At 64.9% G+C, this 57,671-nt stretch carries 53 protein-coding genes (2 of these 53 only partly in view); 29 read left to right on the plus strand and 24 right to left on the minus strand.

The features are described from left to right. On the plus strand, positions 1-141 hold the 3' end of the coding sequence (locus M2390_RS02050) for an SDR family NAD(P)-dependent oxidoreductase (RefSeq protein WP_259176663.1). The gene continues 699 nt to the left of window position 1, outside the view; only the last 141 of its 840 coding nucleotides appear in the window; its start codon lies beyond the left edge, outside the window; the stop codon is at positions 139-141. Positions 142-143: 2 nt separating this feature from the next. Next, positions 144-917 (plus strand): SDR family NAD(P)-dependent oxidoreductase, encoded by a 774-nt coding sequence (locus M2390_RS02055; protein WP_259176665.1) that lies wholly within the window; start codon positions 144-146, stop codon positions 915-917. A 108-nt stretch (positions 918-1,025) separates the two neighbouring features. On the opposite strand, the gene M2390_RS02060 is transcribed toward M2390_RS02055, so the two are convergent. Next, positions 1,026-1,613 carry a TetR/AcrR family transcriptional regulator C-terminal domain-containing protein gene (locus M2390_RS02060; RefSeq protein ID WP_259176666.1) on the minus strand — a complete coding sequence of 196 codons (588 nt, stop codon included), beginning with the start codon at positions 1,611-1,613 and terminating at the stop codon, positions 1,026-1,028. A 69-nt stretch (positions 1,614-1,682) separates the two neighbouring features. Here M2390_RS02060 and M2390_RS02065 point away from each other — a divergent pair, with 69 nt between their 5' ends. The 5 genes from M2390_RS02065 (at position 1,683) to M2390_RS02085 (ending at position 7,472) form a co-directional block, all read left to right on the plus strand. Further along, on the plus strand, positions 1,683-2,897 hold the full coding sequence (locus M2390_RS02065) for a beta-ketoacyl synthase (RefSeq protein ID WP_259176668.1): 1,215 nt from the start codon (positions 1,683-1,685) through the stop codon (positions 2,895-2,897). 83 nt (positions 2,898-2,980) lie between these two features. Continuing rightward, positions 2,981-3,952 (plus strand): hypothetical protein, encoded by a 972-nt coding sequence (locus M2390_RS02070; RefSeq protein WP_259176669.1) that lies wholly within the window; start codon positions 2,981-2,983, stop codon positions 3,950-3,952. Beyond that, a complete protein-coding gene (locus M2390_RS02075) occupies positions 3,952-4,749 on the plus strand; it encodes a hypothetical protein (protein WP_259176670.1) in 798 nt (265 codons plus the stop codon). Before M2390_RS02070 ends, M2390_RS02075 begins: the two co-directional genes overlap by 1 nt. A 48-nt stretch (positions 4,750-4,797) precedes the next feature. Next, a complete protein-coding gene (locus M2390_RS02080) occupies positions 4,798-6,147 on the plus strand; it encodes a hypothetical protein (RefSeq protein WP_259176671.1) in 1,350 nt (449 codons plus the stop codon). Further along, positions 6,147-7,472, plus strand: a complete 1,326-nt coding sequence (locus tag M2390_RS02085) for a DUF4041 domain-containing protein (RefSeq protein ID WP_396822382.1) — start codon at positions 6,147-6,149, stop codon at positions 7,470-7,472. The genes M2390_RS02080 and M2390_RS02085 overlap by 1 nt, the downstream gene beginning before the upstream one ends. Positions 7,473-7,532: 60 nt before the next feature. On the opposite strand, the gene M2390_RS02090 is transcribed toward M2390_RS02085, so the two are convergent. From M2390_RS02090 to M2390_RS02105, 4 genes are all read right to left on the minus strand, one after another. After that, positions 7,533-8,504 carry an ABC transporter substrate-binding protein gene (locus M2390_RS02090; protein ID WP_259176673.1) on the minus strand — a complete coding sequence of 324 codons (972 nt, stop codon included), beginning with the start codon at positions 8,502-8,504 and terminating at the stop codon, positions 7,533-7,535. A 40-nt stretch (positions 8,505-8,544) separates the two neighbouring features. Next, entirely contained in the window at positions 8,545-9,534 is a 990-nt protein-coding gene (locus M2390_RS02095) for an iron chelate uptake ABC transporter family permease subunit (RefSeq protein WP_259176676.1), read from the minus strand. A 59-nt stretch (positions 9,535-9,593) separates the two neighbouring features. After that, positions 9,594-10,655, minus strand: coding sequence for an iron chelate uptake ABC transporter family permease subunit (locus tag M2390_RS02100; RefSeq protein ID WP_259176679.1), 1,062 nt, complete (start codon positions 10,653-10,655; stop codon positions 9,594-9,596). A 250-nt stretch (positions 10,656-10,905) separates the two neighbouring features. Then, a complete protein-coding gene (locus M2390_RS02105; protein ID WP_259176682.1) occupies positions 10,906-11,943 on the minus strand; it encodes a zinc-dependent alcohol dehydrogenase family protein in 1,038 nt (345 codons plus the stop codon). Between the two features lie 271 nt (positions 11,944-12,214). Here M2390_RS02105 and M2390_RS02110 point away from each other — a divergent pair, with 271 nt between their 5' ends. From M2390_RS02110 to M2390_RS02155, 10 genes are all read left to right on the plus strand, one after another. After that, positions 12,215-13,876: an ABC transporter substrate-binding protein gene (locus tag M2390_RS02110; RefSeq protein WP_259176683.1), complete on the plus strand. Its 1,662-nt coding sequence runs from the start codon at positions 12,215-12,217 to the stop codon at positions 13,874-13,876. 211 nt (positions 13,877-14,087) lie between these two features. Next, on the plus strand, positions 14,088-15,758 hold the full coding sequence (locus M2390_RS02115; protein ID WP_259176684.1) for an ABC transporter substrate-binding protein: 1,671 nt from the start codon (positions 14,088-14,090) through the stop codon (positions 15,756-15,758). A 46-nt stretch (positions 15,759-15,804) separates the two neighbouring features. Next, positions 15,805-16,809 (plus strand): ABC transporter permease, encoded by a 1,005-nt coding sequence (locus tag M2390_RS02120; RefSeq protein WP_121688480.1) that lies wholly within the window; start codon positions 15,805-15,807, stop codon positions 16,807-16,809. Beyond that, positions 16,802-17,821 (plus strand): ABC transporter permease, encoded by a 1,020-nt coding sequence (locus M2390_RS02125; RefSeq protein WP_030143192.1) that lies wholly within the window; start codon positions 16,802-16,804, stop codon positions 17,819-17,821. Before M2390_RS02120 ends, M2390_RS02125 begins: the two co-directional genes overlap by 8 nt. Further along, positions 17,818-18,699, plus strand: a complete 882-nt coding sequence (locus M2390_RS02130; RefSeq protein WP_121688090.1) for an ABC transporter ATP-binding protein — start codon at positions 17,818-17,820, stop codon at positions 18,697-18,699. The genes M2390_RS02125 and M2390_RS02130 overlap by 4 nt, the downstream gene beginning before the upstream one ends. Next, the gene (locus M2390_RS02135) at positions 18,696-19,550 is read left to right on the plus strand and encodes an ABC transporter ATP-binding protein (protein ID WP_259176690.1); all 855 of its coding nucleotides are present in this window, start codon (positions 18,696-18,698) and stop codon (positions 19,548-19,550) included. The genes M2390_RS02130 and M2390_RS02135 overlap by 4 nt, the downstream gene beginning before the upstream one ends. Beyond that, positions 19,547-20,698: an ROK family protein gene (locus M2390_RS02140; RefSeq protein ID WP_259176691.1), complete on the plus strand. Its 1,152-nt coding sequence runs from the start codon at positions 19,547-19,549 to the stop codon at positions 20,696-20,698. The genes M2390_RS02135 and M2390_RS02140 overlap by 4 nt, the downstream gene beginning before the upstream one ends. A gap of 36 nt (positions 20,699-20,734) precedes the next feature. Beyond that, entirely contained in the window at positions 20,735-21,991 is a 1,257-nt protein-coding gene (locus tag M2390_RS02145; protein WP_030143196.1) for a 6-phospho-beta-glucosidase, read from the plus strand. Beyond that, positions 21,988-22,989, plus strand: coding sequence for an N-acetylglucosamine kinase (locus M2390_RS02150; RefSeq protein ID WP_259176692.1), 1,002 nt, complete (start codon positions 21,988-21,990; stop codon positions 22,987-22,989). Before M2390_RS02145 ends, M2390_RS02150 begins: the two co-directional genes overlap by 4 nt. Before the next feature lie 62 nt (positions 22,990-23,051). Continuing rightward, positions 23,052-24,641: an ABC-F family ATP-binding cassette domain-containing protein gene (locus M2390_RS02155; RefSeq protein ID WP_259176694.1), complete on the plus strand. Its 1,590-nt coding sequence runs from the start codon at positions 23,052-23,054 to the stop codon at positions 24,639-24,641. A 17-nt stretch (positions 24,642-24,658) separates the two neighbouring features. Here the strand turns inward: M2390_RS02155 and M2390_RS02160 are convergent, their stop codons facing one another. Continuing rightward, a complete protein-coding gene (locus M2390_RS02160) occupies positions 24,659-24,895 on the minus strand; it encodes a hypothetical protein (protein ID WP_259176696.1) in 237 nt (78 codons plus the stop codon). A gap of 363 nt (positions 24,896-25,258) precedes the next feature. Further along, positions 25,259-25,876 carry a hypothetical protein gene (locus M2390_RS02165; RefSeq protein ID WP_259176698.1) on the minus strand — a complete coding sequence of 206 codons (618 nt, stop codon included), beginning with the start codon at positions 25,874-25,876 and terminating at the stop codon, positions 25,259-25,261. A gap of 314 nt (positions 25,877-26,190) precedes the next feature. Between M2390_RS02165 and M2390_RS02170 the strand changes: the two genes are divergently transcribed. Together M2390_RS02170 and M2390_RS02175 are read left to right on the plus strand one after the other, a co-directional pair. Next, positions 26,191-26,424, plus strand: coding sequence for a hypothetical protein (locus M2390_RS02170; protein WP_030143204.1), 234 nt, complete (start codon positions 26,191-26,193; stop codon positions 26,422-26,424). 123 nt (positions 26,425-26,547) lie between these two features. Continuing rightward, complete coding sequence (locus tag M2390_RS02175) at positions 26,548-27,423, plus strand: SDR family oxidoreductase (RefSeq protein ID WP_259176700.1); 876 nt, start codon at positions 26,548-26,550, stop codon at positions 27,421-27,423. A gap of 105 nt (positions 27,424-27,528) precedes the next feature. On the opposite strand, the gene M2390_RS02180 is transcribed toward M2390_RS02175, so the two are convergent. Then, the gene (locus M2390_RS02180) at positions 27,529-29,817 is read right to left on the minus strand and encodes an AAA family ATPase (protein WP_259176702.1); all 2,289 of its coding nucleotides are present in this window, start codon (positions 29,815-29,817) and stop codon (positions 27,529-27,531) included. 363 nt (positions 29,818-30,180) lie between these two features. On the opposite strand from M2390_RS02180, the gene M2390_RS02185 reads away from it, so the two are divergent. After that, a complete protein-coding gene (locus tag M2390_RS02185; RefSeq protein WP_259176704.1) occupies positions 30,181-31,647 on the plus strand; it encodes a sodium:alanine symporter family protein in 1,467 nt (488 codons plus the stop codon). 56 nt (positions 31,648-31,703) lie between these two features. On the opposite strand, the gene M2390_RS02190 is transcribed toward M2390_RS02185, so the two are convergent. The 11 genes from M2390_RS02190 to M2390_RS02240 form a co-directional block, all read right to left on the minus strand. Continuing rightward, positions 31,704-33,032, minus strand: coding sequence for a carboxylesterase family protein (locus tag M2390_RS02190; RefSeq protein ID WP_310503957.1), 1,329 nt, complete (start codon positions 33,030-33,032; stop codon positions 31,704-31,706). A gap of 113 nt (positions 33,033-33,145) precedes the next feature. Further along, positions 33,146-36,136: a helix-turn-helix transcriptional regulator gene (locus M2390_RS02195; RefSeq protein WP_259176706.1), complete on the minus strand. Its 2,991-nt coding sequence runs from the start codon at positions 36,134-36,136 to the stop codon at positions 33,146-33,148. Between the two features lie 58 nt (positions 36,137-36,194). Next, positions 36,195-36,359, minus strand: a complete 165-nt coding sequence (locus M2390_RS02200; RefSeq protein ID WP_259176708.1) for a hypothetical protein — start codon at positions 36,357-36,359, stop codon at positions 36,195-36,197. Between the two features lie 290 nt (positions 36,360-36,649). Beyond that, entirely contained in the window at positions 36,650-37,204 is a 555-nt protein-coding gene (locus tag M2390_RS02205; protein WP_259176709.1) for an NUDIX hydrolase, read from the minus strand. Positions 37,205-37,313: 109 nt separating this feature from the next. Continuing rightward, the gene (locus tag M2390_RS02210) at positions 37,314-38,150 is read right to left on the minus strand and encodes a metallophosphoesterase (RefSeq protein ID WP_259176710.1); all 837 of its coding nucleotides are present in this window, start codon (positions 38,148-38,150) and stop codon (positions 37,314-37,316) included. Further along, the gene (locus tag M2390_RS02215) at positions 38,147-39,004 is read right to left on the minus strand and encodes a Cof-type HAD-IIB family hydrolase (RefSeq protein ID WP_259176711.1); all 858 of its coding nucleotides are present in this window, start codon (positions 39,002-39,004) and stop codon (positions 38,147-38,149) included. Before M2390_RS02215 ends, M2390_RS02210 begins: the two co-directional genes overlap by 4 nt. Next, positions 38,994-40,028 (minus strand): ABC transporter ATP-binding protein, encoded by a 1,035-nt coding sequence (locus M2390_RS02220; RefSeq protein ID WP_259176712.1) that lies wholly within the window; start codon positions 40,026-40,028, stop codon positions 38,994-38,996. The genes M2390_RS02215 and M2390_RS02220 overlap by 11 nt, the downstream gene beginning before the upstream one ends. Continuing rightward, complete coding sequence (locus M2390_RS02225) at positions 40,028-41,311, minus strand: extracellular solute-binding protein (protein ID WP_259176713.1); 1,284 nt, start codon at positions 41,309-41,311, stop codon at positions 40,028-40,030. Before M2390_RS02225 ends, M2390_RS02220 begins: the two co-directional genes overlap by 1 nt. 47 nt (positions 41,312-41,358) lie before the next feature. Continuing rightward, the gene (locus M2390_RS02230) at positions 41,359-42,171 is read right to left on the minus strand and encodes a carbohydrate ABC transporter permease (RefSeq protein WP_259176715.1); all 813 of its coding nucleotides are present in this window, start codon (positions 42,169-42,171) and stop codon (positions 41,359-41,361) included. Continuing rightward, positions 42,168-43,049: a carbohydrate ABC transporter permease gene (locus M2390_RS02235; RefSeq protein ID WP_259176717.1), complete on the minus strand. Its 882-nt coding sequence runs from the start codon at positions 43,047-43,049 to the stop codon at positions 42,168-42,170. The genes M2390_RS02230 and M2390_RS02235 overlap by 4 nt, the downstream gene beginning before the upstream one ends. Then, on the minus strand, positions 43,046-43,930 hold the full coding sequence (locus M2390_RS02240; protein WP_051701491.1) for a MurR/RpiR family transcriptional regulator: 885 nt from the start codon (positions 43,928-43,930) through the stop codon (positions 43,046-43,048). The genes M2390_RS02235 and M2390_RS02240 overlap by 4 nt, the downstream gene beginning before the upstream one ends. 156 nt (positions 43,931-44,086) lie before the next feature. Here M2390_RS02240 and M2390_RS02245 point away from each other — a divergent pair, with 156 nt between their 5' ends. After that, positions 44,087-44,827: an MBL fold metallo-hydrolase gene (locus M2390_RS02245; protein ID WP_259176720.1), complete on the plus strand. Its 741-nt coding sequence runs from the start codon at positions 44,087-44,089 to the stop codon at positions 44,825-44,827. Positions 44,828-44,831: 4 nt separating this feature from the next. On the opposite strand, the gene M2390_RS02250 is transcribed toward M2390_RS02245, so the two are convergent. Together M2390_RS02250 and M2390_RS02255 are read right to left on the minus strand one after the other, a co-directional pair. Next, positions 44,832-46,202, minus strand: coding sequence for a cell wall metabolism sensor histidine kinase WalK (locus M2390_RS02250; RefSeq protein WP_259176722.1), 1,371 nt, complete (start codon positions 46,200-46,202; stop codon positions 44,832-44,834). Then, on the minus strand, positions 46,186-46,872 hold the full coding sequence (locus M2390_RS02255) for a response regulator transcription factor (protein WP_259176723.1): 687 nt from the start codon (positions 46,870-46,872) through the stop codon (positions 46,186-46,188). The genes M2390_RS02250 and M2390_RS02255 overlap by 17 nt, the downstream gene beginning before the upstream one ends. Positions 46,873-47,015: 143 nt before the next feature. Between M2390_RS02255 and M2390_RS02260 the strand changes: the two genes are divergently transcribed. Genes M2390_RS02260 through M2390_RS02275 form a run of 4 tightly spaced genes read left to right on the plus strand, consistent with a single transcriptional unit; the run spans position 47,016 to position 50,546 of the window. Next, a complete protein-coding gene (locus M2390_RS02260; RefSeq protein ID WP_259176724.1) occupies positions 47,016-47,600 on the plus strand; it encodes a hypothetical protein in 585 nt (194 codons plus the stop codon). Then, positions 47,600-48,664, plus strand: a complete 1,065-nt coding sequence (locus M2390_RS02265) for a peptidoglycan-binding protein (protein ID WP_259176725.1) — start codon at positions 47,600-47,602, stop codon at positions 48,662-48,664. Before M2390_RS02260 ends, M2390_RS02265 begins: the two co-directional genes overlap by 1 nt. Before the next feature lie 8 nt (positions 48,665-48,672). Next, positions 48,673-49,362: an ABC transporter ATP-binding protein gene (locus M2390_RS02270; RefSeq protein WP_259176809.1), complete on the plus strand. Its 690-nt coding sequence runs from the start codon at positions 48,673-48,675 to the stop codon at positions 49,360-49,362. Then, positions 49,359-50,546 (plus strand): ABC transporter permease, encoded by a 1,188-nt coding sequence (locus M2390_RS02275; protein ID WP_259176726.1) that lies wholly within the window; start codon positions 49,359-49,361, stop codon positions 50,544-50,546. Before M2390_RS02270 ends, M2390_RS02275 begins: the two co-directional genes overlap by 4 nt. A 78-nt stretch (positions 50,547-50,624) precedes the next feature. On the opposite strand, the gene M2390_RS02280 is transcribed toward M2390_RS02275, so the two are convergent. Further along, positions 50,625-52,988, minus strand: a complete 2,364-nt coding sequence (locus M2390_RS02280) for an excinuclease ABC subunit UvrA (protein WP_259176727.1) — start codon at positions 52,986-52,988, stop codon at positions 50,625-50,627. A gap of 627 nt (positions 52,989-53,615) precedes the next feature. Between M2390_RS02280 and M2390_RS02285 the strand changes: the two genes are divergently transcribed. After that, positions 53,616-53,960, plus strand: coding sequence for a hypothetical protein (locus M2390_RS02285; RefSeq protein ID WP_259176728.1), 345 nt, complete (start codon positions 53,616-53,618; stop codon positions 53,958-53,960). 86 nt (positions 53,961-54,046) lie between these two features. Continuing rightward, on the plus strand, positions 54,047-54,628 hold the full coding sequence (locus tag M2390_RS02290; RefSeq protein ID WP_259176729.1) for a YdeI family protein: 582 nt from the start codon (positions 54,047-54,049) through the stop codon (positions 54,626-54,628). 116 nt (positions 54,629-54,744) lie between these two features. On the opposite strand, the gene M2390_RS02295 is transcribed toward M2390_RS02290, so the two are convergent. Both M2390_RS02295 and M2390_RS02300 read right to left on the minus strand, forming a co-directional pair. Continuing rightward, the gene (locus M2390_RS02295; protein ID WP_259176730.1) at positions 54,745-55,704 is read right to left on the minus strand and encodes an alpha/beta hydrolase; all 960 of its coding nucleotides are present in this window, start codon (positions 55,702-55,704) and stop codon (positions 54,745-54,747) included. Between the two features lie 201 nt (positions 55,705-55,905). Next, entirely contained in the window at positions 55,906-56,469 is a 564-nt protein-coding gene (locus M2390_RS02300) for an ABATE domain-containing protein (protein WP_259176733.1), read from the minus strand. Between the two features lie 136 nt (positions 56,470-56,605). Here M2390_RS02300 and M2390_RS02305 point away from each other — a divergent pair, with 136 nt between their 5' ends. Continuing rightward, positions 56,606-57,049, plus strand: a complete 444-nt coding sequence (locus M2390_RS02305; RefSeq protein WP_030143227.1) for a VOC family protein — start codon at positions 56,606-56,608, stop codon at positions 57,047-57,049. A gap of 102 nt (positions 57,050-57,151) precedes the next feature. After that, a protein-coding gene (locus tag M2390_RS02310; RefSeq protein WP_259176736.1) for an NAD(P)/FAD-dependent oxidoreductase crosses the window boundary here: on the plus strand, positions 57,152-57,671 show its 5' end (the start). Its footprint extends 938 nt past the window's final position; only the first 520 of its 1,458 coding nucleotides appear in the window; the start codon lies at positions 57,152-57,154; its stop codon lies off the right edge, out of view.

A 57,671-nucleotide genomic window follows, 5' to 3' on the forward strand; every position in this document is an offset into this window, starting at 1 on the left:
GCCGAGGAACCGCCGCTGCGCCTCATGCTGGGCAACCTGCTGCCGTTTGTGAAGGACGTGTATGCCCAGCGCATTGCCACCTGGGAGGCGTGGGACCACGTGGCCCTCGCCGCTCACAGAAACACCGGATCGGGGGAGTAGCCATGCGCCTTCAGGGCTCAACGGTTTTTGTTGCCGGTGCCACCTCGGGTCTCGGCCTGGCCACCGCTCGGTATTTTGCCGAGCGCGGAGCGAATGTCGTGGTGGGTGGGCGTCGCGGGGATACCGCCCGCGAGATCGCCGCCGGGCTGCCCAGTGCCATCGGAGTCGAGCTGGACATTGCCGACCTGGCCTCGGTAGAGGCCGCGGTGGCGCTGACCCTGGAAACCTATGGGTCGATCGACGCCAACGTCAACACCGCCGGAGTAAACAACACCGTGCCGCTGGTGGATGCCGACGGTCGGGCCACCATCCGCCAGGACAACTATCGTTCGCTGCTGACCCAGATGATCGATACCAACCTGCTGGGTACCTTTACCGTGATGTCCGTGGTGGCCGAGGCGATGCTGGCAAACACCCCGAACGCCGAGGGTGAGCGTGGTGTGATCGTGAACACCTCCTCCGCCGCGGGTGTGGAGGGATCGGCCACGATGACCGGCTATGCGGGAACCAAGGCCGGCATCATCGGTCTGACCCTGCCCGCCGCGCGCGATCTCGCCGGTCGGGGAATCCGCGTCAACACGGTCATCGCCGGCGGGTTTGATACCCCGATGCTCGGCGTGAGTGGGGAGGTGCTGGCCGCGATTTCCCAGGGCATCCCCAATCCGCAGCGTGTGGGTCGTCCGGATGAGTTTGCCGCGCTGGCCGCTCACATCGTGGAGAACACCTACCTCAACGGTGAGTCCATTCGCCTCGACGGTGGCCTGCGACTGAGCTAGGTCCCACCGCCTACGCACCCCGTTTCCGCCGCGCGGAGGCGGGGTGCGTGTGTTCCGGGCTGCCGCTACTCGCGGCCGAATCGGGGTGTGTGCGTACCGGGGTTGTCGCTACTCGTGGAAGGTGAGCACACCGGCCAGATCGAGGTCGGATCCCGACCCGCTCACACCCGCCTGGGCGAGGAGGACCGCGCCGAGTGCCGTGCTCCAAAACGTGCGCACCTCGATACCAACCGGGCGCTCGATGCTCCAGCCGTTACGGCGAAGGAGGCGTTCCAGGTAGCGCTCGGAGCGGCGAAACAGCAGGTCGAGGTGGGTGTCCACGGTGGGTGCCAGCTCGGGTTTGGCGATGCCGGCGGCCAGGGCGCGGGAGACCGCGGGGAGCGCGGGGAGTGCCAGGGTGGTGCGGGCGATTTTGCGACGGATTGCCGCCGCGTCTCCGGCCGAGTCGCCAACCCGCGAGAGCCGTTCGGAGTCGTGCAGCAGGGCGTAAAACGCCGCGTGGACAAGCAGTGAATCCTTGGATCCGAAGTGGTACGTGACCTGGTTGGGGAAGACGCCCGCACCGGCGGCGATCTCGGCCACGCTGATATCCCCGCCGCCGCGTTCGAGGCAGAGCACGGCGGTCGCCTCGATCAATCGGTGCCGGGTCGAGACTGCACGGGTGCCGGCCTGGGAGTTCTTCTGCTGTGTACTCACGACTCAATTGTATGTGATACAAATTAACACTGAATTGTATGACGTACAAAAGTTGAGAGAGGTGCCCTCATGCGCGAATTAGATGTTGTGGTTGTGACCGGTCTGGGAGCGATCACCCCGCTGGGTACCGGCGTGGCCGAAACCTGGGAGGCGCTGCTGGCCGGGAAGTCCGGTATTCGTGCGGCCGATCACATCGTGGAGGGGCTTGTGGCGGGTACCCTGGCGACCGATCCGGCCGCGCGTCTGACACCGGTGCAGGCGAAGCGTCTGGATCGTTCTCAGCAGTCGGCCGCGGTGGCCGCCGCCGAGGCCTGGGCGGATGCGGGACTGGTGGACCCGGACCCCGAACGGTTGGCCGTGGCGATCGGGACCGGAATCGGCGGGGTCGAGTCCCTGCTGCACGAACACGACGTGCTGGCCGCGTCGGGGGTGCGCCGGGTATCTCCGCGCACGGTCCCGATGCTGATGCCCAATGCGGCGGCCGCCGTGGTGAGTATCGAATACGGGGCGCAGGCGGGTGTCTACACCCCGGTGTCCGCATGTTCCTCGGGTGCGGAGGCGATCGCGCTGGGTGCCCGACTGATCCGTGCGGGGGAGGCTGATGTGGTGATCGTGGGTGGAACCGAGGCCGCGATCACCCCGATCACCGTTGCCGGGTTCACCCAGGCGCGCGCCCTGGCGAAGCCCACCGGAGACGCTGCGGATGCCTCGCGTCCGTTTGCTACCGACCGCAACGGGTTTGTGATTGGCGAGGGCGCGGCGGTCCTGATCCTGGAGAGCGCGGCGCACGCTGCGGCACGTGGTGCGCGGGTGTACGCGGTTCTTGCGGGGGCGGGGATCGCCTCGGATGCTCACCATATGACCGCCCCGGCCCCGGATGGTCGCGGTCAGATCCAGGCGATGCGCCGAGCCCTCGGACAGGCAGACCTGGATCCGGCGGCCATCACCCACGTCAACGCCCACGCCACGGGCACCCCGGTGGGCGATGTCGCCGAGGCGCGTGCGATCGCCTCGGTGTTCGGCTCGGACATGGCGGTGACCGCCCCGAAGGGCGCAATCGGGCACCTGTTTGGTGGTGCCGGGGCGATCGAAGCCCTGCTGAGTGTTCTCGCGATCCGCGACGGAGTGATCCCGCCCACCCGTAACCTCACCCCCGAAACCGTGGACCCGGACATCGGCCTCGACGTTGTCACCACACGCCGCGACCTGCCCCAGCCCGCCGTCCTCAGCAACTCCTTCGGCTTCGGCGGCCAAAACGTCTCACTGATATTCACGCGGCCCTAGAGGTCGAGTATTTTCCCCTTCAGGAACTCCGGAATATTAGCTAATCTGGAATTGATCGTTTTATCTAATATTGGGGATGCGTGATGGAGAAACTGACTGCTCGAGCGCTGACCGCGCTGTATGCGGCCGGCTACACCACGCATGCAATCTCTCCGGTGACTGTCGCGCTGGTGTATGACAATCGGGTTCACGCAGCGCGAGTCCATCGAGTTGTCGGAACACCGTCTCCCGCCCGGATTGAGCGTGATCGAGCCGGGGCAGAAGATGCCGTGTTGCTCTATGTGGTGCCGAGGATCACCCCGAATGCGCGCGTCCTTGCGGCCCGTGAACCTCGAGTCATTCTGGTGGGTGAGCGAGACGGTGTGGTCCTGAGTCCCGATCTTGAAGTCGTGTCAAGTATCGGCCCCGATGCCGTTCGGGGGCGCGGTCGACCACCGTGGGGCAGGTGGGCCGTGATGCGGGTACTCCTGATGACCCGGGTTCCTCAGAGCCAGCGTGAGATTGCCCGCCACACGGGGATTTCTCAGGGGGCCGTGTCGAATGCGTTGCGTGCGCTGGGTGATGACGTGGTGCGCGGTGGTGGCGGATGGCAGGCCACGCATCCGCCGTCCCTGTGGGATCGTTTCGTTACGGAGTACCCGGGTCCGGGTGGGACGCGCACCTCCTGGTTTTCGCTTGACCCGGTGGGTGAGCAAGCGCGTCGACTTCTCGATGCCACCACGGGCGGCTCCCGGGCTGCACTGGTTTCCGGGGATGTGGGTGCGGACGCCGTGGCACCGTGGCACATTCCCACGCACGGCGTCGTTTATGGGCGGTCTGCCGTGAACCTGATTGACCTCGGGTTTTCCCCGGCATCCCCGGAAGAGGCATCGCTGACATTTGTTTTGCCCGAGGATCCGACCATCTGGCTGACCGCGGCGCTGTTCGATCATGGGCCGGTGGCAGACCCGATGGTTTTGGCCGCCGAGCTTCGGCGAGGACGGGGATCGGACCTGGCCGAAGCGCTGGGTCACCTGCGATCGGTTACTCTGAACAACACTGACGTGGGGCGCTGATGCTCTCCGCCGCCGTGCAGGATGTGTGCACGTCTGCGGCGGATGATGCATCGTATCGTGCCCTCCATGACGCGGCGCTCGCGTTAGACGGCCTCTCTGCGTCCCGTGTGATCGGCGGGCATATGGTGCGTCTGTTGCATTTGGCGTTCCCCACCGACAGCGGAATTGCCCGCCGTACCGTTGACGCCGATGTGGCAGTGAGTACCGAGATCGCTGCCGGTAACGAGGTGCATCGGCGGCTCTTAACCTTGGGCTACCAGGCTGTGGCGGGAAATCGTTACGTTTGCGGTGACCGTGTCATCGACCTGCTTGTGCCCTCACAGCGCGGCCACTTTGCCACCGAATTCCTAGGAGAAAGAGCCTTTGACGCGGTGCCTGGATTGCTACTTGATCCCGCAGTTGTGCACGTCATGCTGACCGTCCGCGTCCTCATGCGTGACGGAACCACCGAGACTACCGTGGTGAGGGTGCCCACGGTGGAGCAAGCCGTTTTCCTCAAAGCGAATGCCCTGGTTTTGCGAAGCGAGCTCAAAGATATCCAGGACCTGTTCACGCTGCTGAACATTGCAAACGTATACGCCGATGATGAAATCGGTGGGTGGAGGCTCAGTATCCCCGGTGTCCTCGGTCGTCGCGGAGACGTGCAGCAAATCCTCTACGGCCTGGTCGGATCCGCTGGATGGCGCAGACGTCTTGAGGGGGCTGGCATCCCCGGCGCACTGTTCGAAGCGCTCATCAGGTCTCGAGTCGCTGCACCCTCACCGTCGAGCGCCGCAACGATACCCGAAGAAGACTAGCCCAGCCGAGCATCTAATTGCGTAGACCCGAACTGGGGGTGCGCCGTCATGGCTGAACCAGTCGCGTCTCATGAGGCGGCCACATTCATTCGTATAGGCTCGGGGAAATTCAACAAATTGGGAGTAATTGTGGCGCGACGGCGCGGATTTTTCGCGGAAATTCAGCATCAAAACAAACTGGCAGAGCAGCGGCAGCGAGCCGCTCAGCGCGAGCGAGACGCTCGCGCGCGGCGGGCCGAACAAGCTCAGAAAGCCATCGTGCGAGAGGCCGAGCGTGCTGAAAAGGCCGCCGCGGCCGCCGTGCGGGCCACCGAGGCCGAACGTAAGCGCCTTCAGCGGGAGGCCGTGGCTGCACGCACGGCTGCGATGAACGGCGAAGCGGAGTCGCGCAACGCCACGCTGGTCGAGTACTACCAAGAGTTGGATGGGTTGCTGCAGGCAACGCTGGACATTGACGATTATGTCGATTTGGAACGTTTCAGAGTGCGTGCTGAACATCCTCCATTTGCGTATCCGCAGCTCAAACTCCCAATCCTGCGGCCCGAGCCCATCGAAGAGCCCCCTGCGCCAGTGCGGGCTGAGGCAGAGAAACCGACGGGGCTGTTTGGGCGGAAAAAGAAGTGGGAGGAGGCAAACGCGGCTGCCGACTCACGGTTTGAGGAAGAACTGTCAGCCTGGAAACGAAGTATTGCTCAGATTCCAGATCGTCAAAAAGAGCGCGATGCTGAGCACTCGAAGCTTGAACGCGAGCGGCTCCTAGCGCTGGGGAAAGAGACCGCGCGCTACGAACAGGAGTGTCGAGCGCGCGATGAAGCCGTAGCCTCAAAAAATGCTGCACTTGACGAGTTGATTACGGGGCTGAGCTACGGGACGGTAGATGCCGTTCAGGAGTATGTCGGGATTGTTCTTGCAAGCTCCGTGTATCCGGAATCATTTCCGGTGTCTCACGAAGCCGAATTTGTTCCCGAAACGGCCGAGCTGAAGCTGACCGTGCTCATTCCGGCCCCAACCGAGGTGCTGTCGGTCAAGCACTACCGATACGTGAAAGCTAACGATGAGATCACCGCAACGGCGCTCTCCCAGAAAGACACGAAGGAGCGCTACCTCTCCCTCGTTCAGTCTGTAACGCTGCGGACACTTCACGAGGTATTTGAAGCGGACCGTCGAGGTCTCATTCGGAGCATTTCGCTGGAGCTAGGTGCCAATGCAGTCAACCCCGCTACGGGGCGACCTCAGACAGTGTTATTTGCCGCAGTAGCGGCAGAGCGAGCAGTCTTTGAAGAAATCGATCTCAGCGAGATCGTGCCCGCGGCGACGCTGGATCACCTCGGTGCCGTCGTATCAAAGAATCCCAATGGACTGGTGGAAATTAGTTCCGGAGGGGTGAGGCGAGGCTAATGGGGTCCACCCCGGTTTTTAATCCTCCGCCCGGGTGGCCCGCACCTCCGGCCGGTTGGACTCCGCCCGCCGGATGGACGCCGGAACCCCACTGGCCCGCACCTCCCGCAGGATGGCAGCTCTGGATTTCTCGCTCGGAAGAGCAGCAGGACACCAGCCCGGAACTTGAAATGGATGCTCCGGCCGAAGCCAGCCGTCAAGATCCGACTAAGAGCGATGCCTATGTGTCTCGCCTGGAAGCCGAGATTGCGATGCTGCGCTCACAGCTTGTGCCCGGTCTGGGGGGTGAAGCCATGGTTGAACTTGATGATGCGCGAGTGCTTCAAGATGCCGGAATCTACCGGTACCACCATCCCCTAGAGTCTGCGGCCGCCTACCAGGAGCGACTGCGAGATATCGAGACCCGGATTGCCGAACTTGTGCGCGGGGGAGCCGCGATTGAGCGCTCGGAGCTCTTCACGTTTAACAACTCGCTAGTACAGGGGAAGAAGCTTTCGAATGACCTGGCGAAGCTGATGCTCCGTGCATACAACGCCGAGGCGGACAACGCGATTCGATCGCTGAAAGCGGGCAATGCGCATACGGCGAAGCGGCGGCTGGAAAGCTCCAGAACTGCAATCGCACGTCTCGGTTCGCTGATGGAGATGAAAATCAGTGAGCCCTTCCACGAGTTGCGGCTAGAGGAAATCGAGTTGACCTCAGACTGGCTTATTAAAAAGCAGGTCGAACGTGAAGAGGCGCGCGAAGAGCGTGCGCGTCTTCGCGAGGAACGTCGAGTCCAGAAGGAACTGGAAGACGAGCGAGCGCGGCTCGATAAGGAGCGCTCACACCTCGTTAATGCGCTTAGCGTCCTGCGTGCTCAGGGAGAAGACGACCCCGAACTCGAAGCCCGTCTTGCCACGGTGGATCAGGCAATCGAGCAAAACGACTTCCGGGCGGCAAATATTCGCGCGGGATATATCTATGTGATTTCCAATGTCGGTGCGTTTGGTGAGGGCGTTGTAAAGATTGGTTTGACTCGTCGTCTTGACCCGTTGGACCGTATTGCCGAGCTGAGCGGAGCATCGGTACCATTCCGTTTTGACGTGCATGCTCTTTTCTTCTCCGAGAACGCTGTGACTCTAGAAAATGATCTGCATAAGCACTTCGCTCATCGTGCACTCAACCAGGCCAATAGCCGCAAGGAGTTTTTTTTCGCGCGACCGGCTGAAGTTCGAGAGGTTCTGTTGGGAAAGGTGGGTAACATTCTTGAATTCGTCGAGGATGTGGACGCCACCGAATACCAGCAATCCGTGAAAGCATGGCCGGAACCCAGACGCCACTGATCGTAGAATTGCCCCGGTTCCGCAGCGGCGGAATCGGGGCAATTCGCTTGGCAACCCGTGCTACTTGATCTTCTTCAGCGCTGCCTCGATCGAGTCGATGATGCCCAGCGAGTCGGAGTAGGAACCCGAGAGGAAGTCCGGGGTGCCGATGCTCAGTCCCGCCTTGACTGCCGGCAGCTCCTGGTAGCCCGGGAGGGCAAACAGCTTGGCGATGTTATTGGCCGGGGTGCCGTCGTTGTTTTCGTAGTACACGATCGCATCGGCGTCACTCAGTAGGTCGGTGCGCTCATACGACACCGACTGATTCTGGCCGGCCGGGGTCCCCGCGGTGGCCGAGGCGAATTTTGCGCCGAGGGCGCTCAGCACGGTGCCCACCTGGGTTTTGTCCGAGTAGATCCAGTAGTTGCCGTCGTCAAAGCCACCCTGGATGATGTCCCACGTGGTTTTTGCCAGCTGGTCCGCATACTTCTTGGCGACCTCGGCAATGCGGTCGTCGTAGCGCTTTTTGAGCTCGGTCAGCTTGGGCTCGGCGTTGATGTAGTCGGCGGTGTAGGCGGGATAGGTGGCCCAGGTGCTTTTCTCGTCAAAGGGCGCAAACACGGTCGGGGCGATCGCCTCAAGCTTGGGATACACATCGCGCAGGTAGGGCACGTCCACGCCAATAATCAGGTCGGGCTTGAGCGCGGCGATCTTTTCCAGGTTGACCTTGCCGCCCTGAACCACCTTCTCGATCGGCTCCCAGCGCTTGAGGTAGCGCTGGGGAACATACTCGGCGCCGGTGTCTTCCACGCCCACCGGGGTCACGCCAAAGTCCAGCAGCGATTCGGTGCTGAACGAGTGGATCGAGACGATCCGTTTCGGATGTGCGGGAATCTTCACCGAGCCATTGGCGGTACTCACCGTGCGGGTGGCGGCGGATGCCGAGGCGTCCTCGCCGCCGGGGGCGCTGGTGCTGCAGGCGGCGAGAGCGAGGGCGAGAGCCGCAGCGCCGAGCGCGAGCAGCGTTTTTTGGAATCGGAACTGTGTGTTCATGGGTCCTTCGATCAGGGGTAGGGGGATAAAAATCTTGGGATCAGCGGCGACGGCCCTCGGTCACCAGCAGCCACAGGAAGTAGCCGCCGCCGAGAATCACGGTCACCAGTCCGACCGGGACCGGGTCGGGGAGGGCGTGCTGGGCGATCGCATCGGCGCTGAGGAGGAGAACCGCGCCGGTCAGGGCGGAGGGTAGAAACGCGATGCCGGCGGCACCGGCGAGGCGACGGGCAATCTGCGGGGCCGCCAGGGCCACAAACGCGATCGGACCGGAAAAGGAGGTCACCAGGGCGCTCAACCCGACACCAATGATGATCGCCAGCAGCCGCGTGCGTTCCACCGCGACACCGAGCTGAGCACCCGCATCATCGCCGAGTTCCAGTAGGCCGAGTGCCGGAGTGATTAGGACTGCCGCGAGAAACAGCACCAGCAGCGGGATGATCGCGATGCTCAGCTGATCCATCCCGGATTTATCCAGCGATCCCGCGCCCCAGAAGCCGGCGTTCACTGCCTGCTGGGTATCGGCGTGCAGGATCAGCCAGGTATTCACCGAGGTCAGCATCGCGGTGACGCCGATGCCCACCACGATCAGCCGAAATCCCACCATCCCGTTGCGATACGCCAGTACGTACACGGCGGCGGCGGTTAGCAGCCCGCCGATGACCGCGCCCGCGGCGGTGGTGACCCCACCGGGGAGATTCAGGACCAGCATCACGATCAGCGCGCCGGTATAGGCACCGGTATCGAACCCGATGATGTCCGGGCTGCCCAGCGGATTGCGGGTGAGGGATTGGAAGATCGCGCCGGCAAGTCCCAGCGCCGTCCCGAAGAGCAGTGCGGTGAGAACGCGGGGGAGGCGCCACTCCAGCACGATCGTGGATTCGATCCCGTGTACGTGCCCAAACAGTGCGCCGGCGACCTGTCCGATGCTCAGGACGTAGTCTCCGGTGGCCAGCGAATAAACGCCCACCGCGATGGCGGCCAGCAGGAGCCCGGCGATCGCGATCAGCGTGCGTCGCGGGACCCGCATCGAGAGTCCTCGGGTGCGCCAGACCACGTGCACGGGTGGGCGCGGTGCCCCGATCCGGCTCACAGTGCGGCCATTCGGGCGCGCCGTGCCAGCAGAATGAGGGCGGGCGCCCCCACAAACGCGGTCACCAGGCCGACCGGCAGCTCGGCCGGCTGCATGAGAACGCGTCCGGCGACATCTGCGGTGAGGAGGAGGCAGGGGCCGAGCACCACCGAGTACGCGAGAATCCAGCCCTGGGCGGGCCCCACGATGGCCCGGGCGACGTGCGGAATCATGAGCCCCACAAAGGCGATGGGTCCCACCAGTGCGGTTGCGGAGCCCGCCAGCAGGGTGACAGCGAGGATGGCCAGGGTACGGGTCAGGGTTGCCCGTGTGCCGAGCGCGGTGGCCACATCGTCTCCGAGGGCGAGGGCGTTGAGCCCACGGGATGCGATGATCGCCAGCACGATACCCACCAGGATGACCGGTCCCACGACCGCCGCCGCCGAGAGCGGCTGGGCGAGCAGACTGCCCGAACCCCAGCCGGCCATCTTCTGGAATGTGGAGGGATGGTTCAGCTGGATTGACGAGGAGATGCCGCCGAGGACCGCGGCCACGCCCACCCCCGCGAGGGTCATCCGCAGCGCGGTGGCACCCTCGCGGGTGCTGGCGCCGATCATCCACACCACCACGGTCGCGATTATCGCGCCGATTAGGGCGAGCCAGAGGTACTCTCCGATCGCGCTCATTCCGAAATAGGCGACACCGACCGTCACGGCCAGCGCGGCCCCGGCATTCACCCCGAGAATGCCCGGGTCCGCCAGAGGGTTGCGGGTGAAGGCCTGGATCACGCCGCCGGCGACTCCGAGGGCAGCCCCGGCCAGCAGACCGAGCACGGTGCGCGGAACACGCAGCCCGGTGATGATCGCGCCGTCATCGAAACGGTCCGGATCGATCAGCGCCGGCACAATATGGGAGAGGGGGACCGGTTTGGCGCCCACCGCGATACTCGCCGCGCACAGCAGCACCAGCACGCAGGCGATCAGGATCAGCCAGCCGAGACGTCGGCCCAGGCGGCCGCGGGTACGCGCGGTCGGCGCGGATGCGGGGGTCGCCGAACGAGCGGGAGAGTCGAACAACACAAACAGCTTTCTGCGTGGTGAGGATGCCGAAGCACACGAAGTGGCTAAGGCTAGCCTTGCCTTGCTGATTCAACGATATTTCCCCGCTCTCACCGTGACAAGAGTGTCGAGAGCCAATGTGTGTTGTTGATCCGCCGCGAGCTGGCGGATCCGCGATATTCCACCGAGCGGATGCCGCGTCCGAGGGGCCCCGAGGGTGCAAAACGCCCCTGCCCGGTGCGGATAACCGACCGAGCAGGGGCGAAGTAATCTACGGCTTGACCAGGACCTTGAGCGCTCGGCGCTCGTCCATCGCCACGTAACCCGAAGGAACGTCCTCAATCGAGACGGTCATGTCAAAGACGCGACCCGGGTTGACGGTGCCATCCAACACCAGGGGCAGCAACGTATTGATGTACTTGCGGACCGGCGCGACACCACCGGTCAGCGTGACGTTGGGCCGGAACAGCACGCGGCCCGCGGGTGCCTCGACGTACTGGGGCACCCCCACGCGGCTGATCGCGCCGCCGGGACGGACCACCCCGAGCGCCTGCTCGTACGCGGGCAGGAATCCCACGGCCTCCAGCACGCGGTGCGCGCCGTGACCGCCGGAAAGCTCGCGCACCTGGGCGATGCCCTCCTCGCCGCGCGCGGACACCACGTCGGTGGCTCCGAACTCGCGGCCCAGGTTGGTGCGGGCCTCGTGGCGTCCCATCAGGATGATCTTCTCGGCGCCCAGCTGCTTGGCCGAGAGGACCGCGAGCAGTCCGACCGCGCCATCACCGATGACCACAACGGTCTCGCCCGGGCGCACGCCCGCGGTGATGGCCGCGTGGTAGCCGGTGCCGTACACATCGGACAGGGTGAGCAGCGAGGGCAGAAGTTCGGAGTCCTCGGTGATGCCGGGAACCGGGATCAGGGTGCCATCGGCCTGGGGGACCCGGGTGGCCTCGCCCTGGCCACCACCCACGTTCTCATCACCCCAGTCACCGCCGTGCAGGCACGAGGTGAACAGGCCCTCGCGGCAGAATTCGCAGGTGCCGTCCGACCAGACAAACGGGGCGATGACGAAGTCGCCGCGGGATACCGTGCGCACGGCCGAACCGGTGTCCTCAACCACGCCGATGAATTCGTGGCCGATCGCGCGCGGGTCACTCCCCGCGGGCTTGTTATGGAACGGGTGCAGGTCCGAACCGCAGATGCAGGCGCGGACGATACGGACAATCGCGTCGGTGGGTTCGAGGATGACGGGGTCGGGAACGGTTTCGATTCGGACATCGCCGGCTCCGTGAATAATCGTTGCGCGCAAGATTGCTCCTTTTTTATCGCGGTCTCCTCGCGGGAGGCACGTCTTCCATTAGACCGCGAACCCGAGCAAACACGAAGTTTGTCCTCAATGTCCGCAACCGGATGTGCCCCAATTTGGGCGAGATTTTCCCGGAACCCCGGGGGAGAACCGGGTCGGATAACACCGCCCAGCTATACCGCAAATCGGGATTTTTATAGTGTCGCCCGCAGGGTCGTGACGCGAAACTCGTCGCCCCATCCAGCAATGATGCTCGAGAGAAGAGGGATCGTCCATGTCGTTACGACGCAGAAGGAAGTTCGCAGCCCTGGTGGCCGGACTGGCCGCGGCCGCACTGATCATGACCGGGTGCGCCGACGGCGGCGGAAAGGAAGGGGCCGAACGCCCGCTTCGCGTGTGGTCGGGTGCGACCTCCCCGATTGCCAACAATTTCAACCCGTTTGCGCCGGGCACGGCCGCCCACTTTACCTACGGGGTGATCTACGAACCCCTGTTTTTCTTCAACCAGCTCGCCGATGAAAAACCCACCGGACTGATCGGGGACTCGTATGAGTTCAGCGCCGACGGGACCGTTCTCACGGTGGCCATCAAGCCCAATCAGAAGTGGTCCGACGGAACCCCGCTCACCGCGCAGGACGTTGCGTTCTCGTTTGGATATGGCTCGAATAAGGCGGACGATCTGGTGTCCGCGGTGGCCACCGATGACGTCACCGTGGCCCTCACCTATACGGTCCCGAAGTTCACCGCGGCGTCTCAGATTCTCGGGGCAACCTGGATCATCCCCGAGCGGATCTGGTCGAGCATCACCGACTTCGCCACCGAGACGAATCAGAAACCGATCGGGTCGGGACCCTATGTGCTGAAGAACGCGACCGATGCGTCGTATACCGTCGAGGCCAACCCGAACTTCCGTGACGGGGCACCCGCGGTCAAGACCGTGCAGAATATCGCGATCGATTCCAACCAGTCCTCCGAGGACCTGTTGAAGACGGGCAAGATCGACTGGGCCGGGCAGTTCATCGCTAACCCCGATTCGATCACCTCGGGCGGGACCATCTCCACCCTCAACCAGCAGCAGGATCCGACGGTCCTGCTGACCTGCTCCTCGACCGCGCTGGGATGTACCGGACCGCAAACCGATCCGGCCGTACGCCAGGCCATCAACGTAGCCATCGACCGCGGGGCCATCGGCTCCAAGGCATTTGCCGGTCAGTCGGGCGTGGTGTCGCCCTCGTTTGCCCTGCTGCCGCGAGACAAGAAGTGGGTGACGGACCCGAAGCTTGAAGCCAGCCCGCAGAAGGCCAACGCGGCCGAGGCCGGAACCATTCTGGAGGCCGCCGGCTATGTCCGGGGTGCCGATGGGTTGTTTGCCAAGGACGGGAAGACGATCGAGATCGAGCTGTTCTCCCCGGATGGCTGGACCGACTATAACGACGCGGCCAAGCTGATCAGTGAGCAGGCGGCCTCCGCGGGAATTCGGATCAAGAATCGCACGGTGTCCCTCGCCGAGTATTGGACCCCGACCACCAACGGAAACTTCCAGATGGCACTGTACGGTGCCCCGCAGTCGCTGGTTGCCGACCCGTATTCGAACTACGAGCGCTTCTTCGCCACCGCCTCCACGGCACCGGTCGGTCAGCCGCCGGCCACGGGCCTGAACCTCGCGCGTTACAGCAACCCCATCGTGGACGCCGCGGTGGCGGAGGCCGGGGCCACCGAGGATGAGGGGGTCAAGAAGGCCGCGTATGCCCGAATCCAGACCGAGATTGCGCGTGACCTGCCCTATATTCCGGTGGTTCTGAACGCGAGCATGTCTTTTTTCAACACCCGGGATTTCAGCGGCTGGCCCGGGGAATCCAACCTCTACGCGGCTCCGTTGCCCTATCTGGCCACGGCCTCGGGTGTGGTGCTCTCGCACCTGAGCCCGGCGAAGTAGCGGGTGGCCCCGCACCGCGTGTGCGGGGCCACCCTGTAACACGGTGAACACATGGGGACGGATTGGAAACATAATCGTGACCAGAAATAAACAAGAAAGTGCTTTACTAGAAACCTCTTTTCCTATAATCTCCTGAGAACAGACAGCAAGGATGCTGTCGAGCAACACCTTTCACCATCCAGCTCTAACGCTCATGAGAAGAGGTTTTACTATGGCCACGAGTCGACGCAAACGACTAGGCATGATGTTCGCCGCCGGTGCGGCAGCACTCGCACTCACCCTGACCGGGTGCGCCAGCAACGGAGAGGGCGGATCCGGCGGATCCGACCGACCACTGCGGGTCTGGTCGGGATCGATGACCCCCATCAACAACAACTTCAACCCGTTCTCCGTGGACACCGCCGCCCACTTCACGTTCGGCCCGATTTACGAGCCCCTGTTTTTCTTCAACCAGCTCTCCGCAGACCCGGCCACCGGCCTGATCGGCGACAAGTACGAGTACAGCGAAGATGGCACCGTCCTGACGATCAAGATCAAAGCCGATCAGAAGTGGTCCGATGGAACAGCCCTCACCGCCAAGGACGTCGCCTTCACCTTCGGCTACGGTCCCAACAAGGACCCCGAGATGGTTTCGGTAGAAGCCACCGATGACACCACCGTTGTCCTCACCTACTCGGTCCCCAAGTTCACCGCCGCCTCGCTGATCCTGGGTTCCACCTGGATCATTCCGGAGCACATTTGGAAGGACATCAAGGACTACACCACCGAGACCAACCCCAAGCCCGTGGGCTCGGGACCCTACGTGCTGAAGTCCTTCAGCGACGCGGCCTACACGGTCGAAGCAAACCCCGAGTACCGTGACGGTGCCCCGGCGGTCAAGACCGTGCAGGTTATCGGTATCGACTCCAACCAGTCCTCCGAGGACCTGCTGAAGACCGGCAAGATCGACTGGGTGGGTCAGTTCATCGCCAACCCCGACGCGATCACCAAGGACGGTCGCATCTCGACCCTCAACCAGCAGCAGGACCCCACCACGATGCTCACCTGCTCGTCGGTGGAGCTGGGCTGCACCGGTGCACAGACCGATCCGGCCGTGCGCCAGGCGATCAACCTGGCCATCGACCGCACCGCGATCGGTGACAAGGCGTTCGCCGGACTCTCCGGTATCGCCTCGCCCTCGTTCGCGCTGCTGCCGCGCGATGAGAAGTGGCTCTCCAACCCGGACCTCGCCAAGAGCCCGCAGGAGCCCAACATCGCCGAGGCCGACGGTATTCTCGAGGCCGCCGGTTACACCAAGGGATCCGACGGATTCTACGGGAAGGACGGCAAGGCCTTCGAGATCGACCTGTTCTCCCCGGATGGCTGGACCGACTACAACGACGCGGCCAAGCTGATCAGCGAGCAGGCAGCCAAGGCCGGCATCCGCATCAACAACCGCACCGTCTCCGAGGCCGAATACTGGACCCCGCTGGCCAACGGTAACTTCCAGATGGCACTCTACGGCGTGACCCAGTCGCTGGTGGCGGACCCGTACTCGACCTACGACCGTTACTTCTCGACCCCGGCCACCGCCAAGGTGGGGGAGCAGCCGGTTAAGGGTGTCAACTACGCCCGCTACAGCAACCCGATCGTGGATGCCGAGGTGAAGGTGGCCGCCGCCACCGAGGACGAGGCCATTAAGAAGGAGGCCTACGCCAAGATCCAGACCGAGATCGCCCGCGATCTGCCCTATATCCCCGTGGTGCTGAACGCCAGCCAGGCGTTCTTCAACACCAAGGACTACACCGGATGGCCGAGTGAGAAGGACCTGTACGCGGCACCGCTGCCCTACCTGTCCACCGCCTCGGCTATCGTTCTCACTCACCTGAAGCCCGCGAAGTAGGAATGGGTCCCATGGCCATCACCACACAAGTAAAGGGGGGTTGAACGTGGTTTTTTATGTTCGACGAATCCTGTTCTACGTCATCACGCTCTGGGCTGCGGTTTCGCTCAATTTCCTTCTGCCACGGTTGTTGCCGGGTGACCCGGCCGCGATCATGCTGGGGAAGCTCCGGCGTGCAAACGGAGGCAGGCCCCTCTCCGAGGAAACCATTCGAGGGATCACCTCGATGCTCGGTGCTGAAAAGGGGATGAGCTTCTGGGACCAGTACATCGCGTACTGGGGTCGGATTCTGCAGGGAGATTTGGGGATCTCCTCGACGCGGTATCCGGCCCCGGTAATCGAGCTGATCGGGGCGGCGCTGCCCTGGACCGTTATTCTGGTCGGCGTCGCCACCGTGCTCTCCTTTGTGCTCGGCATTGTGGCCGGTGCCTGGGTGGGCTGGAAGCGTGGAACCTGGGTGGACCACCTGGTTCCGGCCACCACCTTCCTGCAGTCCATCCCGTATTTCTGGCTGGCACTCGTGCTGGTCGCCGTCCTCTCCGTCCAGTTGGGTGTCTTGCCCATCATCGGCGGATATGACGTCTTTGACTTCCCCGGCGGGCCCGAATGGAGCTGGGCCTTCTTCGGCAGCACCGTGGTCCATGCGATCCTGCCCGCCATCACAATCGTGATTTCCTCGGTGGGTGGCTGGCTGCTGGGCATGCGCAACATGATGGTGCAGACCATGTCCGAGGACTATGTGGTCACCGCCGAGGCCAAGGGCCTTACCCCGAGCCGGATCCGCACCCGCTACGCCGCCCGTAACGCGGTGATCCCGAGCCTGGCCGGCTTCGGAATCGCCCTGGGCTTCGTGGTCGCCGGATCCATCGTGACCGAGCAGGTGTTCAGCTACCCGGGTATCGGCAAGCTGATGATCCAGTCGGTTCAGGGCCTGGACTATTCGCTGATGCAGGGCGTGTTCCTGGTGATCACCCTGGCGGTGCTCGCGGCGAACTTCCTGATGGAAATGATTTACGGATTTATTGACCCGAGAGTGAGACACCGTGGCTGACAACACGACGCCCGAGGTCCCGGTTCGTACCGGACCCACCCCCACCTCCACCCTCGCGACGATTCGGATCGCCAAGAACGACCGCAAGCGTCGGCCGCTGCCGCGGATCTCCGGCAAGCTGCTGACCGGCATCATCATCGTGGTGGTCATCGCACTGTTCGGAATCCTGGCACCGTTCTTTGTGCAGGACCCGCGCTTCTCCGGTAACGACGCGTTGCTGCCACCGGGGGATGGACACATCCTCGGTACCACCAAGCTCGGCTACGACGTCTTCGCCCAGCTCGCCTGGGGTACCCGCGGCTCGCTGTTTGTGGGTGTGGTTGCCGGGGCGCTGGCGCTGCTGCTGGCCATCCTGTTTGGTGTGCTGGCCGGATACTTCGGCGGGGTGGTGGATGAGATCCTGACCCTGCTCACCAACATCATGCTGGTGATCCCCGGTCTGCCGCTGGTCATGGTCATCGCCGCCTACGTGCAGAACACCGAGGGGCTGGGGCCGTTTGCCCGAAGCTCGTTCCTGGTGGCCATCGTGCTGGGCATCACCGGCTGGGCGGGATCCGCAGTGGTCCTGCGGGCGACCGCCAAGTCGCTGCGGATGCGTGACTATGTCGCCGCCTCCCGGGTGGCCGGCGAGCGTCCGCTGCGGGTCATCTTTGTGGAGATCCTGCCGAACCTGGTCCCGCTGCTGGCGGCCCAGCTGATCTTCGGTGTGATCTTCGCGATCCTCGGCGAGGCCGGCCTGTCCTACCTGGGACTGGGCCCGACCGGATCGATCACCCTGGGCACCATGCTCAACGACGCCCAGACCGGTCAGGCCGTGGGTAGCCAGGCCTGGTGGTGGTTCATTCCGCCGGGGGCGCTGATCGCCCTGCTGGGTACCGGACTGTCCCTGATTAACTTCGCGATCGATGAGATCGTCAACCCCAAGCTGCGCCTCGCACCGCAGGCCGCGCGCAACCAGCGCAAGGCCAACCGCGAGGGTCGTAGCGTCAGCGAAAACGGAGCGATCGCATGAGTGCCACCCCGGTCCTCACCGCCCACGGCGTGAGCATTACCTATGAGGTTGACCCGCCCGTGCAGGCCGTCAAGGATGTGTCCCTGACCCTGCACCGCGGGGAAATCCTTGGGCTTGCCGGAGAATCCGGCTGCGGAAAGACCACGTTCGCCTACGGGCTGAACCGCCTGCTCAAGGCACCCGCGGTCATGACCGGCGGTGACGTGGAATTCCACGACGTGGACGGCACCGACATCAACGTGGTGGGTCTCTCCGGTGAGGGGCTGCGCCGCTTCCGCTGGGACAAGGTCTCGATGGTGTTCCAGGGTTCGATGAACTCCCTGAACCCGGTGATGACCGTTCAGGCGCAGCTGGAGGATGTGTTCATCACCCACCGTCCGGGTATGCGCAAGGCTCAGCGTCGCGAGCGCTCGGCGGAACTGCTCGAGCTGGTCGGGGTGGACCCGAACCGCCTCGGGGCGTTCCCGCACGAGCTCTCCGGCGGTATGCGGCAGCGCATCATGATCGCCATGGCCCTGGCGCTCAACCCGCAGGTCATGATCATGGACGAGCCCACCACCGCACTGGATGTGGTGGTGCAGCGCGGAATCATCCGCGAGATCATGCGGCTGCGCGAGCGGCTGGGCTTCGCGGTGATCTTCATCACCCATGACCTGCCGCTGCTGATTGAGATCAGCGACCGGATCGCGATCATGCGGGACGGGGCGATCGTGGAACTCGACGACGCCGAGAAGATCTATCACGACCCGCAGCACGAGTACACCCAGAAGCTGCTGGCCAGCTTCCCCAGCCTGCGTGGCGAGCGGGGCGACTTTGTTCGCCTCGGCCACGGGGAAACACCCGTTTCAGCTCCCACCCCGTCCGGAGGTATCGCATGAGTCACGCCAAGCCCCACGGTCCCTCGACCCTGGAAGTCAGAAACCTTAAGCGCGACTACACGCTGCGCTCGGGCTTCAAGCGCAACGTGCTGCACGCGGTCTCGGACGTGTCCTTCACCCTCGAACCCGGACGTACCATTGCCCTGGTAGGGGAGAGCGGATCGGGCAAGTCCACGGTCGCGCGAATCATCTCGCGGTTGGAAAACGCCACCGGGGGACAGGTTCTGCTCGACGGAACTCCCGCCCCCACGCGGGGCCGCGCCCTGGAGCGCTACCGCTCGAAGGTGCAGATGGTCTTCCAAGACCCGTTTGCCTCGCTCAATCCGTTCCACACGATCCTGCATCATGTGGAGCGTCCGCTGCGCATTCATCACCCGCACCTCTCCTCCAAGCAGATCAAGGAGCGGGCGTATGAGCTGTTGGAGCGGGTGCAGCTGACCCCGGCCTCGCGCTATGCCGACCGCCGTCCGCATGAGCTGTCCGGTGGACAGCGTCAGCGGGTGGCCATCGCCCGGGCCCTGGCCCCGGGGGCGACCTACATCGTGGCGGATGAGCCGGTGTCGATGCTCGACGTTTCGATCCGACTGGGCGTGCTGAACCTGCTGGCCGAATTGCAGCGCAGCGAGGGGCTGGGTGTGCTCTACATCACCCACGACCTGGCCACCGCCCGACACTTCTCCGACGAGATCATGGTCATGTATCGCGGCAAGATTGTGGAGCGTGGCGAGCCAGACTCCGTCATTTTGAACCCCCAGCACGAATACACGCGTACCCTGCTAGAAGCCGCGGCCGATCCCGATCGACTCGGGCAGCTGCGAGCCGAGGTCCGTGCGGAGGGGATAACGACATGACACAGACACACATCGATCCGGGAACATCCACCTGGCTGCGGGTGCAGAACGACCGCACCGCGCTGCACCTGCTGCTGACCCACGGTCCGCTCACGCGGGCGCAGCTGGGGGAGCTGTCGGGGATGTCCAAGCCCACCGCGGGGCAGATGCTGGCGCGCCTGGAGGGCGCCGAGCTGATCGCCCCGGTCGGGGAAGTCTCGGGGAGCCGCGGCCCGACCGCCGTGTCCTACGGGGTGCGGGCGGATCGGATTACCGGGGTTGCGGTGAGCATGCACGCGGGCTTCCTGGAGGCCGTGCTGGTGGATGCCATCGGCACCGAGCATCCCATCGCCAAGATTCCCCTGGCCGGGCGGAAACGCTCGCCCGAGGGGGACATTCGCGCGGCGATCGACGCGGCCTGTGCGGCCGCCGAGGTCTCGGTGGATGCCGTGGCCGCGGTCGCGGTCGGGGTACAGGCGGCGGTGTGGCGCGAACGCGACCGACTCTCGCTGAGCGACACCCTGCCGGGCTGGCCCGCGACCGGTTCGCGGGAGCGGATCGAGACGGCGCTGGGCATCGACATCACCCTGGAAAACGATGTGAACTTGGCCACGATGGCCGAACGCGCCGCCGGTGCCGCACAGGACGCGAGTAGTTTCGCGCTGCTGTGGCTCGGCGAGGGCCTCGGTGTCGGGGTCGACCTGGGCGGTGTGCTGCACCGCGGCGCGGCCGGCGGGGCGGGCGAGATCGGCTACCTGGCGGCGATTCGCCCGGACACCGGAGAACCCGCCGACACCACCGACCTGCTGGGTGGCCCCGCGGTCCTGGAACTGCTGGGCCTGCCACGCACCGGCGACTATGCCGAGGCCGTGCGCGGACTGGGCGACGACCCGGCGGCCCTGGAAGCCCTGGCCGATCGCGTGGCCCTCGCCCTGGACCCGGTGCTCGCGGTCCTGGACCCGGCGCTCGTGGTCCTCGGCGGACCCACCGGCGTGGCCGGCGGAGACGTGTTTGCCACCCGGGTAGCACGGGGCATCACGAGTGATGCCCACCCCGAACTCGCCGTACGCACGAGCCTCACCGGACCCTCGGCGGTGCTCTGGGGTGCACGGCAACTCCTTGTAGACCAGATCCGCCAGCGCCTCGAGGCGCGGATCCTGGTTGGTTAGATCTTCACCCTCTTTATTTAGACGAACGGAAACCTCATGAAACTCGCCATTGTTGGCGGTGGGTCGACCTACACCCCCGAACTGATCGACGGATTCTCCCGGCTGCGCGACGTCCTGCCGCTCACCGAAATCGCACTGGTAGACACCGATCCGCGCCGCCTGGAGCTGGTCTCCGGTGTTTCACGCCGGATGCTGGCCCGCGCCGGACACCCGGCAAAGCTGCTGGCCACCACCGACCTGATTGCCGGTGTCGAGGGTGCCGATGCTGTGCTGATCCAGCTGCGGGTCGGTGGGCAGGATGCCCGCGAATCCGATGAGACCTGGCCCCACGAGGTGGGCTGCATCGGTCAGGAGACCACCGGTCCCGGCGGCCTGGCCAAGGCGCTGCGCACGGTTCCGCTGGTGCTGAGCATCGCCGACACCGTGAAGAAGTACGCCAAGCCCGACGCCTGGATCGTCGACTTCACCAACCCCGTGGGCATCGTCACCCGGGCCCTGCTGCAGGCCGGCCACCGCGCCGTGGGTCTGTGCAACGTGGCCATCGGATTCCAGCGCCGCTTCGCCAACACCCTGGGAGTGGAGCCGGACAAGGTTGAGCTCGGCCACGTCGGCCTCAACCACCTGACCTGGGAGCGTAGCATCCGCGTGGACGGTCAGGACCGTCTGCCGGGACTGCTCCAGAACACCGTCGGGGAGCTCGCGGACGAGGTGGAGCTCCCCGCCGCCCTCCTCAGCCAGCTCGGCGTGGTGCCCTCCTACTACCTGCGTTACTACTACGCGCACGATGAGGTGCTGCACGAGCAGCTGCACAACGAGTCGCGTGCGGCCGCGGTGCGGGCCATCGAAAACGAGCTGCTGGGCATCTACGCCGACGAGAGCGTGGACACCAAGCCGGCGATCCTGGAAAAGCGCGGTGGCGCGTTCTACTCCGAGGCCGCGGTGCAGGTCCTCGCGCTGATGCGCGGCGACCAGGACATCTCGCGTGTGGTCAACCTGCGCAACGATGGCAGCCTGCCCTTCCTGCCCGACGACCACGTGATCGAGGTGCCGGCCAAGTACATCGACGGCAAGTTTGTGGCCGAGCCCATCGACGCGCTGCCGGATGACATTTCGGGTCTGATTTCGGCGGTGGCCGGCTATGAGCGCCTGGCGCTGGACGCGGCGATCAACGGTGGCCGCGACCGCGTGCTGCGGGCGATGCGCGCCCACCCGCTGGTGCTCCAGCACGATCGTGCCGAGAAGCTTACCGACCGGCTGATGGCCGCCAACGCCTCGTTCCTGGAGTGGGCGTGAGTCGCCTCTCGGCCGACCCCTCGGCCCGATATGTGGTCGCCGTAGACGGCGGCGGCTCGAAGACGGATGCGGTCCTGCTGAACCTGAAGGGCGAGCTGATTGCGCACGCCCGTCGGGGTGGGTCCAGTCCGCAGGTTGAGGGATTGGCCGCGTCCGTTCGGACCGTGGACTCGGTGATGACGGCGGTCCTGGAAGGGATCGACCCGTCCGCGCTCGTGCAGACGAGCCTGTACCTGTCGGGGCTGGATCTGCCCCAGGAGATCGCCGATTATCGCGAGGCGGTCAAGGATAAGGCCTGGGCCGGATCCAACCTGCTGCTGGATAACGACCTGTTTGCGCTGCTGCGCGCGGGCAGCGACGCCCCCAACGCGGTGGCAATCGTGGTGGGTACCGGCATGAACGCGATCGGGCTGCGGGCCGACGGCGAAAGCTACCGGTTCACCGCGCTCGGCGGAATCTCGGGCGACTGGGGTGGCGGCGGAAGCCTCGGCAGCGACGTGCTCTGGCACGCCGCCCGGGCCGAGGACGGTCGCGGCCCCAAAACGCTCCTGGTGGATGCGCTGCTGGCGGCCACCGGGGCGGGCAGCGTGCGCGAGGTGACCGAGGATATCCACTTCGGGCGTCGACCGTACTCGATGCTGTCGAGCCTGTCGCCGCTGATGATGTCCACCGCCGCCGCCGGCGACCCGGTCGCCATCTCGGTGGTGGAGCGTCAGGCCGATGAGATCGTGGCTTATGCTCGGGCCTGCATCAACGACCTCGACCTGGCGGACGAGGCCGTGCAGGTGGTGATCGGCGGCGGCGTGGCTCGTTCGCGTGATCCGCTGCTGCTGGCCCGCACGCGTGCGGGCCTGGCCGAAACCGCGGCCCGCGCCGAGCTGGTGATCGTGGATGCGCCGCCGGTCCTCGGCGCGGGCCTGCTGGCCCTGGCCGACGCCGGTGCCGACACCGCGGTGCTGGCACACGCGCGGTCACAGCTGGGGGCGGTCAAGCCCTAGGTTCACGCCTAAACTGGGTGCGGACGCACACGTCGTGCGTCCGCACCCCGAGGAGCACCCGCATGAGCCTGGTTCGGCTGAACGACGTCCACGTCCGCTATGAAAACGCACAGATCCTGCGGGAGGCGTTCCTCAAGCTGGACGCCGGGGACCGGATCGGTCTGATCGGTCGGAACGGCTCGGGCAAAACCACGCTGCTGAAGCTCATCCTGGAGCAGGTGCATCCCGACGCGGGGACCGTGACCCTGGATCCCGACATCAAGATCGGCTACTTCTCGCAGTTTTCCGAGCTGGATGGGACCGCGACGATCACCGAGGTGCTGGATGGCCTGTTTGGCCACGTGCACGCGGTGGAGGCCGAACTGGCCGGGATCGACGCGTCCATCGCCGCGGATCCGATGGGCGATCTGGACGCCCTGATCGAGCGTCAGGCCGAACTCTTCGCCGAGATGGAACGCATCGACGGCTGGGACTACACCCGCAAGATCGAGCGTGCGCTGAGCGTGCTGGGCTTCTCTGAGATCCACCGCGGCATCCCGATCGATTCGCTCTCCGGTGGTTGGCGCAACCGCGCGGCCCTGGCAAAGATCCTGCTCGAAGAGCCCGATGTCCTGCTGCTGGATGAGCCCACCAACTTCCTCGATGTGGCCGGTGTGGAGTGGCTGGAAACCTGGTTCCGCACTTTCCGCGGGGCGGCGATCATCGTCTCCCACGACCGCACGTTCCTCGACGCGGTGGCGACCCGCATCATCGAGGTTGAGAACTATCACGTGCACGAGTATGCGGGAAACTTTGCCGAGTACGTGGTGCAGAAGCAGTTCCGGTTGAAGACCCTGGAACAGCAGTATCAGCATGAGGCCGAGCTGCTGGCGTTCGAGGCCGAGGGGATCGTCGACCGTCGCGAGGCTGCCAAGGCCGGCGGCAAGGGGCTGGGAAAGCAGCTCGCGGGGATCAAGAAGTCCCGCGCTCCGCGCCCGGTCGATGAGATTCTCACCGACATTTACGGTGGACTGCACGTCAAGGATGTGCTGTGCCGGGTCGCCGACCTGAGCAAGTCCTACGGTGAGCGCACCCTGTTCCAGGATGTGGAGTTCGAGATTCGTCGCGGGCACCGAATCGTGGTGATCGGGGCCAACGGAAGCGGAAAATCCACCCTGCTGAAGGTGCTCACCGGTGAGGAGAAAGCCGACCGCGGCGAGGCAGCCTGGGCCGGGGGCGTGCGCACCATCTCCTATAACCGGGTGCTGGAGGAGCTGGACCCCGAGGACACCGTGGCCCACGCGGTCGGCGCGATGCCCGGCAGCCTGGCGCTGCGCGCAACCCGCAAGTCGGTGGGCCGCTTCCTCACCATGTTCCAATTCTCCGAGGCCGACCAGAAGAAGCGCATCCGCGAACTCTCCGGTGGTCAGCGTGCCCGCGTGGCGATGGCGCAGTGCCTACTCTCGGGAGCCTCGGTGCTGCTGCTGGATGAGCCCACCAACCACCTGGACCTGGCCAGTACCCAGGTCATGGAGCGGGCGCTGATCCATTTCCCGGGTGCCGTGGTCGTGGTTAGCCACGACCGTTTCTTCACCGATAAGGTGGCCACCCGCATGCTGGTGTTCGGCGTCGATGGGGCCGCACCGGGAACGGTCGAGGTGCGTTCGGCGTAGACGCTCCAGTTGCGTGTCTAGCTGCTGTGTCCGGGCAGCGGGGGAAGTTGCCCGGACGCAAACTGGGTGAGCACGAGGGGATAGCGATTCGGGTTCATCCGGTCCTCCTCGGCGAGCAGGAGGGTCTGCCGTTCAAGTCGGTGCGAGTAGTCTCCCAGCGTCGGAATCGTCACAATCTGGGTGAGCCCCGAATCCCACGCCAAACCGAGGGCCGACACCGCGAGGCGTTCGGGCGTGCTCTCCAGGGGGACCATGAGCCCCGTGACAACCTCAGAATGTCGATCGTCTAGCCACTGCGAAAAGCGTGGTGTCAAACTCGCTTTCCACGGGCGCTGGGGACCGAAAGTCGGACTGCGCGCGGTTGAGACGGCGTTTACAGCGTCGTTCCACCAGTGTGGCCAGCGGTCCTCCCATTGGGCGGAGAACCGGTGAGTTCCTTCGGAACGAGGCGGCGTCACCAGGCAGCGCGGAGAAATGCCGTCGAGATGAAGCTGCCATGCTTCTCGGATCCACAGCAATTCCAAGAGCTGAATCGGGAGCGATTCCACCCGAATGAGCATGTCGGGTGGCCAGCAATTCGCAGGGGAACTGTTGAAGACGTTCATAGCCAGGACTCGCTAATCAAAGCCGAAGCCAGGGCTGTTGCTGTAGCACACAGACCCGTCGATTAGCGTGATGAGGGCGGTGGGGCTAAACGGCGGCACTACTGCTCTCCCCGGTCCGATCGCGGTGGTGACCCCATAGACATACCAAATCGAGGCTCCAGATCCCTGTGCGTAGTTTTTCTCACCCGACGTAATGAAGCCCTGGGCAGAAACGCGCCACTGATGAAATTGGACCGGAAGCCGCACCGAGTATCCGGTGCGAAAACTGACTTTGTTCTCTTGCCCCTTGCTCCCGTTTAGCCACGCCGTGCCACAATTACCCGTGGCCGTATCACGGGGTTCGAGACCATATTTTGAAGCTTTTTGGACAAGGGACCTTGCTTGTGTCGATTTGGGAATCGAGCGTTGCTTACCGTCTTCGGCCGTTTCAATCGTGAATCCATTTTCGGCCGCAACGGCTACGTTATAGCCCCCAAAAACAAGCGGCGATCCAGGGCCCCAATCTACGGGGTTTTCCCCGGAACCGTTTGAATTTGCGTTGGCCGCTGGCCCCGCGGAGAGTGGCGCGGCAATGAGCAAAATGGTTACGAACTGGAGGCTAAGTAGGCGTTTTATTGAGTTTTTTCGCATGGGTTGGTCCTTCGTGTTGTGGCGAGATGGTTCGATATTTCCCCTGGCCGCTGTATTCGTGCAACGACGAAAGCCAAAATTCAACTTTTAGTCAGTATTGGAAGCAAAATGGGCAGACAATCCGTGGATCGTGAAGTCGCGCCTATTTCGCTGGCGGAAATCTAGGACGTTGCACGCCACGCGGTGCGCTTCCCGTGAATGTGCGCCGCCCCCTTGACCTCACACGTGTGATTGATAGCGTGGGGGGAACAGGAGGTGATCCAGACGGATCAACCCTGCGGCCCATCCGGGGCCTTGGAGTTGTTCCGTTTCTTATGAACACACATCCCACCAGCCCGCGCCGCGATAATCCCGATACCGGATCCGGCCCGGCAGAATCGAATAACCGCCACAACCCGCACGGCGGCGGACCCGACGGTCGGCCCGCCGAGCCCAATGAGCACGAACTCGCCGATGCCTTTGAAGAGGATGGACAGGAGCCAAGTCGCCGCCTGGGGGAACCCGAGCGCGATGATGACGACCTGACCTCGCTGGACGCACCGGACTAGACGCCGGCTGCCATCCGCATCCACACGGGCGCGATGAACCCCGTGTTTATCGCGCCCATTTGCAACCGCACCGAACCGGAGGACCCGGCACGGCCGGGCCCTCCCCGAGAAGGGAGCACCACCATGCCGAACATCGATCCCCGCGTGAAGTACCGCACCGACGCGTTTCCCACCCACGACACCACCCAACCCGGCCTCACCCACGAGATCGAACCCACCCCCGATCACGGCGAACTCACCTACCGTGGACACGGCCGACTCGCCGGACTCACCGCGCTGATCACCGGGGGAGACTCGGGAATTGGCCGTGCGGTCGCCATCGCCTACTCCCGAGAGGGAGCAAATATCGCCATTTCCTATCTTCCCGAGGAACGCGCGGACGCCGAGGAAACCGCCGAACTGGTGCGCGCCACCGGGGTCAACGTGATCCTGCTCCCCGGAGATCTGCGCGAGGAGAGCTACTGCGCCTGGATCGTGGGGGAGACCATCCGCGAGCTCGGGTCCCTCGACATCGTGGTCAGCAACGCCGGCTATCAAAAGCATCGTCCGGGGGTCGAGAACCTCGAACGTGAGGAACTGGTCCGGGTGTGGGAAACCAACCTGTTGGCGGGGCTGCTGGTAACTCGTGCCGCGGTCCCCAGACTCCAACCGGGGGCAAGCATCATCTTTACCGCGTCCATTCAAGGGTATGACCCCTCGCCTTCGCTGATGGACTATGCGGCCACCAAGGCGGGCCTGGTCTCGCTCACGGCCTCCCTGGCCGAGGAGCTCGGGCCGCAGGGAATTCGGGTCAACGCGGTTGCACCGGGACCGATCTGGACCCCGCTGATCCCCGCCACCGGATGGGGAGACGGAATCGCCGATTTCGGCCAGGATACGCCGCTAGGTCGGGCCGGACAGCCCGCCGAGGTCGCCGGCGCCTACGTGTATCTCGCCTCCGAGGACGCGTCGTATACGTCGGGGGCGGTGCTCGCGGTAACCGGCGGAAAACACCTCTAACTGCGCACCGCCTCGAATCAAGTATTTAGAACTTCAGGTACCAAGGGTGTGGCTCATGCTTCAGCCGCACCCTTGGCTACTGATTAACGAACAGAAACTGGTTCACTAGTGAAGACTGGCCTTGCCCTTCAGCATCATGTCGTAGTGTGCAAGGTGTGACGTTGCTTCAAATACGCGTCTGAAAGCTTTTAGGTAGGTATCTTGGGTGATTTCGGAGGGCGAATAGAAAACATCTTCTAAGATCGCATGAGAGCCTTCGTTAATCCAGCTAAAAAGTGATCTGAATACGTAAACTTCTTCGGCGCTCATTACAGTTTCAAATTCCTTATCCCAGATCCCTCCGCCCATAACGCGAAAATAGGTCTCAAGAATTCTCCGCAATATGTTCTCTAGGCCGATATTGCTAGTGGGTTCACCGTCGATTGTTTTTTTGACTTCGCCCCATAAGCGACGATATTCGGAGGTGATTGGATTTGATACATGCTTGGAGATTGAATTCGCCGTATCGGCATTTTTCCGAATTGTGTAATACGACCGGTTTTGCCCTTTATCGCCATCACGCAGGTAAGTGACTTCTTTATGGAAGTAAACGTTGTGAGTCAGCACGATTACTTGCCCGACACGGGCGGTGGGCGATTCACTTCGCTTTATCAATGTTCGAATTAGGCTACTAACGACGAATAGCACATCGGCGTCGAGACTGGAGATTGGATCATCAATTACTGCGACTAGCTGCGACGTATCCTGCTCGTTGCCGGCTTTACCTTCCAACCAATGGTAGAAGTATAGAAACGCAATGAAAGTTCGTTCGCCTTCGCTCAAAGAATGCTCATCCAACACTTCACCGTCACGGTCTAACATGTACCCGTCGGCGAGCTTGTCGGACTCAACGATCCGAAACGACGTGAATCCTGTCCGAGTCAGAATGCTGTTAATCTGTGCAATTACGGGCAGCGACGATTCGACTGATCGATGCAGCTGCTTTTTTTCCTCTTCGAGTTTCAGTAATGTGGCTTGGTGCACCCCAATTTTTTGCTCGAGTTTGGTCTGCGTCGAGTCACGTTTTGCCTTGCTTTTCTGAAACTCTTTGAAAAGTTCACCTAACAATTTAACGCCGAGATATCGTTGGCAACGTTCCATTAGTTCGGGTCTTTCCGTGTTTCGACCCGCTACTAAATCGTTATGGTTCTTGATTTTAGTATTTGAAGACTTGAGCAAAAAGTTGACATCGTCTATGGCTTTTTGCTCGTCAACAATGTCGATTTTAAGCTCAGGGTTAAGCTTCTTTAGCTCGAGATTCTTAATGTTTGTCACTAGAACCTGTTCTAGATTCCGCCGGGCCACCTGCAAGCTATCGATTTCGATGAAGCCGGAAGCATCTTGCTGAGCTAGATCTAAAATCGCCAGGACTGAATTCTTCCATTCAGCGAAGTCTGTCTGCAGCTCTGTGATTTGATTGACTTGCGATTCATACTGATCATCAAACATCGCGGCCAATTCCGACGCGAAAGCCGACGGTAGCTTTTGCTGGCAGAATGGACAGGTGCCATCGGAGTGGTCGATGTATGCGCGGCCGCTGGCGACCCAAGAGCTGCTCGATAGTTTCTCAATCAGTCTTCGAAGTGGAGCTGATTGACTGCCAATGATAGGTTCTGCCAGAAGGCTGAAACCAGCTTTTGAACCGAAATCAAAGTATTGAACAACGGGGATCTCATCAACAGAAGCTGACGTCTTTTCAAATACTGCGCTGGCATCGTGAAGGAGGTCTTCTAACTCTGGAACTATAGTGCTCCCAGTTTCAATAAGTAAGAGCTTGTCCACTAGCGCTTTCTTAGACTTACCGATATTTCCGGAGCCTATTCCTGTAAACGCATGGTTCAGAATCGGATTTTGATCTATGAGGTTTTTGTACGCACTCCAAGTTGCTGTTTGTAGGGCTGAAACCGCATCGGCTTCAGCCATTTCGTTCTTTTCTAGGGTCTTTTCAAGGGCGGTCTTCGCATCCAATGTGCGATCCTGCTCGCCCTTTGGCTTCACAATCTCTTCAAGTCTTTTCGCTGCCTCGACATTTTTTTCACCGAGCACAAATACTCCAGGAATTGATGAAGATTCTGCAAGTATTTTCGATACAAAGTCGTGGTTGTAAACGCGAAATCCCATTGGTAAACCCAACCAGCTAGGCAAGATCGTTGTATCTGATTCCCCAGCTAACGCGCGACTTATCGAGGTTTTTCCAGAACCATTTGGCCCGAAAATGAAACTTGATCGTTCGAGCGAAGGTATCGTGACGGGCTCACTGCCGAAACAAGGTGCGTCAACGATGACTAGCTGTTGGAGCATAGCGGTTAAAGGTCCTTTTCTGAAGGCGGTTTTTGATACCTCAGGAATTCCCAAGGTCGAGGGAAGCCTACAGTTCGTGAACAGCTCAGCGAGGCAATCGAGAAAGGAGCGAAAAGTAGGCCAGAGAAGGGACCGCTCTGTTCCGCGGCGCACCGCCAGAAAACAATTAGAGCTGTGCCGTCAACTGGGGGCAGAAAGAATCGTCGGCGAGTCGCCTGTGCTTCAAGCGTCATTCGACTTTTGTTTAAACCGGCTCGAATCTAAAAATGGGCCAATGGCCGTGTCCTATCACAATTAGTAATTAGGTCGGGTATTGATTTGGTCTTAACTAACTTGAAATACAAACGTTGACGCTTCGTCGAGACGCGTCGCCCACCCGGTTTCGTGTGTGCGCCAATCTGTTGTAATACTGAACGGATGGACTTTTTTAATGAGATAGCTCGACTGGGTTCCGACGAGCTGTGGTCCTGGATCGTGGTGCCGGTACTGATCGGCCTTGGCGTGTACTTCACGGCCCGCACCGGCATCGTCCAGGTGCGCTGGATTCCCGAGATGTTCCGCACGCTCAAGGACAAAACCCCCACCAATGAGGACGGCACCCCGCAGTCCACCTCGGCGTTCCAGGCCTTCACCATCTCCGCCGCATCACGCGTGGGTGTGGGGACCATCGCCGGGGTGGGGACCGCGATCGCGATCGGCGGCCCCGGTGCCGTGTTCTGGATGTGGGCGATGGCCCTGCTGGGCGGCGCGGCGAGCTTTGTGGAGTCCACCCTCGGTCAGCTGTACAAGGTGCGCGATCACGTCGGATTCCGCGGAGGCCCCGCGTACTACATGATGTACGGGCTGCGCTCGCGCGGGCTGGGCATCGTGTTTGCGGTCATCATGATCGCCACCTTCCCCTTCGCCTTCTCCTCGCTGCAGGCCAACACCATCAGCGCCACCGTGACCAACAGCCTGCACGTGGACCTGCCCTGGCTGCCCGCCGCGATCGGTATTGTGGTGGCGATCCTCGCCTCCCTGGTGATCTTCGGCGGGGTTCGTCGCATCGCGACCGTATCCCAGTCGGTGGTTCCGCTGATGGCGCTGCTCTACCTGCTGGTAGGTCTGGTTGTGGTCGCGCTGAACATCACCCATCTGCCCGAGGTCTTCGGGATGATCTTCAGCCAGGCATTCGGGTTCACCTCGTTTGCCGGGGGTGGGCTGGGCGTGATCATCATGACCGGCATCAAGCGCGGCATGTTCTCCAACGAGGCGGGACTGGGATCCGCCCCCAACGCCGGTGCCACCGCCGCGGTCACCCATCCGGTCAAGCAGGGCCTGGTGCAGACCCTGGGTGTGTACTTTGACACCTTCCTGGTGTGCACGGTGACCGCGTTTATTATCCTGGTGGCCAACCCCAACCTGGAGGGTGCAAAGCCCGGAATCGCGCTCACCCAGCAGGCGATGGTGGACAACCTCGGCTCCTGGTCAAACATCTTGCTCACGGTGATCATCTTCCTGCTCGCGTTCACCTCGATCCTCGGCAACTACTACTACGGCGAGGCCAACATCGAGTTCATTACCTCGAGTGCGCGGGTGCTGCTGTCCTACCGGGTACTGGTCATCGTGGCCGTATTTGTGGGATCGATCGCCTCGGCGGATCTGATCTGGAACCTTGCAGACGGCATCATGGGCATCATGGCGCTGATCAACCTGGTCTCCATCGCCCTGCTCTCGGGGGTGGCCTTCAAGTTGATGAAGGACTACGCCGACCAGCGCCGGGCTGGCCTGGATCCGGTCTTCACCCGGGATCGGCTGCCGGAGATTCGCGGCATCTCCTGCTGGCAGGACGAGGCCAGCGTGACCGGCACGATCACGCTGCCAAAGACCCCCGTGCGCGACTAGGTCTGACGCCCGCCAAAATACCCCGGACGGTTTGGTCCGGGGTATTTTTGTGGAATCTACACGCGGGCGTAGCTGAGGATGCCGGGCAGTTCGCCATCCTCGCCGAGGTCGTCGCCGCGGGCAAATGCGCCCCAGACTCGGCGGACCCGGCGGGCAGCCGTTTCAACTTCGGACCAAGTGGCACCGGTGAGGAGGGTCGCGGTGGACCAGGTCTGCTCGTCTCCGAACAGCAGCGGCAGGTCGATCGTGTGCGCGGCACCCAGCGGATTGCCCGGGGCGCTCCAGGCGATTACATAGTGGTGAGCCCGGCCCCCGGCGGCCACGTGGCGCCGCGCGAACGAACGCGACTCCGCACCGTATACCCGGCGGGTCAGAGCGGACGTGGCCGCCTTTCCCAGCAGCGGACCCACCACCGGGGTCGCCACGACACGGGCGAGTGTGGGCAGCGCCGAGATGAACAGCCGGGTTTCCTCGGCCGTATTGCCGACCAGGATATCGATTTTTGGGGCCGTGCGATCCCAGGCCGCCTCGATATCTTCCTCCGCCGGCAATGGATCCAGACCGTACTGACATCCGAACGCCATCGCGCCCTTCAAACCAAACCCTCGGCCGACCTCGACCACCCCGGGCTGAGCGGCGATGAGCGTGTCCAGCGGTGTCTCGGGGGTCAACTCCAGGGTGGCCTCAAAGAGGGCACGAGTCATCTCCTGGCGGTGATGCCGGATCCCGAACGGGGCGCTCTGCAGGATGGCTCGGGAAAACAGCTCGGGGGCCTCGGGCAGGGTCATCACATGCGCGATCGCATCGGCTCCGGCGGACTGCCCAAACGCGGTGATCCGATCGGTGTCCCCACCGAAGGCCGCGATATTGCGGCTGACCCAGCGCAGTGCGGTGATGATATCCAGTAGACCCAGGTTTGCCGGGCGAGCGGGATCCCCGTCGGGGTCGCCGAGGAATCCGAGGATGCCCAATCGATAGGTCACGGTGACCACGATCACACGCTGCTCGGCCACCAGCGGGCGCGGATCCATGACCGGGATATCCCCGCAGCCGGTGAGGTAGGAGCCGCCGTGGATCCACACCATGACCGGGACGTACTCGCCGGGGAGTAGGTCCAGCGGCGCGGTGATCGAGAGGCGCTGGCAGTCCTCGTCCTGAATGAGTGGATCGGCACCCGCGCCCAGGACTTCGGTCAGGCCCGGCGCGGGAGACTGGGGGCTGGCCGGGGCGGGCGTCTCGGCGAGAAAGGGCTCGGTGTGGTCCGCCGCCGCAACCGGGGCGGCAAACCGGGCGGCCGTGGCGTAGCGGATTCCCCGGGCGCGGATCACATCGATGTCGACAATCGCGGTGATCGGGCCGCAGGGCGGGGTGAAATCGAGAATCAACGGTGCCTCCGGAATTGTGGTGCCGGTCGGGTAACACCTACACCCTATGACCCCGATCCGTCCGGTCGGTGAAGGCGCGCAGCACGAGTACGGCCGAGGGGGCGGGCATCTCCCTAGCCCAGGAGACCGCTCTCCTGTGCTCGGACGGCGGCCTCGGTCCGCGAGCTCGCTTGTAGCTTGCGCAGGATCGCCGACACATGAACACTCGCCGTCTTGGTGCTGATATAGAGCCGCTCACCAATCTGCCGGTTATTCAGCCCCTCGGCCACCAGCTCAAGCACCTGCATTTCACGGGCCGTCAGCCGATCCTCATCGGGGGCGTGACGGATGCGACCGGGCCCGGCCAGGGCAAGTCCGCCCCGGTGGGCGCTCTCCAGAGCAGCGCTCTCCAGCAGCGTGGCTCCCAGATCGCAGGCATGCCGAATCGCCGCGGTCAGCGCCTCGGTGGCCTCGGCTCGCTCGCCCCGTTCCAGGAGGGTCTGGCCATATCGCATCGCCGTATACGCACGGTAGCGCGCCGGGGCCACCAGGGACTCGGCCGCCGCCACCGCGAGACGCCACGCCTCGGGATCCTCACCGGTACCCGAGGGCCCGCTAAGCTCGGCCTCGAAGATCGCCGTCCAAAATGACGCGGTCGGCCAGGCAGCACAGCGGGCAATGAGCTCGCGCCAGTGCTCCTCATGCGCATCCAGTTCGGCCAGGCTCAGGCCCTCGGGCAGCACCGTCTCGGGAGTGGGGGAGAGCCCCTCCGCCGCTCGCAAATATTCGGTCCGCACGTTGGCGAGCACGCGCGCCGAGACCGCCAGGAGGGTGAGATCATAGGCCGGAACCACCCGCCGATTCGGTTCGCGCAGCGGTGCCGTGGCATCCCAGGCGGCCCGAAGATCGCATACCGCCAACGCCACCTGGCCGGTTATCTCGGCCACCGCAAACCGGGTTTGCACCTCCGAATCACCCAGCACCTCCATCTGCGGGCGCCAGCGCTGTAGCAGGGTCCAGGCCCGCTGTGGATCACCTCGCCAGAGAACCGAGCGCACCTGCGAGAACCGGAGATACACGGCGTAGGCGAGTGCCGGGTGCAGCGCCAGGGTATCCTCGATCAGCGCATCCGCCTCGTCCCAGCGTCCCAGTGAGAGCAGCGGCTCAACCGCATTTGATGCCAGAATCAGCCCGATGCTGCGCTCCATGCCGATCGCCTGAGCCTGGGCGATGCCCGCGCGGGCAATCAGCACCGAATCCCGGTAGGCACCGGTGAGGGTGTGCGCATCCGAGATGAATGTCTGGTGGCGGATCAGAATCTCGGGATCCGCCTGCGCCAACTCCTCCGCCTGCGCAAACAGGTCGGTGGCCGCGTCGAGGTCACCCTCTAGGAATCGAGACATGCCCGCGTAGTCGCGGGCCAGGGACATGGCAAACATCGGTCCGGCACTTGGATTCTTCTGCTGCACGTCCGAGGCCACCGCATAGGCCTGCTCGGCGAGGGCGAAGGTTCCCTCCAGATCCGCCTCGATCATGCATCGGCCGGCCAGATCATTCAGCAAAAACGCCCGGAGCACCGGGCTGGCATCACCGGGGATCAGGCTCAGCGCCTCCTCCAGCGCCTCGCGAGAGCCCGGACGGGCCAGCCGGGTCAGATACAGCGAGCGATAGCGCAGCAGCTTGGCACGCAGGACCGGGGAGATGATCTCCGGACCGGCGAGGGCCTGGTCCACCAGTACGGCCGAACGCTCCAGATTGCCCGCATCATGCAGCGCGCACGCGGTGAAATACATCAGCTCCAGTCGGGAAACCCGGGCGACCTGCTCGGGGTCTGGAACCTGATCCCAGATGTCGAGCATGCGCTCACCAAACTGCGCGACCGAGGCGTAACCAAACGCATCGTAGGCGGCATCCTTGGCCCGCTGGGTTGCCGGGAAGGCACGCTCATAGTTGCGCGCGGCCATCCAGTGATTGGAGACCTCCGCCCAGGGTGAGGATTCGAGATTCAGGGTTTCGATGGCCTCGGCGAATCCGGCGTGAAACCGCGTGCGCTCGCCGGGGAGAAGATCGGCGGCGATTGCCTCCCGAACCAGCGCGTGCCGGAACGTATAAAAACGCTCGTCGGCCACCAGGACGTTGGCCTGAACGGCCGCGCGAGCGGAAGCATCCAGCGTCTCGGCATCTCCGGGATACACGGCGCTGACCAGCCGGTGATCCACCCGCACGCCACCCACCGCCAGCACCCGCAGCAGGGTTTGGGTTGAGGAATCCAGCGCGTCATAGCGTCCCAGGAGGAGAGAACGCAGCGAATCCGGGAGCTCGGCACCGCCGGAATCGGCGATCCCGATCAGTTCCTCAACAAAAAAGGGCACACCCTCCGAACGCTCATAAACCCGGGCCACATCCGCCGGGTCGGGCCGTGTGCCCAGGATGGCGACCACCTGCTCACCCACCTCGTGTGCCGAGAGCCGGGTGAGGTCGTGGCGGTGGACGCGTCGGGTGCGATCCAGCTCGCCGAGGAAGGCGCGCAGCGGGTGACCACGCGACACATCGTCACTGCGATATGTCAGCACCAGCAGGATGCGCTCGCGGGTGAGGGAACGCACCAGAAAACCCAGCAGTTGCAGGGTGGCACCATCGGCCCAGTGGAGGTCTTCGATCGCTAGGACCACCGGGCGTTCCCGGGAGAGGGTTTCCAGGATCAGCGCGACCGTCTCATGCAGGCGACCCGCACCGCGTGCATCAAACGCGAAGCTGGGCACGCTGTTGGTGGCGGCCGGTCCGAGGGCTGGAAGCAGCGTGGCCAGCGCGTCAATCCCGGCCCCGGCGGCCTCGCGGAGAGCGTCGGGCCCACACTGGGTTTGCAGGGATTTGAGTACCGCGGTGATCGGTGAGTATGCGGCGGGGACCGAGCCCTGATCGGTGGCTTGCCCGGTGAGTACGAGGGCTTCTGGATGAACCTGGGCGAGGAACTCGGACAGCAGTCGGGTCTTGCCAATTCCGGCCTCGCCACCCAGGATCAGGGTGCGTGGGATGCCGGTGGCGGCATCGGCAAAGACCTCGCGCAGGAGCGCGAGGTCTTTATCGCGGCCGATCAGGCGGGCACTGGTGGTGGGCAGGTTCACATCACTATCGTGCCACGATCCGGATTCTCGGGGGCGGGTTTCATCCACATCCATACGGTCAGTGCTCGGCACGGTTCTGCCGAGTACCCACTCGCGAGGGACGACCCTCACGATAGGCCTGGATCTCCTCCCGTAGAACGCGTGCGCGTTCCAGGCGCACGGTGAGTGCACGCTCTTCAAAGCGCCGAGTCGCCGAGGGGGTCGGACCCCACACATCGAACATGATGATTCCTCCTTGGATGATCACCGGGAGACGATCTTCCGGCGATGACTCAAGCATGTTCTCTGAGGTGGTGCCGCTACCTCGGGCAGGTGCCCTATCTTTCTTGGGGCACCCACCACTCGGGACCGTCCGAGATAAGGCGGTAGCTAGAGCGCGAGGAATCCGTTGAGGCGGCGGCGTGGCCGCGGTGGGGATTGGAGCGAGAGGAATCCGTTGAGGCGGCGGCGTGGCTGTGGTGGGGATTGGAGCGAGAGGAATCCTTTGAGGCGGCGGCGTGGCTGTGGTGGGGGTTAGAGCGAGAGGAATCCTTTGAGGCGGCGGGGGATCGAGGGGGCCGAATTTTCCGGCAGCGCGTCCACCGGCCACCAACGTAGGTCCTCGGATTCGTCGCTGAGCGCCAGGGTGGCAGCGGGATCCACGGTGACCGCAACCCCGATGTCCAGGTGCGAGCGGCACACCCCGAACCGGGAGGAGAGCTCATGGTGGTCGAGGTCATAGCCGATGACCGGGGTATCGGGATCCGGGGTGGTGCCGGTTTCCTCGGTGAGCTCGCGCAGCGCGGCGGCCTGGAGTGAGGCGTCGCCGTCGTCGAGGTGGCCGCCGGGCTGCACCCAGAACTGTCCCTTGGTGTGGAACACCAGCAGGGTCTGGGTGCGGTCGGGGCTGAAGACGAAACAGGACCCGGTGATGTGGCTGGGGCCGTCCTCCCGCAGCAGCGGTGCCGGGTCCAGGGCGAGATACGCGGCGAAATCGGCGTGGGCTGCGGCATCCGAGGTGCGCGCGGTGCTCGGATCGGCGAGGATCGCCAGGGCCGAGGCGTGCAGGGCGGGGCGGGTAGTGGTCATGGGATCCTCGGTTCTGAAAGCGGGACGGTGCGAGCAGGGAAGGGGTGAGCAGGGATGAGGGTGCGGGCGTGGGAACGGTAAACCCGCCGCGGCCCGTCGCCTGGCGGGTTCACTCGGTACTCGCAAGGGCACGTTCCGGGACCACATGGACAATATCGAGCGAGCTGCCTTCCAGCGTATAGCGCAGCCAGCCCGGCCGCTGGTCCCCGAGCGCCGCGGTCATATCCGACCGTTCGGGAATCGCCCCGGTGAGGCTGGGGGCGGTGATCCCGCGGATATCGGATACCCGCCAGTCCAGGTGGCGGTGGGTGTGGCCGGCGCACACGGCGACCGGTCGATGCGGGGCAAGGAGCGCCTCCAACCGGGCCGAGGCGGCCGAGGGAATCGCCATCCAACTGTCGGATTCGCCGTCGGTTTCGGGGCGTGCATCCAGGGACTCGTGGCTGAACACCAGCAGCGAACGCCCGGCCACCGCGGGCAGTGCTTCCCGCTCCAGCCACTCCCACTGTCGCTGTTCGGCGGGCAGGCCCGACCCAAGAATCTGCGCGTTGATGCCCAGTAACACCCAGCCATCGAGCTCGCGCAGCCAAAAAGACGGTCCCCACTGGGCTTCCCAGGTGAGTACTCGCGCCTCGGACACCAGGGTTCCGTGCCAGTCGGCGGGCAGTCCCGCGCGGTGCGCGTGATCGCCCACATCGTGGTTGCCCGGAACCACCAGTACCGGGGCGTCGAGGGTGGTGATGCGCGCGTGGGCCAGGGCACGGTCGGTGGGATCATCCGGGTCATCCACCACCAGATCACCGGTGATGATCACCAGGTCGGGACGCTCGCGTGCGACCGACGCATGCAGGTGGGCCCAGGCGGTTTCGGCCGCGTGGGCGCGCTGGTCGCCGCCGGAGTGGCCGAGGTGCGGATCGGAAACGTGAAACAGGGTACGGGAGGTCATGAATTCTTTTCGAAACGGGGGAGCGGGGTGGCCTCATCGAAGCCCAGGAGCGTACGCAGGGCGCGGGCGACACCGTGATCGGTGTTGGTGGCGGTGGCGCGATCGGCCGCCTGCCGGACCTCGTCCGAGGCGTTCCCCATCGCGATGCCCAGGCCCGCCGCACGCAACAAGGGCAGGTCGTTGTGTTCGTCGCCGAAGGCCACGACCCGGGCGAGGGAGTGACCGAGGGATTCGGCCCAGACGGTGGCAGCATCGGCCTTGGTGACCCGGGCCGGGGAGATCTCCACCACGCCGCCGAGCGAGTCGGTCACCGCATAGGTGTCGCCAATTTCTCGGCGGATTGCCGCGATCAGATCCCGCGGAACTCCCTCGCCCGGAGCCAGGACCAGCTGGTGGGCGGAGGTGATGGGTAGATCGCTCAGCCGGTCGGGGTGCGGGTCACGCAGCACCCCTCCGCGTGCGGTGAGATCCAGCAGACGCCGGTCGCTCCCAAACGCGGTGCCCGACTCCCAGCCAAATCCGGCATCTGGATACAGCGCCCGCAGATGGGTGATCAGTACCGCGAGTTCCTCCGGTGCCAGCGCATCCTCGTGCAGAACGTGGGTTCCGTCGGAGGAGAAAATCGCCGCCCCATTGGACACGATGACCGCGTCAAAAAGCGCCAGGGCCTCGGGATCGATGACCGCCTGGATCATCCGAAACGGCCGGGCCGAGGCGATCGCCAGGGACATGCCGTGCTCGCGGGCGAGAACCAGTGCGGCGATGGTCTCCGGGGAGACCGTTTTCTGGTTGGTGAGCAGGGTGCCATCCAGGTCGCTGACCAGCAGCGGGAACGGGGGTTTACTAGGCTGCACGGCGCACCCCGCTCGCGGTGTCGAACCGGTGGATATTGGCGGCGCGGGCCACCACCGCCACGCGCTCCTGGAGCGGCAGGGCGGCATCCACCCGGGCACGCCAGAGGGTGTCCCCGGCGCGCAGGTGCAGGATTCGGTCGGTACCCAGTAGCTCGGCAAACTCGACCCGTCCCTCGATGCGCAGGTCCCCGGATTCGGCGGTCACCCGGTCGGCGGGGAGGAAGTGCTCGGGGCGCACCCCGAGTGTGATGCCCGCCCCGGCACCGGTTTCCGATGCGGGTGCCGGGGCGAGGTTCATGTTGCCCAGGAACGCGGCCACATAGGTGGTTTCCGGCACTCGGAAAACCTCCTCGGGGGTTCCCTGCTGTTCGATGCGACCGCCGCGCATCACAACCACGCGGTCGGACATGGTCATGGCCTCGGTTTGATCGTGGGTGACGTAGAGCATGGTTGAGCCTATCCGGCGCTGCATGGAGACCAGCTCGGCTCGCATCTCGATTCGCAGCTGTGCATCCAGGTTGGACAGGGGTTCATCCATCAGCAGGATTTCGGGGTCGCGGGCCAGCGCACGGGCGATTCCCACGCGCTGGCGCTGGCCTCCGGAGAGCTGGGCGGGCAGGCGATCCATCACGTGATCGATGTGCAGCAGCTTCGCCGCGGCCAGTGCTCGGGTGTGCCGGTCCGGGGTGGACAACCCGGACATCTTGAGCGGGAACTCGATGTTCTTGGCCACGGTTTTCGCCGGGTAGAGCCCGTAGTTCTGGAACACCATCGCAACACCGCGGCGGGAGGGATGCACCGTGGTGACGTCGCGCTCGCCGATGTGTATGCTGCCTCCGGTGGCGCTTTCCAGGCCCGCGACGATGCGCAGCAGGGTGGTCTTGCCGCAGCCAGACTCCCCGAGGATCGTGGTGATCTGACCGGCCGGGGCCGTGAGCGACACCTCATTCAGGATGCGGGTGGAGGCGCGCTTTGCCCCCTCGAAGGTCTTCTCGACCGCGCGGATGTGAACCGGGGCGCTCACTAGCGGGCCGCCAGAATCTGCTCGGTCTGGGTCTGCAGGTCCTTGGCCGCGGCCTTCCCATCCTGATCGCCGCGCAGCACCTTGAGCTGGGTGTCGGTGTAAAGCTTGGAGTACTCGGCGTTCGCGGTGCCGGGCAGCGAGATCCACGGCACGGTCTTCTGATCGCGCACGGCGGCCCAGCCGGGGTTGGCCGCATAGACCGGGGCGAGCTGCTTGGGGTCGGTGATGGTGCTGGTCAGCAGCGGGATGGTTGCGGTCTTGGTCACGGTCTCGGTGACCGACTCGGGGGTCAGCAGGCTCCGCAGCGCGGTGCAGACGGCCTTCTGGCGGGAGGGATCCTTGGTGGTGATCACGAAGCCGTTGGTCGAGGTGGTAGCCACGGCCTTGCCGCCGTCGGCCGCGGGGACCGGGGCGATGCGGATGTCGGCGTTGCCGTTGGCCTTGAGCGCCGGGTAGCCCGAGGCCGAGGTGACGATCATGCCCAGCTTGCCCGAGGCGAAGGCCTCGTTGGCGTCGGCAAAGAAGTTGGTGTAGACGGGTGAGCTGCCATCCTTGGCCATGGCCGCGAAGGTGTCAAACACACTGGCCGCGGCCGGGGTGTCCACGGTGAGCTTCTTGGAGGCCGGGGTGTAGACCTGGGACCCGAGCGAGGCGAGGTAGGACTGGAAGTTGAAGTCGTTGCCGAAGTAGGCGGTGCCACCGGCCGCGCCGGTGGCCGCGATGGCCTTCGCCGCGGCGTGGAACTCGGCCAGCGTGGTGGGCGGGGTGTTGGGGTCCAGGTCCGCCTGGGTGAACAGCTTGGCGTTGTAGAACAGCGCGTTGGGGGTTACATACCAGGGCACCTGATAGACGTGCTTATTGACGGTGATTCCCGAAATCAGGTCTTTATTGAGTCCGGATTCGGCGGCGAGGCAGGCGTCGGCGGGCTGGGCCACCCCGGCGTCGATCAGGGTCTGGTAGGTCGCGTTGGTGACCCGCACGGCGTCGGGGCCGTGGCCGGCGGCGATATCCACCAGCGCCTTCTGCGCGGTGTCCACATCGGAGTCGGCGGTGAGGTTCAGGGTGACCTTGGCGGTGCTGGCGGAGGCGTTGTAGCGGTCGAAGATCCCGCGCAGCAGATCGCCGTTCTGGGCCGACTGGCCCGAGACGATCGTCACATCGGCCACCGGGGTGGCCCCGGCCGAGGCATCCGGGGTCGCGGCGGCCGAGCAGCCCGCGAGCAGGGTGATCCCGGCGAGGTAGGCCGCCAGGGCGAGGGAGCGGGAGGGGGAGAAGCGAGACATTTTATTCCTTAGGGAGGGCACAGCAGGGGGTGGGGAGGGCGGCTGCGTTAGCCGGCCTGGCCGGCGAGGGCCAGACCGCGAATGAACTGTCGTTGAGCAAAGAGGAAGGCAATCAGGAGCGGGAGGACCGAGAGGGTGGCCATCGCCATCTGGGGGCCGTAGGCGGTGACCGCATCGGAGTTGATGAACTGCACCACCCCGAACGGGATCGTGGCGGAGGAGGAGTCGGAGAGGACAAAGGAGGGCCAGAAGTAGGCGTTCCAGGCCGAGGTGATGGTGAAGACCCCGAGCGAGAGCAGGGCTGGGCGGCTCGCGGGAATCACGATCTGGATCAGCGTGGCCAGGGTGCCCGCACCATCCAGGGTCGCCGCATCAAACATCGATCCGGGCAGGGCCAGGAAGAACTGGCGCAGCAGGAAGATCGCGAAGGCCGAGCCCACAAAGGGGAGGATCAGCGCGGGCAGGGTGTTGATCAGGCCGACCTGGCGGAAGATTAGGTAGATCGGGATCGCCAACACCTGGAACGGGATCAGGATCAGCAGCCCTAGCAGCCACACGGTGATGTTGCGCCCGCGATAGCGCAGCCGGGCCATCGCGAAGGCCGCGGGCACACACACCAGCAGCTGGAGTGCGAAGGTGGCCAGGCACGCGATCAGCGAGTTGAGATAGTAGGTGCCCAGCGGCACCTGCTGGGCGACCGTCTGGAAGTTCTCCAGTGTCGGATGGGCGAGGTAGCGTCCGGCGAGAATATCGGCGGTCGGGGTAAAGGCCGAGGCGAGCATCAGGATAATCGGGGCGAGCATGTAGACGCCGCCGAGGGCGAGCAGCAGGTGGCGGACAATCTGGCCAAGAACCCTCATCGGGACCCTCCATTTTCCAAGCGGCGAGCATAGCCGGTGCGCTGGATCGCGGTCACCGCGACCGAGAGCACCAGCAGGGCGAGGGAGAGGACCGCGGCGCGGCCGATATCGAAGTAGTGCACACCCCGGTTCCAGATCGCGAAGGTCAGGGTTTCGGTCGAACCGAGCGGTCCGCCCTGGGTCATCGCGGCGATGACGTCATAGGCCTGCAGGGCCGAGCCCGCGGTCATGATGAACACAAAGATCGTGGTGGGTCCCAGCGCCGGCCAGGTCACGTGCCAGAAGCGATTCCAGCCGCCCGCGCCGTCGAGTGAGGCGCTGTCGTACTGGTCCTGCGGCAGGGTACCGAGGGCGGCCAGGTAGAGGATCGCGACCAGACCAATCTGGTGCCAGTTGCCCACCACGGTGATCGCGGCGAGTGCCAGGTTGGGATCGGAGAGCCAGTCGTGAATACCGAGGATCGGGGCAATCACCGTGTCTACGACCCCGGTGTCGGCGCGGAACATCCAGCGCCAGACCGAGGACATCGCCACCAGCGTGGTGGCCACCGGCAGGAAGTAGAGGCTGCGCCAGAACCCCTGTCCGCGGCGCAGGCCGTGAATCAGCAGCGCCACCAGCAGGCCACCGATCATCGAGGGACCGATGGTGAAGATCGCGTACAGCAGGGTGTTGCGCAGGGCCCGGGAGAACTCGGGGTGCGGGATCTCGGTGGCAAAGTTCGCTCCGCCGACAAACGAGGACGTCCCGGTCACCAGGTTGAGGTTGAAAAAGGCCAGCACCAGCACGATGACCAGCGGGGCGGCTACAAACAGGACCAGGCAGATCGTGGCCGGGGCCAGCAGCAGGTGCGGGGTGAGCCGGGCGGTGCGGGTGCTCACAGCAGGTCCCGTTCGATCCGGTCGCCGATGAGTTCAAGTCGGGCCCGATACCCGGCCGGATCGGTGTTGGTCAGCGCGATCAGCAGCGCGTCGATCGTGGCCAGATACGCCAGTCGGCTGCCCCAGGCGTCCATGCCCGAGCGGGCGGTGGTGCCACCCACCACGAGGGCGATGTCGGCGAGCTCGGCCAGCGGGGTGCGGGCGAACGAGGTGATTGCGATCACGCTGGCCCCGGCGGCCTTGGCCTCCCGGGCGACCTCGACCACGTGCGGATAGGTGCCGCCGTGCAGGATCGCCACACACACGTCCCCGGGACCGAGCTGTTGGGCGCGGATCCACTGGATCTGCGCGTCGGTGGGGGCGTCGGCGGGGTGGCCGAGGTGGGTCAGCCGGAAGGCGAGGTCCTCGGCGACCGGGCTGGTGAGGGCGGCCCCCACGGCGATCGTGTGCCGGGCACCGGAGAGTGCCCGAATGGCGCCGGCGAACGCCTCGGGATCCACCGAGTCGGCGATCGATCCCACCGCGTGCTGGGCGAGGGCCGCGACCCCGCGCAGGGTTTCGGCGGGGCTGTCGGTGGGGGACAGGGCGGGAACCGTGTCGAGGGAGGGCTCGGCCACCGCCAACGCAATCGCGAGTTCCTGATAGCCGCCAAAGCCGACATTGCGGGCGAAGCGGATGACCGTGGTCGCCGAGGTGTCGGCCCGGCTGCCCAGCTGGGAGGCGGTGGAGCCGATGACGGCCCGGGGATCGGCGAGGACCACCTCGGCGACGCGGCGTTCACTGGCGACCAGGGTGCCGAGTGCGGCGCGGATCAGGGCCACCGCGCGGGCACCGGGGGCGGTGCCGAGGTCGGGGCTCGGATCGGGGGAGGAAGTGTTCATGATGCCACGCTAAGCACGGATTCTTAACGACGTATTGCCGTAACCTAACCAATCGTTAACGTGTTACGGCATAACAAACTTCGTTTCCGAGCCACCCAAATACATAACAAACATTGGCTCATCTCACTTTCAGCTACCCCGTGAGAGCATGGCGCTATGTCGACGTCGCGCCCGGAAAATCCCGCCCACGCCCGCATTACCCGGGTCGCCTCCGGAATCCACTTCGTGGAGGGCCCCGCCTCCAACTGGGTGGTGCTCACCGATGGGGACACCGTCACGCTGGTGGACACCGGTTATCCGGCCGACCTGGCCGCGGTGGAACAGTCGCTGGAGACCTGTGCTCCCGGTGCGCGTCTCACCACGGTGCTGATCACCCACGGCCACTCCGACCACATCGGAACCCTGCCCGAGCTGACCAAAAAGTATGCTCCGAGGGTGCTGGCTGCGGCCGAGGAGATTCCCAATATTCGGCGCGAGGAGCTGCACCAGATCGGGATCGGCGACATCCTGCCGCGCCTGGCCAAACCGCGCTATGCCCGCTGGACCCTGCATGCGATCCGGGCCGGCGGGCTCGCCCCGATCGAGGTGCGCGAGGTCGAGCCGGTCGAGCCCGGCGTCGCCCTGACCCTGAGCGGACACACGGTGATTCCCCGGCTCACCCCCGGACACACGCCCGGCCACCTGGTGTTTGCGCTGCCCGATGCGAACGCACTGATTACCGGCGACGCGTTGATCACCGCGCACCCCACCGTCTCAACCAGGGGCCCCCAGGCTCTCGGTGACATTTGGCACTGGGACGCCCCGGCCGCCCGCCGGGTGTTTGCCGAGCTGGCCGAGGAAACCTGTGATCGGCTGATCATCCTGCCGGGGCACGGACCCTCGCACTTCCCCGCATAGCGGGCTACTCGTTCGGCACCCGCGCGGGAGAGTCGGGCCGGAAGCGCACGATGGCGATCAATCCTCCGCCGGTGCGAGCCCGAAGGTCTAGGGTCGCGTCGCAGCGCTCGGCGATGGCCGCGACGATGGAGAGGCCGAGGCCCCGGCCGGGATCCTCGGAGCCGCGGGCGCGCCCGGCAACCCGGAAGAAGGGTTCGCGCAGCGTGGCAATCGCCGCCGGGTCCAGCCGGGCACCGGTGTTTTCAACCCGCAGCGTCGGGACGCCGGGGGAGTCCTCGCACACGCTCACCCAGACCTCACCGGCCGAGACGTTATGACGCAGGGCGTTGTGGACGAGGTTGACGGCCAGCAGATGGATAAAACGCGAGTCCTCCACGATGCTGGTGGGCATCAGGTTTCGATTCACCTCGATGCCCCGGGACTCGGCCTCGGGGGCGGCCTCGGTGAGCACCTGGGCCAGCGCCCGGTCGAGGCGGACCTCCGCACGGTCCTCGGTGCCCGACTCCACCTCGGACAGATCCATCAGCGCATCCACGGTGCTGATGCTGCGCTCATTCATCAGGCGCAGACGCTCAAGCAGCACGGTGTTGCTCGCACGTTCTGTGGATTCGCGCGGGGACGCGCCGGGTAGGGGTGCGCGCTGCTGAGCTCCTGGCGTCGATTCGCGAGGGCCGGCATCAGGCACGGCTTCGCGCGCGGCTGCGTCCGGCACGCCGCCCGCCGCCCCGAGCGCCACATCCAGCATCGCCCGGGTGGTGGCCAGCGGGGTACGCAACTCATGCGAGGCGTTGGCAGCAAAGCGCCGCTGGGCCCCGAAGGATGCCTCCAGCTCGCCCATCATCTTGTCGAAGGAGTCGGCCAGCTCGGTGATTTCATCTTCGGGACCGGTGAAGGCCAGTCGGTGATCCAGCTTGCCGTCGGCGGCGAGGGTCGTGGCGCGCCCGATCTCCCGCAGCGGACGCAGCATCCGTCCGGCCAGGTACCAGCCGAGCCAGGCCCCGGCGATGATCAGCAGCACAACGATCACGATGGCGGCGATCAGAAACAGCCGCTGGAGATCCGCGCGGGAGGACACCAGAAGCCCGGGAACCCCCAGACTGTTGGCGGCCACCCCCGAATCTAGCTGGGTCGCCGCCGGGAGCTGGGTTTCCGACGGAAGCGGGTGCACCGGCGCAACCCCGGTGATCGTGGGCGCCGAGGGCACCCCCTCCTCCACCGCAAATGAATAGCTGGGGAGCAGCCCCAGCACCACGTAGAGCACACTCAGCATCAGGATCCCCGAGGCCGTGAGCACCGCCGAATAGGTGAGGGCCAGGCGGGTGCGGATGGTCAGGCGAAAGCGTCGGCCCGAGACCGGTCTAGTGGGGAGTCTCACGGCCGGGTTCTCCCGTCTCGATGGCGTAGCCCACACCGGGAACGGTGCGGATCAGCCAGGGCTCGCCGAGCTTTCGACGCAGCGTGCTGATGGTGACCTTAACCGAGTTGGTAAAGGGGTTCGCGTTTTCATCCCAGGCACGCTCAAGCAGGGTTTCGGCGCTGATCACCGTGCCGGGATCGCGCATCAGCACCTCCAGGACCGCAAACTCCTTGCGGGCCAGGCGGATGAAACGGCCGCCGCGGGTCGCCTCGAAGCGGATCGGGTCCAGGCACAGATCCCCGGCGTTGAGCACCGGCGGGCGGGCCGAAAAGCGGCGCCGGGACAGGGCTCGTACGCGGGCGATCAGCTCGGGAAACTCGAATGGTTTGGGAAGGTAGTCGTCGGCACCGATGGCCAGCCCATCCACCCGATCAGCCAGGGCGCGGGCGGCGGTGAGCATCAGGATTGCGGGGCGTTCGGGACGCTGGTTGAGCCGTCGGCACACCTCATCGCCGTGAATAACCGGGATATCGCGATCCAGCAGCACCACCTCGTACTCGGTGATGTCGATGGCAAACAGGGCGGCCTCGCCGTCGCTGACCACGTCCACGGCGATCGCGTTGGCCTCCAGGCCCGCGCTGATCGCCTCGGCCAGGAACGGCTCGTCCTCCACCACTAAAACCCGCATCGCTCTCCTCGACTATCTCACTACATCTCATCATGATCGCGGTTAGTAAATGGTAAACGGTTCGCCTTACGCCCTCATGACCCCGACCTCGATGAGATGGCTTCTGCCCCGCAGAGTGCGGGAACCCGTCGAAAGGACACCCCATGTCGATCACACTCCTTCCCTCCCTGCGTCGCACCGGGTGGGCCGCGCTGGGTGCCGGCGCGCTCATCCTGCTGAGCGCCTGCACCGCCGGTGGCGCGCAGCCCGGCGATGCGAATCCCGGCGAGGCACAGCCCAGCCACAACGCCGAGATCAAGAGCGGAACCTTCGAACAGGAGATGGCCAAGTGGCAGGCGGATCTGTCGGCCTGCATGAAGTCCAAGGGCGTAGACCTGCCCACCCCACCGCCGGCGAAGGAGGGTGAGGCACAGACCCTCACCGAAATTGATCCCAGCCAGGTGGATGTGGAGGCGCTGAGCAAGGCGAACCGCGAGTGCATGAAAACCATCGGGCAGCCCCCGGTCAACCCCAATGAGCCCAAGCCCGAGGAGATGCAGAAGATGCAGCTGATCTTTGCCAAGTGCATGCGCGATGCCGGCTACGACTTCCCGGACCCCGCCCCGGCCCCCGAGGGTGGCAACGCGGGCATGGCCGGTGCGGCGCCGATTCGTCCCGGTGACTATGACGAGAAGACCATGGAGGCCTGCGGCACCAAGGCCGGGTTCACCAAGAAGGGGTCGAACTAGTGGCCTCGGCACGCAGACGCACCAGACTCTGGATTGCCGCGGCGCTGGTGGTCACCATCGGCTGCGGTGGAACGGCGGCGCTGGTGTGGGCGGGCAATGCCGCCCCCAAACCCGCGGCGAGTGAGCAGGGCCCGGCCCCGCAAACCGTAGTGGCCGAACGCACCGACCTGGTGGAACGCTCCCGCGGTAACGGCCAGCTGGGGTATGACGATCCGCGCACCGTGGGCTCCACGGGCCCGGGCACGATTACCCGGATGGGTGATATCGGTGCCGTGGTGGAGCGCGGCGGCGAGCTGTTCCGGATCGATGATCTGCCGGTCAACCTGCTGATCGGCGACCTGCCGATGTGGCGCAGCTTCACCCCGGGGATGTCCGATGGGGCCGATGTGTTGATGCTTGAGGAGAACCTGCGCGACCTCGGCTTCTTTACCGATACCCCGGATAGGAAGTTCACCGAGCGCACCCAGAAGGCCATCTCGGCCTGGCAGAAAAAGCTGGGGCGGGAGCGAACCGGATCGATCGAGCCGGGGCAGGTGGTGTTTGCCACCGGCGCGCTGCGGATCGCCGGGCAGAACGCAAAGATCGGCGACCCCGCCTCACCCGCGGTGCTCGCGGTCACCGGGACCACCAAGAGCGTGAGCGTGGACCTCGAACCCCAGCTCGCCTCGGCCGCTCCCAAGGACGGCGAGGTTCAGGTCCAGCTGCCCGATGGGAAAACCTTCACCGGGAAGGTCACCTCGGTGGGGGCGGCGCGGGAGACCGACGCCGGGCCTACCGGGAAGGCCCTGCGCATCCCGATCACCATTACCCCGGTGGATCAGGCCGAAACCGGCACCTACGCGGATGTCAAGGTGTCGGTGTCGTTCCAGCGCGTGGTGGCCACGGACGCCCTGCTGGTTCCCACCGCCGCCCTGCTCGCCACCCCCGGTGGCGGACACAGCGTCGAGGTGCTCCGCGGGGGCAAGCGGGTTCGAGTGGCGGTCACTCCCGGGTCCTTCGCCGACGGGCGCGTCAGCATCGATGAGGGCGACGTCAAAGAGGGCGACAAGGTGGTGATTTCGTGAGTACCCCGATGATCGAGCTGGTCGGGGTGAGTCGTGAGTACGGGTCCCCGCCCACCCGCGCCCTGGACGGGGTGAGCCTGCGCGTGGACCGCGGCGAGCTGGTGGCGATCGTGGGGCCCAGCGGCTCGGGCAAGTCCACCCTGCTCAACCTGATCGGAACCCTGGATCGGGCCAGCGGCGGACAGACCCGGGTGGCCGGATTCGCCGTGGAGAAGCTCAGCGACCGTCAGCTGAGCGCCCTGCGCGCCTACAGTATCGGGTTTGTGTTCCAGCAGTTTCAGCTCTCCGAGGGCGTGAGCGCGCTGGACAATGTGGCGTCCGGACTGCTCTACACCGGCAAGCCGGTACGGGAACGGCGGGCCGTGGCGACCCAGGCGCTGGAGCGGGTGGGGCTCGGACACCGGCTGGGCCATCGCCCGGCCCAGATGTCCGGCGGCGAGCGGCAGCGGGTGGCCATTGCACGGGCCATGGTACGCAACCCCGACCTGCTGCTGGCCGATGAGCCCACCGGGAGCCTCGATTCGCGCTCGGGAGAGATCGTGGTGGAGATCCTGCGCGAGCTGCATGCGGCTGGGACGACCGTGGTGGTCATCACCCACGATCGCGATCTGGCCGCGCGGCTGCCCCGCCGGGTGTCGATCCGCGACGGCCGGATCGAGAGCGACGAGCGCGACGCCGAACCGGTGGTGGCCGCATGAGCGCGCTACCCAAGTCCCGCCTGCGCGCGGGGGACCTGGTGGCGCTGGGCCTGCACGGGGTGCGCGTGCACCCGATGCGGGCGGCGCTCTCGGCCCTGGGCATCGCGATCGGTATCGCGGCGATGATCGCGGTGATCGGAATCTCCACGTCGAGCCAGGCCGCCGTGCGGGAGAAGCTTGCGGCTCTGGGCACCAACCTGCTCACGATCAGCGCGGGCAAGGACCTGCTGGGCGGCGACACCAAGCTGCCCCCGGATGCCGGCACCCGCGTGCTGCGGATCGACGGCGTCGAGTCCTCGGGATGGACCGCGAGCATCGACTACCACGTGTACCGCAATGAGCTCACGCCCGCCGGGGAAACCGGTGGACTGCGGGTGCGGGTGGCCGGGGGAGACCTGCTGAAAACCACCGGGACCGAGCTGGCCTCGGGACGCTGGTTCAACGTCGTCACCGAAAAGCAGGACCTGGTGGTGCTGGGATCGGGGGCGGCCGAGGCGCTGGGCATTACCGAGCCCGGGGTGCAGGTGTGGCTGGGCGGCCAGAACTTCACGGTGCTGGGCATCCTGAACCCCTCGCTACTGACCCCCGAGCTGAACTCCAGCGCGCTGATCGGACCCGGGGTGGCCGCCGCCAGGTTCAACTTTGACGGGTCCCCGATGGTGCTCTACGAGCGCTCCACCGAGGATCGGGTGCCCGCGGTGCGCGAGCTACTGCCGGCCACGATCAACCCCGAAGCCCCGAATGAGATCAGCGTGAGCAGGCCCTCGGATGCGCTTGCGGCCAAAAACACCGTGGATCAGGCCTTCACCGGCCTGTTGATCGGGGTCGGGTCGATCGCGCTGCTGGTGGGCGGGATCGGCGTGGCCAACACCATGGTGATCACCGTGCTGGAGCGTCGCCGGGAGATCGGGCTGCGTCGGTCCCTGGGTGCCACTCGGGGGCACATTCGCAATCAGTTCCTGATGGAGGCGGTGCTGTTGGCGCTGCTCGGCGGGCTCGCCGGGGCCGGGGCCGGGTTCGCGGTCACCGCGATCGTGGCGGCCTCCAACGGATGGAAGCTCGAGGTTCCACTCGCGGTACTGGCCGCCGGAGTCCTGGCCACGGTGGTGGTCGGGGCAATCGCCGGGGTGCTGCCGGCGCTGCGCGCGGCCCGCACCTCGCCCGCGGTGGCGCTGGGCGGCTAGGCCTTTCCACCGCCGTGAACTCGGCCCGACCACCGTAGTGGTCGGGCCGAGCGCCGTGGGTGCGGTGGCGCTGGGCGGCTAGGCCCCCACGTAGGCGGCGAGGTGCTCGCCGGTCAGGGTCGAGCGCGCGGCCACCAGGTCGGCGGGGGTGCCCTCGAACACGATCGATCCGCCGTCGTGGCCGGCACCCGGGCCCACGTCGATGATCCAGTCGGCGTGGGCCATCACGGCCTGGTGATGCTCGGTCACGATCACGGACTTGCCGGACTCAACCAGACGATCCAGCAGACCCAGCAGGGCCTGGACATCGGCCAGGTGCAGGCCGGTGGTGGGCTCGTCCAGCACATAGACGTCGCCGTCCTCGGCCATCTGCACGGCGAGCTTGAGCCGCTGGCGCTCGCCGCCGGAGAGGGTCGTGAGCGGCTGTCCCAGGCTGATATAGCCGATGCCCACATCCACCAGCCGGTCGAGGATCTTGAGGGCGGCCGGGGTACGTGCCTCGCCCTCGGCAAAGAAGGCGGCGGCCTCGGCGATGGGCATCGCCAGGACCTCGGCAATGTTTTTGCCTCCGAGGGTGAAGTCCAGCACCTCGGCGAGGAAGCGCTTGCCGCCACAGACCTCACAGGTGCTGGCGACGCTGGCCATCATGCCCAGATCGGTATAGATCACTCCGGCACCATTACAGGTGGGGCAGGCCCCCTCGGAGTTGGCACTGAACAGCGCGGGCTTGACCCCGTTGGCCTTGGCAAACGCCTTGCGGATCGGCTCCAGCAGCCCGGTATAGGTCGCCGGGTTCGAGCGTCGCGATCCCCGAATCGCGCCCTGATCCACGGTGACCACCCCGGCATCCCGGGGAATCGAGCCGTGGATCAGCGAGCTCTTGCCCGAGCCGGCCACGCCGGTGATCACGGTGAGGATGCCCAGCGGAATATCCACGTCCACGTTCTTGAGGTTGTGGGTGCTCGCCCCGCGAATCGCCAGTGCGCCGGTGGATTTCCGCACCGATTCCTTGAGGTGCGCGCGGTCATCCAGGTGATGCCCGGTGAGGGTGTCGCTGGCGCGCAGCCCCTCGACCGTGCCTGTGAAGCAGATCTCACCACCGGCGCTGCCCGCCCGCGGACCCATGTCGACCACGTGGTCGGCAATCGCAATGGTCTCGGGCTTATGCTCCACCACGACCACCGTGTTGCCCTTATCGCGCAGGCGCAGCAGCAGCGTGTTCATCCGGGCGATATCGTGGGGGTGCAGGCCGATGGTGGGCTCATCGAAGATGTAGGTCACGTCGGTCAGCGAGGATCCCAGGTGGCGGATCATCTTGGTGCGCTGCGCCTCACCGCCGGAGAGGGTGCCCGCCGGACGATCCAGGGTCAGATACCCCAGGCCGATCTCCACAAACGAATCCAACGCGCCGCCCAGGGTTTCCAGCAGCGGGGCGACGCTCGGGTCATCCAGCCCGCGCACCCACTCGGCGAGGTCGCTGATCTGCATCGCGCAGGCATCGGCAATGTTGATTCCGGCGATCTTTGAGGACCGCGCGCCCTCGTTCAGGCGCGTGCCCTGGCAGTCGGGGCACGTGGTGAAGGTCACCGCTCGATCCACAAACGCCCGGATATGCGGCTGCATTGCCTCACGGTCCTTGCTGAGCATGGACTTGCGCAGCTTGGGGATCAGCCCCTCATAGGTCATGTTGATGTCGCCGATCTTGACCTTCACCGGATCCTTATAGAGGAACGCGGTCATTTCCTTCTCGGTGAACTCGCGGATCGGCTTATCCGGGCTGAAGAAGCCCGAACCGGTGAAGATCTTGACGCCCCAGCCGTCGGCCGTGTAGCCGGGGATGGTGAGGGCGCCCTCGTTGAGGGACTTGGAGTCGTCAAAGAGCTGGGTCAGGTCGAGGTCGTTGACCTTGCCCATGCCCTCACAGCGTGGGCACATGCCGCCGGTCACCGAGAATTCGCGGCGCTCCTTGACGGTGCGGCCCTCCTTCTGGATGGTGACCGCGCCGGCCCCGGACACTGAGGGCACATTGAAGGCGAAGGCCTGCGGGGAGCCGATGTGGGGCTGACCCAGGCGGCTGAACAGGATGCGCAACATCGGGGTCGCGTCGGTTGCGGTGCCCACGGTGGAGCGTGAGTTCGATCCCATCCGCTCCTGATCCACGATGATCGCGGTGGTGATCCCCGAGAGCACGTCCACATCCGGGCGGCCCACGCTGGGCATGAATCCCTGCAGGAACGCGCTGTAGGTCTCGTTAATCATGCGCTGAGACTCGGCGGCGATGGTCCCAAAAACCAGCGAGCTCTTCCCCGAGCCGGACACCCCGGTGAACACGGTGAGGCGGCGCTTGGGGATGTCAACGCTCACGTCTTTGAGGTTGTTTTCGCGGGCACCGATGACCCGGATCAGATCGTGGCTGTCTGCTGCGTGGGGGACGGTGCTCATGGGGTGCCTTCCGAACGGGATCACATGCACCGCGCGCAGTCGCCAGCGAAACGCGCGGTATCTTTCGATTGTGATGGTCCGCGGGTCTGCTGTCCAGCCGGTGGCGCGCGGGCGTGGGTTCAAAGCCGCCCCGGACAAGAAAAACCCCCTTGCCGTAATCCGGAGATTCGGCGAGGGGATCCTTCTATCAGGCGAGCGAGGGACCTTGTCCTCGCAGTGACTGCAACGTATCACGGTTCGGGGCCGTGATGGCATTTTCTACTGAACTTGTCCTAGTTCTGTCCAAACATTGACGATTCGCAGGTCACTGTATTGGGGAGCATGGGGCGCGCTTTGAGGCTCTACCGCTGGAATGCAAGCCTGTCCGCAGCCTGGGCGGAGACGCTGGCCCACACAGAGATCTTCCTGCGAAACCGGATTGACCTGTGTTTACGTGAATGGAATGCGGCCACTGGCGGTAGGGGAGACGGTGCTTCTTATCCGCCCGAGTGGACTTTTCGGGCCGCGCGCCCGTTGCACTCTCTGCTTGCACGTCCGCTCGACAGTGCGCGACGCCAGGCTGCGCACGCTCAACAGATCCGCGCTGCCGAGCACCCCCGAGCGCGTGCACAGCTCGTCCATGACGACTTGATCGCGCACCTTTCATTCGGCGTCTTCGTCAACTTACTGCCGACCCCACACTCATCTGCCGCACACCTCACTCAGCGCAGAATTCTCTGGGACGAGGCGCTCTCGTCGGGATTCCCACATCTAGGCAAAGACGGACGCGACGGACTCCGCCTCGGTACCCAGGCCACCCGGCTGCATGCGCTGCGTAACCGGGTCGCGCATGCCGAGCCGCTGCTTGATGTGCGCTCGGATCGGCGGCTTCGGGATGTGGGGCGGCTGCTGGCGAGCATGGATCCACGGTTTGCCGGCTGGGTGACCGGTGGGTCCCGGGTGTGGGACGTCCTGAAACAACGACCCGGGTGAACACCTGAACCCGGCGGATCTTCCGACCGGCGAATGGATTCGGCTCGCCTCTGCGGGATGTCGCCCGCGGCGACTAGCCTGGGGGCATGAAGACGGAATCCACACCCCCGGGCCCCGACGGACAGCTCATCGTGAAAGATGTGCTCGCCTGGCGCACCTGGCTGGATGCCAATGAGGAAACCTCCGACGGGGTCTGGCTGCACCTGGCCAAGAAGGGGACCGTGGAACCCACCACGCTCACCTACGGTCAGGCGCTCGAGGAGGCTCTGTGTAGCGGATGGATCGACGGCCAGAAGCGCTCCTTTAACGAGGCGACCTTCCTTCAGCGATTCACCCCGCGCCGTCGGGCCTCGATGTGGTCGGCGCGCAACGTGGGCATCATCGCCGAACTGGATACGGCCGGTCGCATCCGCCCACGCGGCCACGCCGAGGTGGCGGCTGCCCGCGCCGATGGGCGTTGGGATCGGGCGTACGCGGGATCCGCCGACGTGGAGATCCCCGAGGCGCTGGCCCTGGCGCTCGCCGCCGACCCGGTGATCGCGGCGGCCTTTGAAAACCTCAGCGCCTCGGCCCGGTACTCGATCCTGCACCCGCTGATTACCGCGGCCACCCAGAAAACCCGCGACGCCCGTCTCGCCCGCGCCCTGGCAAAGCTCGCCGAGGGCTAGGCGCGGCTCGCGTCGCGGCATGCAGAGAGGCCCGGATTCCGTGTGGAATCCGGGCCTCTCTGCATGCCGTGGGCGCGGGTGATTACTCCGCGCCCGGGATCGAGCGGTGGTGCGTGCTACTCGTCGCCGGGCAGCGCGGCGAGGAACCGGTTGGTGTCCTCGGCGATCTGAGCGGACTCGGTGTGGTGCAGGTAGTGGTCACCCTTCATCCCGATGACCTCACCGTGGGTCGAGTGTGCGGCCTGCTCCTCGTGGAGCTTCAGCCAGTTCGGGTTGGCCGGGTTGGGGTCCTGCGCGAAGAGCAGGACGGGCAGGTCCGCCGGGAAGGTGAGCTTTCGCGCCTTGGCGTCGGCGAAGTTCGCGCCGATCCGGCTCATCTCGTCCAAGTAGGTGTCCGACATCGCGTTGCGGTTCACGATCAGGGTGTTCTGCTCGCGCGCATCCTCGGGGTAGTCCTTGGCAAACGCCGACAGCGGATCGCTGTCCAGGGCGGTGACCGCCCGCGCGATGCCGGTTGCCTTGGCGGCGCGCATCAGGTCGATCGGGAAGGAGACGTCCATGCCGGGCTGCTCGGGCACGCTGGTGTCCACACCCACGAAGGCGATGACATCCTCGGGGTACTTCTCCACGTAGTTCAGCGAGTAGATGCCGGCGATCGAGTGGCCGCCGAGGACGAAGCGGTCGATGCCCTGCTGGTGCAGCGCCTCGTGAACCTCGGTCACGATGTTCTCGCTGGTGCGCGGCTTCTCGGTCTGATCGCTTAGTCCGTATCCGAAGGGCTCCACCACAACCACACGGTGGGTCTTGGCCAGCTTTTCGGTGAGCGGCAGGAAATCGATGGCCGGGGCGGAGGTGCCAAACCCGGGCAGTAGGACGATGGTCTCGGGACCGTCACCGGTGGTGACCAGGTTCATCTTCTTGCCGTCGACGGTGGAGAACTTGCCGTACGGGGTGATCCGGTCGGCCTCTTGGGAGCTGGCCACGGCGTTGACGATTGAGGTGGTGGCGAGGACCAGGGCAAAGATTGCCACGATCACTCCGAAGACCTTCAGGGTGACCTTCAAAAACTTCTTCATTACTGCGCTCCAGGGCGGGGATCGATGGAGTGGAGGCGTGAGCCTCGACACCGGCGGTGTCCTGCCAAGAGTAACCAGCCCCCTGTTATGTATTCGGACCGAACTCTCAGGCTGCGGCGGATTTGGCGCGTGTCGGGCGTTTTTGATCGGTATCCGCGAACAAACTGCGCATTCCGTAGTCGGATCGTTACGACGCCGACGCTAGGCGAGGGCCTCATCTCGTTTGCGGGCGCGATAGGCGGCGGCTTTCACCCGGCTTCCGCAGGTCTTCATCGAGCACCATTCGCGGCGGTGTCCACGGGAGTGATCCAGATACACCTGGGTGCACTCGGGACGGGCGCACTCGCGCAGCAGGGCGGCATCGGGGCCGCCGATGATGGCCACCGCCTGGCGAGCGATATTGCCCAGCGCCTCTGCTGCCGTGCCCCGTGGATGCCAACCCGCAGACGAGGGCGCCGCCAGTAGCTCCGCCGCCAGGACCGGCGCGGATGCGTGCAGGTTCAGGAGGGTGACGGGCTCCTCCGGCAGGGCCTCGCCGTGCAGTCGCGCCCAGACCAGGGCGTAAATGGCCTCGCGCAGAACCAGGGCGTCGGCAAGCACGGCGGGGGTCGCGGTGTGGGAGCCGGGCAGGAGGCCCGACTGATCCAGCCAGTCGTCGAGGTCGGTGGGGGTTTCCAAGCACTCCCGCGGCCGCTCGTTTCGGCGCGCACGCAGTGTCCCCACCAGGTCGAGTGGGAGGCAGCCGCACGGGAAGGCGTGTTTCATGTCACCATTCTGACCGGTGACCTCGGGTGCGCGCAAGCGAATCACCAAAATTCGTCACCGGTTTGACAGGTGACGTTTTTGCGTGTCATGATCATCACCACTTAGACCGGTGATGCCGGTGGGAATGGAGAACAGCATGGAACTCAAGCTTGAGGTGGTCGTGATACCCGTCGCCGATGTGGACCGAGCCCTCGCCTTTTACACCGGCATCGGATTCCGCGAGGACGCCGATTTCCGCACCGAACGCGGCCTGCGAGTGGTGCAGGTCACCCCGCCGGGCTCGGCCGCATCGATCATCTTCGGCGAACAGCTCACCGATGTGCCGCCCGGGACCGTCCGCGGCCTGCACCTGGTGACCGCCGATATCGCCGGAGCCCGCGCCGAGCTGGCCGAGCGCGGGGTCGCGATCAGCGGGCTCTGGCACGATGCCGACGGCGTCTTTCACTGGGCGGGCGGCGCGAACCGGGTGCCCGGGGCACATCCCGAGGCCGAGAGCTATGGCACCTTTGCCTCGTTTGAGGATCCGGACGGGAACGAGTGGATCCTGCAGCAGGTGGTCACCCGTGCGCCGGGACGCTAACGCGGCACCGGGCCGGAACTCAGAAAAGATGTCTATCGTTTTTCAGGAACCTGAATCAGGATGGAAGAACAACACGGCGGTTGGCCACGAAGGGGGCACAGCATGAGTGAGGATTCGACAACAACAACGCGGCGCACGGTGGATGTCATCGTGATCGGGGCCGGTCCGGTGGGCGAAAATGCCGCCGACCGCGCGGTACGCGGCGGATTGAGTACCGTGATCGTGGAGCGAGAACTGGTGGGCGGCGAATGCTCCTATTGGGCCTGCATGCCCTCCAAGGCGCTGCTGCGTTCGGGCCAGGTATTGCGTGCGGCCAAGGCGGTCCCCGGTGCGGCCGAGGCGATCACCGGTGAACTGGATGTGCCCGCGGTGCTGGCCCGGCGAGATTCCTTCACCAGCAACTGGGACGACGCGGGACAGGTGCGCTGGCTCGACAGCGCACACATCGACCTGGTGCGCGGACACGGTCACCTGAGCGGCGAGCGTGAGGTGACGGTGACCGGACCCGATGGTGAGGTCACCATCCTGACCGCCAACCACGCGGTTGTGGTGGCCACCGGTTCGATCGCGACCGTTCCCAAGATCCCCGGGATTGAGGAGGCTGGTGTCTGGACCAGCCGGG

It is taken from the genome of Mycetocola sp. BIGb0189, from assembly GCF_024810155.1.
Classification (GTDB): domain Bacteria; phylum Actinomycetota; class Actinomycetes; order Actinomycetales; family Microbacteriaceae; genus Mycetocola; species Mycetocola lacteus.

Coding starts and splice junctions, on each gene's coding strand:
- M2390_RS02110 (WP_259176683.1), top strand. CDS start 12,215: ATGTCGTTACGACGCAGAAGGAAGTTCGCAGCCCTGGTGGCCGGACTG.
- M2390_RS02255 (WP_259176723.1), bottom strand. CDS start 46,872: ATGCGGGTTTTAGTGGTGGAGGACGAGCCGTTCCTGGCCGAGGCGATC.
- M2390_RS02155 (WP_259176694.1), top strand. CDS start 23,052: ATGAGCCTGGTTCGGCTGAACGACGTCCACGTCCGCTATGAAAACGCA.
- M2390_RS02210 (WP_259176710.1), bottom strand. CDS start 38,150: ATGACCTCCCGTACCCTGTTTCACGTTTCCGATCCGCACCTCGGCCAC.
- M2390_RS02185 (WP_259176704.1), top strand. CDS start 30,181: ATGGACTTTTTTAATGAGATAGCTCGACTGGGTTCCGACGAGCTGTGG.
- M2390_RS02240 (WP_051701491.1), bottom strand. CDS start 43,930: ATGAACACTTCCTCCCCCGATCCGAGCCCCGACCTCGGCACCGCCCCC.
- M2390_RS02245 (WP_259176720.1), top strand. CDS start 44,087: ATGTCGACGTCGCGCCCGGAAAATCCCGCCCACGCCCGCATTACCCGG.
- M2390_RS02170 (WP_030143204.1), top strand. CDS start 26,191: ATGAACACACATCCCACCAGCCCGCGCCGCGATAATCCCGATACCGGA.
- M2390_RS02275 (WP_259176726.1), top strand. CDS start 49,359: ATGAGCGCGCTACCCAAGTCCCGCCTGCGCGCGGGGGACCTGGTGGCG.
- M2390_RS02260 (WP_259176724.1), top strand. CDS start 47,016: ATGTCGATCACACTCCTTCCCTCCCTGCGTCGCACCGGGTGGGCCGCG.
- M2390_RS02055 (WP_259176665.1), top strand. CDS start 144: ATGCGCCTTCAGGGCTCAACGGTTTTTGTTGCCGGTGCCACCTCGGGT.
- M2390_RS02080 (WP_259176671.1), top strand. CDS start 4,798: ATGGCTGAACCAGTCGCGTCTCATGAGGCGGCCACATTCATTCGTATA.
- M2390_RS02095 (WP_259176676.1), bottom strand. CDS start 9,534: ATGCGGGTCCCGCGACGCACGCTGATCGCGATCGCCGGGCTCCTGCTG.
- M2390_RS02165 (WP_259176698.1), bottom strand. CDS start 25,876: ATGCGAAAAAACTCAATAAAACGCCTACTTAGCCTCCAGTTCGTAACC.
- M2390_RS02145 (WP_030143196.1), top strand. CDS start 20,735: ATGAAACTCGCCATTGTTGGCGGTGGGTCGACCTACACCCCCGAACTG.
- M2390_RS02090 (WP_259176673.1), bottom strand. CDS start 8,504: ATGAACACACAGTTCCGATTCCAAAAAACGCTGCTCGCGCTCGGCGCT.
- M2390_RS02140 (WP_259176691.1), top strand. CDS start 19,547: ATGACACAGACACACATCGATCCGGGAACATCCACCTGGCTGCGGGTG.
- M2390_RS02160 (WP_259176696.1), bottom strand. CDS start 24,895: ATGGTCCCCCTGGAGAGCACGCCCGAACGCCTCGCGGTGTCGGCCCTC.
- M2390_RS02205 (WP_259176709.1), bottom strand. CDS start 37,204: ATGACCACTACCCGCCCCGCCCTGCACGCCTCGGCCCTGGCGATCCTC.
- M2390_RS02075 (WP_259176670.1), top strand. CDS start 3,952: ATGCTCTCCGCCGCCGTGCAGGATGTGTGCACGTCTGCGGCGGATGAT.
- M2390_RS02135 (WP_259176690.1), top strand. CDS start 18,696: ATGAGTCACGCCAAGCCCCACGGTCCCTCGACCCTGGAAGTCAGAAAC.
- M2390_RS02300 (WP_259176733.1), bottom strand. CDS start 56,469: ATGAAACACGCCTTCCCGTGCGGCTGCCTCCCACTCGACCTGGTGGGG.
- M2390_RS02295 (WP_259176730.1), bottom strand. CDS start 55,704: ATGAAGAAGTTTTTGAAGGTCACCCTGAAGGTCTTCGGAGTGATCGTG.
- M2390_RS02065 (WP_259176668.1), top strand. CDS start 1,683: ATGCGCGAATTAGATGTTGTGGTTGTGACCGGTCTGGGAGCGATCACC.
- M2390_RS02130 (WP_121688090.1), top strand. CDS start 17,818: ATGAGTGCCACCCCGGTCCTCACCGCCCACGGCGTGAGCATTACCTAT.
- M2390_RS02290 (WP_259176729.1), top strand. CDS start 54,047: ATGAAGACGGAATCCACACCCCCGGGCCCCGACGGACAGCTCATCGTG.
- M2390_RS02175 (WP_259176700.1), top strand. CDS start 26,548: ATGCCGAACATCGATCCCCGCGTGAAGTACCGCACCGACGCGTTTCCC.
- M2390_RS02305 (WP_030143227.1), top strand. CDS start 56,606: ATGGAACTCAAGCTTGAGGTGGTCGTGATACCCGTCGCCGATGTGGAC.
- M2390_RS02085 (WP_396822382.1), top strand. CDS start 6,147: ATGGGGTCCACCCCGGTTTTTAATCCTCCGCCCGGGTGGCCCGCACCT.
- M2390_RS02200 (WP_259176708.1), bottom strand. CDS start 36,359: ATGTTCGATGTGTGGGGTCCGACCCCCTCGGCGACTCGGCGCTTTGAA.
- M2390_RS02280 (WP_259176727.1), bottom strand. CDS start 52,988: ATGAGCACCGTCCCCCACGCAGCAGACAGCCACGATCTGATCCGGGTC.
- M2390_RS02115 (WP_259176684.1), top strand. CDS start 14,088: ATGGCCACGAGTCGACGCAAACGACTAGGCATGATGTTCGCCGCCGGT.
- M2390_RS02270 (WP_259176809.1), top strand. CDS start 48,673: ATGATCGAGCTGGTCGGGGTGAGTCGTGAGTACGGGTCCCCGCCCACC.
- M2390_RS02225 (WP_259176713.1), bottom strand. CDS start 41,311: ATGTCTCGCTTCTCCCCCTCCCGCTCCCTCGCCCTGGCGGCCTACCTC.
- M2390_RS02070 (WP_259176669.1), top strand. CDS start 2,981: ATGGAGAAACTGACTGCTCGAGCGCTGACCGCGCTGTATGCGGCCGGC.
- M2390_RS02230 (WP_259176715.1), bottom strand. CDS start 42,171: ATGAGGGTTCTTGGCCAGATTGTCCGCCACCTGCTGCTCGCCCTCGGC.